The 57,671-nt window shown below is 48.3% G+C and carries 54 protein-coding genes (2 of these 54 cut by a window edge); 24 read left to right on the forward strand and 30 right to left on the reverse strand.

The genetic code is table 11. The features are described 5' to 3' along the window. A protein-coding gene (locus GQE98_RS12825) for a TRAP transporter substrate-binding protein (protein WP_161316015.1) crosses the window boundary here: on the reverse strand, nt 1-223 show its beginning. 902 nt of this gene lie to the left of the window's left edge; the window shows 223 of its 1,125 coding nt (coding positions 1-223); its start codon is at nt 221-223; its stop codon lies beyond the left edge, outside the window. Nucleotides 224-538: 315 nt separating this feature from the next. Between GQE98_RS12825 and GQE98_RS12830 the strand changes: the two genes are divergently transcribed. Beyond that, nucleotides 539-1,222, forward strand: a complete 684-nt coding sequence (locus GQE98_RS12830) for a GntR family transcriptional regulator (RefSeq protein ID WP_161316016.1) — start codon at nt 539-541, stop codon at nt 1,220-1,222. A 35-nt stretch (nt 1,223-1,257) separates the two neighbouring features. On the opposite strand, the gene GQE98_RS12835 is transcribed toward GQE98_RS12830, so the two are convergent. The 6 genes from GQE98_RS12835 to GQE98_RS12860 form a co-directional block, all read right to left on the reverse strand. Next, nucleotides 1,258-2,733 (reverse strand): aldehyde dehydrogenase family protein, encoded by a 1,476-nt coding sequence (locus GQE98_RS12835; RefSeq protein WP_161316017.1) that lies wholly within the window; start codon nt 2,731-2,733, stop codon nt 1,258-1,260. A 130-nt stretch (nt 2,734-2,863) separates the two neighbouring features. After that, complete coding sequence (locus GQE98_RS12840; RefSeq protein ID WP_161316018.1) at nt 2,864-3,589, reverse strand: orotidine 5'-phosphate decarboxylase / HUMPS family protein; 726 nt, start codon at nt 3,587-3,589, stop codon at nt 2,864-2,866. Nucleotides 3,590-3,642: 53 nt separating this feature from the next. Beyond that, a complete protein-coding gene (locus GQE98_RS12845) occupies nt 3,643-4,572 on the reverse strand; it encodes a ribose-phosphate pyrophosphokinase (protein ID WP_161316019.1) in 930 nt (309 codons plus the stop codon). A gap of 77 nt (nt 4,573-4,649) precedes the next feature. Then, on the reverse strand, nt 4,650-5,150 hold the full coding sequence (locus GQE98_RS12850; RefSeq protein ID WP_161316020.1) for a CinA family protein: 501 nt from the start codon (nt 5,148-5,150) through the stop codon (nt 4,650-4,652). Between the two features lie 173 nt (nt 5,151-5,323). After that, complete coding sequence (gene nadC, locus GQE98_RS12855; RefSeq protein WP_161316021.1) at nt 5,324-6,217, reverse strand: carboxylating nicotinate-nucleotide diphosphorylase; 894 nt, start codon at nt 6,215-6,217, stop codon at nt 5,324-5,326. A gap of 36 nt (nt 6,218-6,253) precedes the next feature. Next, complete coding sequence (locus GQE98_RS12860) at nt 6,254-7,510, reverse strand: amidohydrolase family protein (protein ID WP_161316022.1); 1,257 nt, start codon at nt 7,508-7,510, stop codon at nt 6,254-6,256. 284 nt (nt 7,511-7,794) lie between these two features. On the opposite strand from GQE98_RS12860, the gene GQE98_RS12865 reads away from it, so the two are divergent. From GQE98_RS12865 to GQE98_RS12880, 4 genes are all read left to right on the forward strand, one after another. Continuing rightward, nucleotides 7,795-8,709 carry a pseudouridine-5'-phosphate glycosidase gene (locus GQE98_RS12865; protein WP_161316023.1) on the forward strand — a complete coding sequence of 305 codons (915 nt, stop codon included), beginning with the start codon at nt 7,795-7,797 and terminating at the stop codon, nt 8,707-8,709. Between the two features lie 336 nt (nt 8,710-9,045). Beyond that, the gene (locus tag GQE98_RS12870) at nt 9,046-9,984 is read left to right on the forward strand and encodes a Bug family tripartite tricarboxylate transporter substrate binding protein (protein WP_161316024.1); all 939 of its coding nucleotides are present in this window, start codon (nt 9,046-9,048) and stop codon (nt 9,982-9,984) included. A gap of 17 nt (nt 9,985-10,001) precedes the next feature. Further along, complete coding sequence (locus tag GQE98_RS12875; RefSeq protein WP_161316025.1) at nt 10,002-10,442, forward strand: tripartite tricarboxylate transporter TctB family protein; 441 nt, start codon at nt 10,002-10,004, stop codon at nt 10,440-10,442. A 3-nt stretch (nt 10,443-10,445) separates the two neighbouring features. Continuing rightward, the gene (locus GQE98_RS12880; RefSeq protein WP_161316026.1) at nt 10,446-11,948 is read left to right on the forward strand and encodes a tripartite tricarboxylate transporter permease; all 1,503 of its coding nucleotides are present in this window, start codon (nt 10,446-10,448) and stop codon (nt 11,946-11,948) included. Nucleotides 11,949-11,955: 7 nt separating this feature from the next. Here the strand turns inward: GQE98_RS12880 and GQE98_RS12885 are convergent, their stop codons facing one another. Beyond that, nucleotides 11,956-12,852 (reverse strand): LysR family transcriptional regulator, encoded by an 897-nt coding sequence (locus tag GQE98_RS12885; RefSeq protein WP_343044203.1) that lies wholly within the window; start codon nt 12,850-12,852, stop codon nt 11,956-11,958. Between the two features lie 113 nt (nt 12,853-12,965). Here GQE98_RS12885 and GQE98_RS12890 point away from each other — a divergent pair, with 113 nt between their 5' ends. Continuing rightward, entirely contained in the window at nt 12,966-13,736 is a 771-nt protein-coding gene (locus GQE98_RS12890) for a 5-oxoprolinase subunit PxpA (protein ID WP_202526267.1), read from the forward strand. Between the two features lie 345 nt (nt 13,737-14,081). Further along, the gene (locus GQE98_RS12895) at nt 14,082-14,999 is read left to right on the forward strand and encodes an extracellular catalytic domain type 1 short-chain-length polyhydroxyalkanoate depolymerase (RefSeq protein WP_161316028.1); all 918 of its coding nucleotides are present in this window, start codon (nt 14,082-14,084) and stop codon (nt 14,997-14,999) included. Nucleotides 15,000-15,133: 134 nt separating this feature from the next. Here the strand turns inward: GQE98_RS12895 and GQE98_RS12900 are convergent, their stop codons facing one another. Next, nucleotides 15,134-17,092, reverse strand: a complete 1,959-nt coding sequence (locus GQE98_RS12900) for a sigma-54-dependent Fis family transcriptional regulator (RefSeq protein ID WP_161316029.1) — start codon at nt 17,090-17,092, stop codon at nt 15,134-15,136. Between the two features lie 237 nt (nt 17,093-17,329). On the opposite strand from GQE98_RS12900, the gene GQE98_RS12905 reads away from it, so the two are divergent. Genes GQE98_RS12905 through cynS form a run of 4 tightly spaced genes read left to right on the forward strand, consistent with a single transcriptional unit; the run spans nt 17,330 to nt 20,968 of the window. Further along, the gene (locus tag GQE98_RS12905) at nt 17,330-18,724 is read left to right on the forward strand and encodes a CmpA/NrtA family ABC transporter substrate-binding protein (protein ID WP_161316030.1); all 1,395 of its coding nucleotides are present in this window, start codon (nt 17,330-17,332) and stop codon (nt 18,722-18,724) included. Between the two features lie 3 nt (nt 18,725-18,727). Further along, nucleotides 18,728-19,558, forward strand: coding sequence for a nitrate ABC transporter permease (ntrB, locus tag GQE98_RS12910; protein WP_161316031.1), 831 nt, complete (start codon nt 18,728-18,730; stop codon nt 19,556-19,558). An 8-nt stretch (nt 19,559-19,566) separates the two neighbouring features. Beyond that, on the forward strand, nt 19,567-20,499 hold the full coding sequence (locus GQE98_RS12915; protein ID WP_161316032.1) for an ABC transporter ATP-binding protein: 933 nt from the start codon (nt 19,567-19,569) through the stop codon (nt 20,497-20,499). Between the two features lie 28 nt (nt 20,500-20,527). Beyond that, a complete protein-coding gene (gene cynS, locus GQE98_RS12920; RefSeq protein WP_161316033.1) occupies nt 20,528-20,968 on the forward strand; it encodes a cyanase in 441 nt (146 codons plus the stop codon). 525 nt (nt 20,969-21,493) lie between these two features. On the opposite strand, the gene GQE98_RS12925 is transcribed toward cynS, so the two are convergent. Then, on the reverse strand, nt 21,494-22,408 hold the full coding sequence (locus tag GQE98_RS12925) for a LysR substrate-binding domain-containing protein (RefSeq protein WP_161316034.1): 915 nt from the start codon (nt 22,406-22,408) through the stop codon (nt 21,494-21,496). 123 nt (nt 22,409-22,531) lie between these two features. Here GQE98_RS12925 and GQE98_RS12930 point away from each other — a divergent pair, with 123 nt between their 5' ends. The 4 genes from GQE98_RS12930 to GQE98_RS12945 are packed head-to-tail and all read left to right on the forward strand — an operon-like array spanning nt 22,532 to nt 26,050. Next, nucleotides 22,532-23,497: an ABC transporter substrate-binding protein gene (locus GQE98_RS12930; protein ID WP_161316035.1), complete on the forward strand. Its 966-nt coding sequence runs from the start codon at nt 22,532-22,534 to the stop codon at nt 23,495-23,497. Nucleotides 23,498-23,505: 8 nt separating this feature from the next. Continuing rightward, nucleotides 23,506-24,378 (forward strand): ABC transporter permease, encoded by an 873-nt coding sequence (locus GQE98_RS12935; RefSeq protein WP_202526268.1) that lies wholly within the window; start codon nt 23,506-23,508, stop codon nt 24,376-24,378. Continuing rightward, nucleotides 24,371-25,192, forward strand: a complete 822-nt coding sequence (locus GQE98_RS12940; RefSeq protein ID WP_161316036.1) for an ABC transporter ATP-binding protein — start codon at nt 24,371-24,373, stop codon at nt 25,190-25,192. The genes GQE98_RS12935 and GQE98_RS12940 overlap by 8 nt, the downstream gene beginning before the upstream one ends. 15 nt (nt 25,193-25,207) lie before the next feature. Then, entirely contained in the window at nt 25,208-26,050 is an 843-nt protein-coding gene (locus GQE98_RS12945; RefSeq protein WP_161316037.1) for an alpha/beta hydrolase, read from the forward strand. A 139-nt stretch (nt 26,051-26,189) separates the two neighbouring features. Here the strand turns inward: GQE98_RS12945 and GQE98_RS12950 are convergent, their stop codons facing one another. The 7 genes from GQE98_RS12950 to GQE98_RS12980 all read right to left on the reverse strand — a co-directional run bounded on the left by GQE98_RS12950 (nt 26,190) and on the right by GQE98_RS12980 (nt 34,595). Further along, on the reverse strand, nt 26,190-27,317 hold the full coding sequence (locus GQE98_RS12950) for an NADPH:quinone oxidoreductase family protein (RefSeq protein ID WP_161316038.1): 1,128 nt from the start codon (nt 27,315-27,317) through the stop codon (nt 26,190-26,192). Nucleotides 27,318-28,133: 816 nt separating this feature from the next. Then, nucleotides 28,134-29,735, reverse strand: a complete 1,602-nt coding sequence (locus tag GQE98_RS12955; RefSeq protein WP_202526269.1) for a class I adenylate-forming enzyme family protein — start codon at nt 29,733-29,735, stop codon at nt 28,134-28,136. A gap of 83 nt (nt 29,736-29,818) precedes the next feature. Continuing rightward, entirely contained in the window at nt 29,819-30,622 is an 804-nt protein-coding gene (locus tag GQE98_RS12960; protein ID WP_161316040.1) for an enoyl-CoA hydratase/isomerase family protein, read from the reverse strand. 39 nt (nt 30,623-30,661) lie between these two features. Beyond that, a complete protein-coding gene (locus GQE98_RS12965) occupies nt 30,662-31,465 on the reverse strand; it encodes an ABC transporter permease (RefSeq protein WP_161316041.1) in 804 nt (267 codons plus the stop codon). Beyond that, a complete protein-coding gene (locus GQE98_RS18185; protein WP_202526270.1) occupies nt 31,462-32,340 on the reverse strand; it encodes an ABC transporter permease subunit in 879 nt (292 codons plus the stop codon). Before GQE98_RS18185 ends, GQE98_RS12965 begins: the two co-directional genes overlap by 4 nt. A gap of 35 nt (nt 32,341-32,375) precedes the next feature. Then, nucleotides 32,376-33,446, reverse strand: a complete 1,071-nt coding sequence (locus GQE98_RS12975; RefSeq protein ID WP_161316042.1) for an ABC transporter substrate-binding protein — start codon at nt 33,444-33,446, stop codon at nt 32,376-32,378. Nucleotides 33,447-33,482: 36 nt separating this feature from the next. After that, nucleotides 33,483-34,595, reverse strand: coding sequence for an ABC transporter ATP-binding protein (locus tag GQE98_RS12980; RefSeq protein ID WP_202526271.1), 1,113 nt, complete (start codon nt 34,593-34,595; stop codon nt 33,483-33,485). Between the two features lie 187 nt (nt 34,596-34,782). Between GQE98_RS12980 and GQE98_RS12985 the strand changes: the two genes are divergently transcribed. Both GQE98_RS12985 and GQE98_RS12990 read left to right on the forward strand, forming a co-directional pair. Further along, on the forward strand, nt 34,783-35,520 hold the full coding sequence (locus tag GQE98_RS12985) for a TetR/AcrR family transcriptional regulator (protein ID WP_246157329.1): 738 nt from the start codon (nt 34,783-34,785) through the stop codon (nt 35,518-35,520). 81 nt (nt 35,521-35,601) lie between these two features. Further along, entirely contained in the window at nt 35,602-36,627 is a 1,026-nt protein-coding gene (locus GQE98_RS12990; RefSeq protein WP_161316044.1) for an amidohydrolase family protein, read from the forward strand. 329 nt (nt 36,628-36,956) lie between these two features. Here GQE98_RS12990 and phnE (GQE98_RS12995) read toward each other — a convergent pair whose 3' ends face one another. The 5 genes from phnE (GQE98_RS12995) to GQE98_RS13015 form a co-directional block, all read right to left on the reverse strand. Next, nucleotides 36,957-37,775, reverse strand: a complete 819-nt coding sequence (gene phnE, locus GQE98_RS12995) for a phosphonate ABC transporter, permease protein PhnE (protein ID WP_202526272.1) — start codon at nt 37,773-37,775, stop codon at nt 36,957-36,959. Continuing rightward, nucleotides 37,772-38,560: a phosphonate ABC transporter, permease protein PhnE gene (gene phnE, locus GQE98_RS13000; RefSeq protein WP_161316307.1), complete on the reverse strand. Its 789-nt coding sequence runs from the start codon at nt 38,558-38,560 to the stop codon at nt 37,772-37,774. The genes phnE (GQE98_RS12995) and phnE (GQE98_RS13000) overlap by 4 nt, the downstream gene beginning before the upstream one ends. A gap of 2 nt (nt 38,561-38,562) precedes the next feature. After that, complete coding sequence (phnC, locus tag GQE98_RS13005) at nt 38,563-39,396, reverse strand: phosphonate ABC transporter ATP-binding protein (protein ID WP_161316045.1); 834 nt, start codon at nt 39,394-39,396, stop codon at nt 38,563-38,565. After that, entirely contained in the window at nt 39,396-40,385 is a 990-nt protein-coding gene (gene phnD / locus GQE98_RS13010; RefSeq protein WP_343044218.1) for a phosphate/phosphite/phosphonate ABC transporter substrate-binding protein, read from the reverse strand. The genes phnC and phnD overlap by 1 nt, the downstream gene beginning before the upstream one ends. Before the next feature lie 503 nt (nt 40,386-40,888). Further along, a complete protein-coding gene (locus GQE98_RS13015; RefSeq protein WP_161316047.1) occupies nt 40,889-41,893 on the reverse strand; it encodes a zinc ABC transporter substrate-binding protein in 1,005 nt (334 codons plus the stop codon). Nucleotides 41,894-42,082: 189 nt separating this feature from the next. Here GQE98_RS13015 and GQE98_RS13020 point away from each other — a divergent pair, with 189 nt between their 5' ends. From GQE98_RS13020 to GQE98_RS13035, 4 genes are all read left to right on the forward strand, one after another. After that, entirely contained in the window at nt 42,083-43,204 is a 1,122-nt protein-coding gene (locus GQE98_RS13020) for a hypothetical protein (RefSeq protein WP_161316048.1), read from the forward strand. A gap of 147 nt (nt 43,205-43,351) precedes the next feature. Beyond that, nucleotides 43,352-43,996 carry a DUF1007 family protein gene (locus GQE98_RS13025; protein WP_161316049.1) on the forward strand — a complete coding sequence of 215 codons (645 nt, stop codon included), beginning with the start codon at nt 43,352-43,354 and terminating at the stop codon, nt 43,994-43,996. 26 nt (nt 43,997-44,022) lie between these two features. Beyond that, the gene (locus GQE98_RS13030) at nt 44,023-44,961 is read left to right on the forward strand and encodes a nickel/cobalt transporter (protein WP_161316050.1); all 939 of its coding nucleotides are present in this window, start codon (nt 44,023-44,025) and stop codon (nt 44,959-44,961) included. A 501-nt stretch (nt 44,962-45,462) separates the two neighbouring features. Beyond that, entirely contained in the window at nt 45,463-45,837 is a 375-nt protein-coding gene (locus tag GQE98_RS13035; RefSeq protein WP_161316051.1) for a VOC family protein, read from the forward strand. A gap of 174 nt (nt 45,838-46,011) precedes the next feature. Here GQE98_RS13035 and GQE98_RS13040 read toward each other — a convergent pair whose 3' ends face one another. From GQE98_RS13040 to dctP, 4 genes are all read right to left on the reverse strand, one after another. Further along, nucleotides 46,012-46,476: an acyl-CoA thioesterase gene (locus GQE98_RS13040; RefSeq protein WP_161316052.1), complete on the reverse strand. Its 465-nt coding sequence runs from the start codon at nt 46,474-46,476 to the stop codon at nt 46,012-46,014. A 386-nt stretch (nt 46,477-46,862) separates the two neighbouring features. Next, entirely contained in the window at nt 46,863-47,624 is a 762-nt protein-coding gene (locus tag GQE98_RS13045) for an SDR family NAD(P)-dependent oxidoreductase (RefSeq protein ID WP_161316053.1), read from the reverse strand. Nucleotides 47,625-47,735: 111 nt separating this feature from the next. Next, nucleotides 47,736-48,545 (reverse strand): SDR family oxidoreductase, encoded by an 810-nt coding sequence (locus GQE98_RS13050; protein ID WP_202526274.1) that lies wholly within the window; start codon nt 48,543-48,545, stop codon nt 47,736-47,738. 324 nt (nt 48,546-48,869) lie between these two features. Then, nucleotides 48,870-49,877 carry a TRAP transporter substrate-binding protein DctP gene (gene dctP / locus GQE98_RS13055; RefSeq protein WP_161316054.1) on the reverse strand — a complete coding sequence of 336 codons (1,008 nt, stop codon included), beginning with the start codon at nt 49,875-49,877 and terminating at the stop codon, nt 48,870-48,872. Between the two features lie 496 nt (nt 49,878-50,373). On the opposite strand from dctP, the gene GQE98_RS13060 reads away from it, so the two are divergent. From GQE98_RS13060 to GQE98_RS13070, 3 genes are all read left to right on the forward strand, one after another. Next, nucleotides 50,374-50,925: a TRAP transporter small permease gene (locus tag GQE98_RS13060; protein WP_161316055.1), complete on the forward strand. Its 552-nt coding sequence runs from the start codon at nt 50,374-50,376 to the stop codon at nt 50,923-50,925. Continuing rightward, complete coding sequence (locus tag GQE98_RS13065; RefSeq protein WP_202526275.1) at nt 50,922-52,196, forward strand: TRAP transporter large permease; 1,275 nt, start codon at nt 50,922-50,924, stop codon at nt 52,194-52,196. The genes GQE98_RS13060 and GQE98_RS13065 overlap by 4 nt, the downstream gene beginning before the upstream one ends. A 671-nt stretch (nt 52,197-52,867) precedes the next feature. Then, nucleotides 52,868-53,794 (forward strand): LysR family transcriptional regulator, encoded by a 927-nt coding sequence (locus tag GQE98_RS13070; RefSeq protein WP_161316056.1) that lies wholly within the window; start codon nt 52,868-52,870, stop codon nt 53,792-53,794. 432 nt (nt 53,795-54,226) lie between these two features. On the opposite strand, the gene GQE98_RS13075 is transcribed toward GQE98_RS13070, so the two are convergent. The 4 genes from GQE98_RS13075 to GQE98_RS13090 form a co-directional block, all read right to left on the reverse strand. Then, the gene (locus GQE98_RS13075) at nt 54,227-55,051 is read right to left on the reverse strand and encodes an acetoacetate decarboxylase family protein (protein ID WP_161316057.1); all 825 of its coding nucleotides are present in this window, start codon (nt 55,049-55,051) and stop codon (nt 54,227-54,229) included. Between the two features lie 149 nt (nt 55,052-55,200). Next, nucleotides 55,201-55,959, reverse strand: coding sequence for an SDR family NAD(P)-dependent oxidoreductase (locus tag GQE98_RS13080; RefSeq protein WP_161316058.1), 759 nt, complete (start codon nt 55,957-55,959; stop codon nt 55,201-55,203). 39 nt (nt 55,960-55,998) lie between these two features. Then, nucleotides 55,999-56,805, reverse strand: a complete 807-nt coding sequence (locus tag GQE98_RS13085) for a carboxymuconolactone decarboxylase family protein (RefSeq protein WP_161316059.1) — start codon at nt 56,803-56,805, stop codon at nt 55,999-56,001. A 493-nt stretch (nt 56,806-57,298) separates the two neighbouring features. After that, nucleotides 57,299-57,671, reverse strand: partial view of an MmgE/PrpD family protein gene (locus GQE98_RS13090; protein WP_161316060.1) — the final stretch only. It continues 992 nt past the right edge of the window; only the last 373 of its 1,365 coding nucleotides appear in the window; its start codon lies off the right edge, out of view; the stop codon is at nt 57,299-57,301.

The raw sequence follows: 57,671 nt of genomic DNA on the forward strand, positions 1-57,671 counted from the left end.
TGCCCCCGGATAGTTCCTCAATGTTCTTTGCAACATTGGCACCGCTTTGCTGAAGACCCGGCGATCCCTTTGGAAAGGTGGATACCATCACCCATTCCCGAACGCCGCTTGCAATTGCGGGTGCCGGAAAACTGGATGCAACCGCTGTCGCCGCAAACGCACCTGCAACAGCCTTAATACTGCCTCGACGGTTAAACTTGTCTTCCATATCGCTCTTCTCCATTCCTGAAATTTCCTGATTTATGGCATTGTGAGGAACGTAATTCCTCTGCCCGTCTTATCTCTGCCGCCCTAACATATTCAAAAACGTTATTATGATATATCACATGTTGTCAATTGGAAATTTGGTGATTTAAATTTAAAATATATTAAAAATCCCATTGTTGCCTTATCACTAATAGATTATGTATGAACCGGGAATAGAGTGCCTGCAGCCGATCGATCTGGTGTCAGACAAGAAAAATAAATACTACGTATAGTTTACACGCCTGACATGCATTCGAAGTGGCGGCGCGACAAGAATAAAGGGAATATCAAGATGGCAGTTGATCGCTTAATGTTTTCAAACTCATCAAATTTGGGCCTTGTTCAGAAAGCCTACGAGGAACTTGAAGAACTAATAGTAACTCTGGACATTGCCCCAGGCTCAATTCTTTCAGAACAGGCGTTGTCGAAAGAACTTGAAATTGGACGTACACCAATCCGCGAAGCATTAATAAAGCTATCTCACGAAGGCCTTGTCTCAATTATCCCGCGCAAGGGTGTGATCATCACTGACATTGACGTAAATCAGCATTTTAGAATGCTCGAATTTCGCCGGGAAGTTGAGAGACTCGTTGTTCGCCTTGCGTGTGAAAGAGCAACGCCAGAAGAGAGGGAGGAGCTTTTGTCACTTGCAAACGCACTTGACGAGGCAGGGGAATCGGCGGACCCGAATTCCTTTATCAAGCTGGATCAGCAAATGGATAAACTGATCTATAGTGCCGCACGCAACGAATTTGCGAAAAAAAGCCTTCAGTCGATGAGTGGCTTGACCCGGCGTTTCTGGTTTCGATACCACAAGAGTTTTGTTGACGTTCAAGCCACCGCCAAAATGCATTCTAATATCGCCAAGGCAGTTGCAAATTCAGATGCCGAGTCAGCGACTAAAGCACTGGATGATCTTTTGGATTATATTGGTGAAATGACCCACGAGAGCGTCGCATCGGGCGGCCGGTATTAAGATGCCGGCCCCCTCGGCGCATTTGGTGTAACGAGCTAGCTCTCTAAACTTAAGTATATGGATTTCGTGTGCGTGAATGCCTCTATGCCATGCATAGCCAGTTCACGCCCTATTCCGGATTGTTTGTAACCTCCAAACGGCATATATACACCGTTCTCGCTCATGCTAGGCTGCCCATTGACACTCACCGACCCGCATTCCAGAGATTTAGCGACCCGTATCGCCCGCGAAGCATTCGTCGTCCAAACGGACGAATTCAATCCATAACTGCTGTCATTCGCAATTTCTATAGCCTGAGCCTCATCCGAAAAGGGAACTAAGACCGCAATCGGCCCGAAAACCTCTTCACGAAAAAGCTCATCCCCACGACCAACGGAGGTAAATATTGCAGGAACCATATAGTTACCCTGCGCTAAACCCTCAGGCTTCTCTCCCCCGAACACATGCCGCGCACCACTTGCTTTAGCACGGTCAAAGAACCCCTGTACGCGCACCATATGCTCAGGACTAATTAGCGGACCTATTTCAGTTCCGGCAACCCGGGGGCTTCCGATTTTTATACTCTTTGTAGCGTTCACAAAAGCGTCTTCGAACTCATCAAAGATACTTTCTTGCACTAGAATTCGTGTGCGCGCTGAACAAGACTGCCCTGTATTTCCAAATGAAGCTCTTGCCGTTACATGCGCAACAGCACCAATCTCTGTATCAGCAAAGATTATGGACGGGCTCTTCCCACCTAGCTCAAGTGTCAGATGCGGCAATCGATCAGCGGTGTTTCGCGTAATGGCAGATCCAACTGCAGTGGATCCAGTAAACGAAATCTTTGAAACTTTCTTGTTAGACGTTAATGCCTCTCCGACAGCTTGCCCACCCAAGACCACGTTAATGACACCATCGGGAACATCAATATCCTTAATAATATCTACCAAATATAACGCCGAACAAACTGTAAGAGGGGAAGGTTTCAGAACGGTAGTGCAACCTGCAGCGATAGCCGGTGCAAGCTTCCATGCAATGGCCAGGAATGGAAAGTTCCATGGTACGATTAGAGCCGCCACCCCAACAGGGTCATGCAGCGTCATTGACAAGAGATTACCCGATAGAGGTAAGGTTTCTCCATAAAACTTGTCAATCGCTCCGGCATAATAACGATAGACATTTGCCGCCCCGATAACTTCTTTGCGGGCAGCAAGCAACGGTTTCCCCGTATCAATTGACTCTATTAATGCGATACGATCTGCATCGGATTCAATGCGGTTTGCAATTGCATTAAGAACTCTGCTGCGTTTAGAGATATGCGCTGATCGCCATTCCTCCGCCTTGAAAGCTCTTGTCGCGGCATCCACCGCAGCATCGACAATCTCCGCAGATGCCTCATAATACTCACCTACAACATTGTTCGTCGAAGGGTCAAAGACCCTGACAGAGTCAAGACTGCCCGATGCAACACTTTCCCCATCTACAAAGGACTTGTTCCCGATTTCTGTGCCGTCTTCGAATTTAATCATCATAAGCTCTCTTGAGTTTATACGTAGCCAGTTTATAGCCACAGCATCTGCTTTGATTAGACTTGGAGTAGACTAGATAGAATGCGTCACGGCGGGCCGATGACCCGCCAGGGTGACGGAAATTTGTTTCTGCTCACAATGCTGAGTGAGCTTCATCAACCAGTTTTTTTGCGGCCTCTGCCGGATCATTGGCAGCCGTAATAGATCTGCCAATAATTGCATAGCGACGTTTAACTGCCTCAACCAGCTTGAAAGACTCGGTGATACCGCCCCCAAGTGGGCCGATCCCGGTTACAAACATACGTCCATCTTCAACGTTACCTGCAACCCATTCGGCCCTTTTTCGATTGGCCTCCTTTTCATTTGCCGGAAGAATAAAGCTCGTTGCCCCGGCTGCTGCCGCGTCACTCATAATCCGATCGAGGGCATCGTCAGCGACATAACCACCGCCAGACACAAGGTAATCTGAATGTGGGATTTGCCCCCCAACCAAAGGCAACAGATTATTGTCTATCGCGCCTTTAACAAACATTGATGTTGCGGTTGGCCCCGCCATTGGGAATAGGATCAAACCATCGATATCGGACTTTGCGCACATAGCGCCAAATTTTGGCCCCATATCCGCCATATCCGGGCCCGCCTTTTGATGATCGTAAACCAGGAATTGATCGGTCTCCGCTCGAATTCGGCGAACAGCTTCCACTATGCCGAGATGGAGAACGGAGGTTAGCCCGACTTTGTATCCGATCACCCCTTCAACTTTATCAACTTTTCGAACAAGGTCTAATGTCTCCTCGAAATCCTCAATGTCCAGTGCGACAATTATTCCCCAATCATGCTCTGAAAGACGCTTATCCATTTTCATTGACCTTTAATAAGTTTCACCAAATTTCCAAAAAATCACTCTGCCCGTCAGTCAAAAAGACTGGATACTGAACGGGAATCCCCAATTCTTACAATCGCCTCACCAAGCAAATTGGCCATTGTGATCACTTTGATCTTTTCGCAATCACTGTGGGCACTGGCATTAATACTGTCCGTAGCAAATAGGCTTGATAACTTCGATGCCTCAATTCTTTCCAACGCCGGACCAGAAAAGACACCATGCGTTACGTAACCAATCACACTTTTCGCACCCTTCTCCAGCAACGCATCTGCTGCCTTGCACAGCGTTCCTGCTGTGTCGGCCATATCATCGATTAGAATGCAATGGCGATCGCCGCAGTCACCAATGATATTCATAACCTCTGAAACATTCGCTCGCTCACGGCGTTTATCAATGATTGCAATATCAGCGCCCAGCTTCTTGGCAAAAGCCCGAGCCCTGACCACACCGCCAACATCTGGAGAAACCACTAATGGTATTTCAGTTTTTAGTCTTGCTTTGGCGTGGCGAACGAATTCCGGCATTGCATAGAGATTATCAACCGGAACATCGAAGAAGCCCTGTATTTGGTTTGCATGCAGATCCAACGTCAATAACCGATTGATTCCCGCCTCTGCCAGTATTTTCGCCACCAGTCTTGCCGTAATTGGAGAACGCGGGCTTGTTTTTCGATCTTGCCTCGCATAGCCAAAGTAGGGAACAACCGCTGTTATTGATTTAGCCGATCCGCGCCTGAGCGCATCAACCGTTATCAATAACTCCATGAGGTTTTCATTCGCAGGTGCGGAGGTAGACTGTATTACAAATACTTCCTGACCCCTGACATTTTCGCCTATCTCGACGAAAATTTCTTGATCCGAAAAGCGGGAAACCTGTGTTTGTCCCAAATTCGTTCCAATATAAGAGCAGATACTCTTTGCCAGATCAGTACTGGCGGTGCCCGAGAAAATTTTCATAATCGTCTTTCACTTTTCGATTTTTCAGGGTGCAAGTTGGCAATGGTTTAAGAACCTCAACTTGCCCTAAAGGATATTCAATCCGACACGTCGGCTAAGCTCTGGCCCAAAAGATCAAGCGCATCGGCAACAGCGGACAACCGGACATCATTTCGATCACCGGAAAACTGAGATCGTATAACCTTCGTTTCCCCACCTTCCTTGGCGACCGCGATATAACATGTGCCGACCGGATCTTTCGCATTCCCGCCCCCCGGCCCTGCGTACCCTGTTACAGATACGCATATACCCGCACCGGAATTTGCTAATCCGCCTTCGGCCAAAGCCTTTGTGACTTCGGCGCTAACCGCACCAAATTTTGCCGGTATTTGCTCATCAACCCCCAAACCGGTTGCCTTGGCAGAGTCGTGATACAGAATGAATCCCCGTTCGAAAGTTTTCGATGCACCGGAAACGGATGTAATGCATGCCGCAACCAACCCCGACGTAACTGTCTCAACGGTTGTAATGCGAACTCCCTTGGCAACAGCCCCATCAAGTGCTTTTGCCGCAAGAGTTTTATGTTTCTCAGAGAACATGGTGCCTCCATTCAATTGGATTTGTGAGAGCCTTCCAATTGCTCTGCTTCTTTGGTTAGGATAGGCGAAACAGGCAAATCGGAATTATGCAGTCGTCTTTTCAAGGGGTTGGTGATTTCCTAATGCGGTATCCGCGTTGCACCACCTTGAAAAGACAATTTGCATCAAAGTGATTAAACCGCAGCGCCCCCCAGACGTTGAATAGTACGGATTGCGCTGGGCTTCATGTCCTGGATGTCCAGGCTTGCATCCAACGCAGAGACGCTATGTGTAATATCTCCCACCGAGATGATGTCCACGCCGGTTTCAGCAATGGGGACAATCGTTGATTCATTAATACCGCCCGATGCTTCCGTAATGGCACGGCCATTTACAATCTTCAGGGCCTCTTTCATTTCACCCAGATCCATATTGTCAAACATGATAACCTCGACGCCGCATTTAAGCGCCTCCTCAACCATTTCCATGGTCTCGCATTCAATCTCAAACTTGAAGGTATGCTGTGCACGGCTTCGAATTGCGCTGATTGCTTCTGCAACGCCTCCGGCACTCTTAATGTGGTTATCTTTAATGAGGACACAGTTACTCAGATTAAAGATGTGATTATACGCGCCACCAGTCCTCACCGCATACTTCTGGATCATCCGCAGACCCGGCCACCCCTTCCGTGTATCAGTGACGCGAACATTGGTATGGCTGACCAGATCTACATATCGGCGCGTTTTCGTTGCGATACCTGAAAGCTGCTGGACCCAATCAAGAGCGGCCCGCTCAATAGCAAAGAAAGTTGAGGTTTTCGCTGTGATCTTGAGCAACACATCTCCCGGCGACACAACATCTCCGTCCTTCGCCATATACTCGATTTCAGCGTCAGGCTCGATCAAGCGGATTGTTTCCTCCGCCAACAGAAGACCGCATACGATACCGTTTCCTTTTACATAGATTTGCCCACTTTGAATCGGATCATCGTTGGTAACAAGAAACCCACCAGTTGTATCGCCAGCAGACAACTCTTCCCTCAACCCGGCTTCAACAAGCGGCCGTACCATGAAGCTATTAATTTGCATGTTAATTTCCCCTATCAAAAAAGTAATAAATTGAGATCAGTTGCCGAGAGTGTTTGTGTAGGCCACACCATCTTTCATCACGAGCTTTAGGCGTGCCCGATCCTGTAAAACCTTAATGTCGCTAAGTGGGTCACCATCTACCACCAGCACATCCGCCAAGCGACCCGGCTCAAGCGCACCCACATCATCTCTTTCAATGCATTCCGCAGCCTTGGTGGTCGATGCCACCAATACTTCCATGGGAGACATACCAAGCATATCGACCATGGCTTCAAGCTCGACGAGATTTTCCCCGACTAATAGTCGATGCGATTGGTCCGTACCCATTGCAATTTTTACACCGCGCCGAACGGCTTCTTTCCAAATCGGAACCTGCTCCGTCTGCAGGCGCTCATTGATTTGCGCTTCTTTTTTCTCTTCCTCACCCATCTGCTGAGCGGCCCACTGCGTATCGACCTCTCTTTTTTTCAAGGCTGACGGGACCAGTGCGAGCGTAGGTACCCACCAGGTTCCTTTTTTGATCATCGTGTCAATTGACTCTTCGTCAATGAACCAGCCATGTTCGAGTGAGTGAGCATTAGCCGCTAATGCTGAGCGAATTCCATCAAGGCCCTCAGCATGGACCGCAACGCGCTTACGCTTTGCCGCCGCTTCCGCCACGGCAACCGACAGCTCTTCAACAGTGTATTGTGGCTCATCCCAACTGTCGGAAACGGAAGTAATTCCACCGGTTGCACAAATTTTTATGAAATCGGCTCCGGCCGCCAAGATTTGGCGCACAAGCTTACGAACGCCATCTGTTCCATCCGCTATTGGGCTTGGTAGCCACCGCCGTTTCGGAACTTGCATACCAGCCGGGACCCAATAATCGCCGTGCCCACCTGTTTGCGACATCATGACTATAGAAATGAGCAAACGCGGGCCGATAACGAACCCGTCATTAATGGCTTCCCGAAAACCCGCATCGGCCCCGCCCATATCCCGGGCAGTGGTGACGCCACAGGCCAACGTCTCTTCGAGAATATGGGTTGAGCGCAAAACATTGTAAGTCGGAGTATTCAGGAGATGCTGCCGCATATCCCGCGACCTGTATGTCCCATGAACATGACAATCGACTATCCCCGGCAGGACAGTATGCCCGCCCGCATCAATCACCTCCGCTCCTGTTGGGACCGTAATAGATTTTTCGGAACCCACATTTACGATCCGGTTGCCCTCGAGCAACACAACCCCGTTCTTAACTGGATCGCCCCCAAAGCCATCAATGACCGTACCACCCACTATCGCTTTCAATTTGTCCTCCACCTGACAATGATATACACCATCCTGAATAATGATATATATTGCTGTATGTTTGTGATATATTACATACGAAAATGAATTATGCAACTGTTTCAGCGGAAATATCTATATTGGGAATTCTGCAAAGAAATTTTTCAGCAACAGACAATGGGTCGGACGTCTTGCTCGCCCTGTCACACAGCGTCGAAAAGGAAAATGGTGCATGAGTGCCTCGAAGCAGGCCGATGCTCCTAAAACAAGGTTTGTTTTTAATTATTTAACGGAGAAGATGACTAATGAGAGTAAGTGATGAAGTTCAGAATGCGCTAGAAAGAAACACCCCAGTCGTCGCGATAGAATCTGCGATAATTCGATCCACCGGCGACAAAGATATCCGACTAGCGAAGTATAATACCGCCATGGATATACTTGGGAAACTGGGCGTAACCCCGGCAGTTTGTGCCATCATAAAAGGTGAACTCGTAATCGGAGCCGGAATTGAAGAATGCGAACAATTGGCATTCGAGTTAGATCCGTTGAAGACAGGCCGTCGTGATATTCCCTATATGTGCTCCGAGCAAAAATCCGGTTTAACCACCGTATCCGCAACTATGTTTATGGCCAGAAGAGCAGGTATCCGCACTGTAGTTACCGGCGCAATTGGTGGCGTGCATCGTGAAGTGCATTCATCACTTGATATTTCTTCTGATCTTGAGGCATTGACCGAGGACGATGTTGTTGTTGCTTGCTCTGGCGCAAAAGCAATATTGGATTTACCCAAGACATTGGAGTACCTGGAAACGAAGAATGTCCCTGTCATTGGCTGCGGTACCAATGAGTTCACAGGTTACTACACCCGCTCGAACCTGCCACTCGAATGTCGTATGGATGAGCCGATGCAGATCGCAAAAATGCTGAATAAAAAGTGGGACCTTGAATTGAGTGGCGGGGCTGTCGTTGTCGCTGATTTGTCGGCCGAAGCAAAAGCAGTAGATCATGGCGCTATAAATGAGTTGGTCAATAGCGCAATTGATGCCGCAGAAAAACAAGGTGTTGTGGGTAAGGCCGTGACTCCATTTCTGCAGAAATACCTAGCGGAAAGAAGCGACGGGGAGTTAGAACGCTTAGCTGAATTCGCTTTTGCGGAATCGCTGAAACTATCAGGAAGGTTGGCTGTTGCACTGGCATCTTCAGCTGTGGATGACGTCTGATATATAGGGAAAATCTGATAAGAAATACTCACAGTTTATCATCTTCCGCTTGATCTGCTGCATTCCTATCAGCGCCAAGCCTATCTGCAGTAATAGACGGCGCGAACGGTTCTACTCAAGCAGACACCTTCGGCTATATCATTAATATTACTGACGTTATAGGAAGAATCTGAAGGCAATAGACAATACAAGCAATAAACAATTATGCATAATCTGCATAGAAACGTGACTTATAAATGCATTGGACAGCATAGCAAGCGTTTGCTTTTATTGTCGATACGGCAATTTCGCCGTTGCTTCGACTGTTATAGGAAGCAGGTAAGAAAGGAATTTTATATGAGCACCTTAAAAAAGTCACTTGTGGCAGTCGGAATTGCCTTCACAGTACTTGCCGTCTCCGCTCCTGCAAGAGCTGAATATCCCGAGAAGCCAGTAACCATAACAGTTGGCTTCGGTGCCGGCGGTGGCGTAGACTCAATTACCCGCGCTGCATCTGAGGCGCTTGCGGCCAGTCTTGGGCAACCGATCGTAGTCAAGAACAAGCCAGGAGCCGGCGGAGCTCTCGCCGCTACCGCCTTGAAGGCAATGCCCAATGATGGCTATTCGTTAGCGGCAACTATTTCTACAACCATTTCATTTGATCCGCATTCCAGCAAACTATCCTATGATATTGATGACTTTGAATATGTAGCTGCATTCGGCGTATTCCCCGAAGCTTTAGTGGCTCTTCCCAGCAAAAACTGGAAAACTTTCGCAGATGTTGTGAAATATGCGAAGGAAAGTCCTGATGGCGTAACCTACGCTTCGACAACCTCTCTGGACAAAGTCGTGTTGGCAAATATTGCCAAAAGCGAGGGTATAGTTATTAAACCCGTGCCAACAAAAGGCGGTGCGGAAGCAGTCGCGCAGACTCTCGGGGGGCATGTTGATTTTGCCTATAGTTCAGGCGCATATTATTCTCAGGCTAAAGCCGGCAACCTCCATGTGCTCGCAGGTCTCGGAAAACAGCCTATTCCCGGATTCGAAGATACTCCAACCCTAGAACAACTTGGCTATGATATATCCAGCGTAAATATGGTCTTGTATCTTGCCCCGGCTAACCTTCCCAAGGAAGTAAAAGCAAAGCTGGTTGATGCATTCAAGGCAGCTTCTAAAGCTCCGGAAGTTCTTAAATTATTGGCGACGCGGAATATGGGTAGCTTCGTTTTGACAGGCGATGACATCGATAAACAAATCAGAGAGCAAAGCGCTCAATATGCAGACGCCCTCAAGTAAGTTAAGTGAGAGATAAGTTGAAACCCGAAGAAAGCCTGCAGCCTACGTTGCAGGCTTTTTTTGAACTCTTGATTGTTGGCGGCTTAAGCTTAGTCACACTATTTTGGATTATTCCTTCGCAAACCGAACCGAGTGATAACTTTGGATTATCTCCGTCAATGGTCCCTACAGTGTGTGTGGTTAGTATCGCGATGCTGGCCATATTGCAGTTTTTTTCATCATTTCTCCGAACAGAAAAAACTGACAAACGACAACAAGGCCTTGGAATTCCGTCTGCAATAGTGGCGTCTACTATCGTCGGCACAATATTGATCGACACAGTTGGGCTTGTCACTGGTGGCGCGGTAGTTGCAGTACTCATTTCTATCGTTATCGGAGAACGACGAATACCTAATCTCGTAACGATAATGGTCTCTGCCGTCTTTCTGCTTTTATTCGTTGAATGGTCAGGTCTCTAAAACATGGAATTATTTTTACAGGGGGCATCAGACGCCTTTACCTTCGGCGCAATGATCGCTGTATTAGGCGGCATCTTGCTGGGTTATGCTGTCGGCGTTCTCCCCGGATTAAGTCGGCCAGCGGCCCTCGCAATTGCAGTGCCAATTACCTATTCCATGTCTCCCATAGCTGCGATTGCTTTTTTAGTTGGCGTTACAAAAGCCAGCGCAGCGGGCGGGGCAACTGGCGCGATACTTCTCAATACACCCGGAGAGCCCAGCTCTGCTGCGACTTGCTTTGATGGATACCCGTTGTCGCAAAAAGGTGAAGCAACGCGAGCACTTAAAGTGGCGCTCTATACGTCAGTTTTCGGGGATATTGTTGCCACCATCATTTTGATTGTACTCGCTGCCCCTCTCGCGAGCTTTGCGCTCAAGATGGGCCCCGTCGAGATGACATGCGTAATGATATTCGCACTTACATTTATTTCTGCACTTTCTGGCGCATCAATATCACGAGGCTTAATTTCCGGTATTTTCGGTATTTTCCTAGCGACAATTGGACTAGATCCGGAAAGCGCTACCCCTAGGCTCACATTTGGCATGGTAGAACTGTTTGACGGAATTCCATTGATGGCCGCTACAGTGGGTATGCTTGCATTCACAGAGATGTTGAACCAGGCAGAGGCATTTGTTGCCAAGGACCGAAACAAGCACATAAAAAGCGAACCTACAACAAAAGAGAAAGAAAAACGCCTATTCTGGAAAGATATTCGTCGCATACTGCCAACGACAATAAAGTCTACTGGAATTGGCATATCAGCCGGAGTAATTCCTGGCCTGGGCCCGACAATTGGCGCATTTCTATCCTATGCAATTGCCAAGCAAACAGCGCGCGAAGGCGATCAATTTGGTAAGGGCGACATTAAAGGGGTAGCCGCGAGTGAGGCGGCGGACAATGCGGTACTACCTGCCAGCTTAATTCCGCTCTTTGCCATCGGTTTGCCCGGAAGTGTATCTGCGGCAATTCTGGTCGCGGCTTTCATGTTGCACGGCGTTGTGCCCGGCCCGCTCATCTTTGTAGAACATCCGCGGCTGATTTATGGCATATATGTATCAATGATAATCGCCAGCATCTTTATGCTGATTGTAGGCCGAATAGGTCTTAATTTCTTTGCCAAGATAGCGTCTGTTCCGGCAAGTATTATTATTCCGTTTATCGTACTTTTTTGTACCGTCGGCGCATATCTCGAAGCAGATACAGCCTTCTCAGTCTTTGCCATGATAGCGCTTGGAGTCGTTGGGTTTGTAATGCAGCGATTTGGATATTCAGTTATCACATTTCTTATTGGATTTGTTGTCGGACCATTATTCGAGCTATCCCTAAGGCAAGCTTTGATTGTAACAAACCATGATGTCACAAAAATAATTGACCATCCGATCGCAAGTTTTTTCCTCCTGGCAGCTCTTATTTCAGCCGTTGCCTTTCTCAAGCCAAAAAAACTGAAGTGGAAAAAAAGCGTTTAAGGTTAGCTTATCCCCCAAATGCCGCCCCACTATGCTTGGCCAGGATTTCAACAAAGGTTCCCAGGCTGGCAGGTCTATAGCGGTTCGGATTCCATATCGCGGCGACCTCTGCCTCAGTTCTGCACAGATCCGAAACAATCGGAATTGTGCGGGTTCTGCCGGCTGTGTCACCGGCTGAAGATGAAACGATAGCAATACCATGCCCATCTTTTGCCAACGATATAAGTGTATGGGTACTGTCACTCTCGAGCAGTATTTTCGGACGAATTCCATGAGCCGCGCAAGTTTGATCAAATATATGCCGGGTTAGGAAGCCACGACTCAAAATAAGAAGGATGTCCGACGCGATCTCGGAAATCGTAATTGTCTTTCTTTGCTCCAGAGGATGCCCCAACGGTAACACGGCATATAACTGGGCCGTAAAGAGCTTTTTGCCTACCAGAACGTTATTAATCCCTAAGCATGCTATCGAAATGTGGACCGCGCCATGCTCAATCATTTCGACCAACTCATCATTATGACCTTCAGAGACAATCAATTTAACATTCGGCCGTATTTCCCGAAACTCTGCCATCGCCGGTGAAATAAGCCATGCTATTGTTTGCGGTGACGCCCCCACCCGAAGAAGACCGCTATGGCCTTTTTCCATACCATGCGCTCGATTAATCAGCTCCTGGGCTTTGTCAAGCAGCTCCGCAGCATGCCCCAGAAACTCTTCACCCTCCGCTGTAAGCAGAATGCGCTTGCCAATTCGCTCGAATAGCGACACTCCCAATTTTTTTTCAAGGGACTGTATCTGCCTTGAAAGCGCTGGTTGACTTAAATTTACCTCTTTCGCCGCAACAGAAACGTTCATTCTTTCAGCCACGGCCACAAAATTCCGGATTTCTCTCAACTCAAACAATTCTCAGTCTCCAACGGGCATTTTTTATGCAAATTAAGCATTAAAACCTACCCTTTAAATGCATTGGACAGCAAGCCACTAAATGCTCATTTTGACACCAAAGGAGTATTGAATTGAAAAAAATATGTTTGAACGCAGATATGGGTGAAAGTTATGGACGCTTTAAAATCGGAAGTGATTCAAGCCTTATGCCCTTCATTACATCGGCAAATATCGCATGCGGCATGCATGCTGGCGACCCAACCGTCATGGCACAAACAGTAACGAACGCAATCTGCCATGAAACGAGCATTGGTGCCCATCCGGGCTTCAATGACATATGGGGGTTTGGCAGGCGGGCAATGAACATGGCCGTGCGCGATATAGAATATTTGGTAACATATCAAATCGGGGCCCTACAAGCGCTCGCACAGTCTCAAGGGGCAAGTGTACATCACGTAAAGCCTCATGGTGCTTTGAATAATGTTGCACATGATGACATTGAAGTCGCCCGAGCTATCGGCAGAGGCATTAAAGCAGCCGATAGAGACCTTATCTTTTTTGCTAATTGTAAATCGGCTATGGCGAAGGCAGGCGAGGAACTTGGGTTGAGAGTTGCCAAGGAAGCATATGCAGATCGCAGATATGACGATAATGGGAAAATGCTCTCAAGAGACTCGGCTGACGCTGTCATTACTGACCCCAAATTCGCTGCGGCTCATGTCCTCAGAATTCTTGAGGAAGGCGCAATATTCAGTGTGAATGGCAAACGAATTCCAACGGACGTCGATACCTTTTGTTTACACGGCGATGAACCGACTGCCGTTGAACTTGCTAAAGAAATTCATTCTGTTCTCAATATCAATAATTTTGATATTTTACCGATTACCGACATTATCCAGTAATGTCGGTTTCCTACTGACGGCATGTCAAAGCATCAGGGGAAAAGCAAAAATATGAACAGTGGCATGCTGAAAACTCGACACTAATCCCTAACAGTCGATCACACCACGTCATTGGTTTGTTCCCCCTTCTAGGCACTATTTCGTTTTAGGACCATTCAGTATTGTGAGATTGATGTGCGGGTGATTGGCGCACATATATGCAATCTTTCGATTTTTCTGACACATCGAATGCCGCCCAGAGATCGCTATTCCATTGCTCGCAGGGCAAAATTACGATTAACTCCGGGATAGAAACTAAAAGGAAAATGTAGAAAAGCTTTTTTTTCGGGCGAAGGTCTCTAGGACATGATCCGCATAACAAAGTTGATAGCTGCCGGGCTTTGCATGCTGTTTCCTTTATTGTCGTTTGCAGAGGAAACCCTATCCAGCCACATACTGAAGCACGATGGTAATGAGCGTACTTATCTGCGTTTCGTACCGGCAACTGAGCAACATCCCGGCAAGCCCCTCCCGCTAGTTATACTTCTCCACGGTGGCGGCGGCTCGGGCAGATCAATGATGCGCTACACCCGTTTCAATCGGCTTGCAAGGGAAGCCGGATTTATTGTGATTTACCCCTCAGGTCTGAACCGGCGCTGGAACGACGGGCGTGAAAGCCATCAGGCCTTTGACGATGTCGGCTTTATTCTCAAGGCCATTCGACAGACCATCGCTGAAGCCAACCGGGTGAACGAGAAGCGCATTTTTGTCGCCGGAATGTCGAATGGTGGGCTCATGAGCCAACGTTTGGCCTGCGAGCAGGCTGAACTATTCTCTGGCATCGCCATCGTTACAGCACAGCTCACTCCAGAATTAATCACCAGTTGCCATCCTTCCAAACCACTCGCTGTGCTCTACATTAATGGCACTGAAGATCGGCTCGTACCCTATGATGGCGGGGCTTTGGCTCCGCAATGGGGTCCGTTCGGGACGGTAACACCAACCGCAGAGACACTCGCTTTCTGGCGTCGCGTCAACCGGTGCGAAAAAACACCAGCAGTTACCCTGTTGCCTGACCTGGATGCCAACGATGGGACCAGAGTGGAACAGTATGATTGGTTCGGCTGCGCGACAAACGCCCCGCTCCGGCTATACCGGATCGTCGGCGGCGGTCATACTTGGCCTGGCAAAAGACAGTACCTGCCGCAGACCGTCATCGGCCTTACTTCCCGCGATGTCGACGCCAACAAGCTAATCGGCGAATTCTTCCTTTCTATCCACTAAGGCGGGCGAATTCTGGTTCTTTGACCGTATTGTCACATTGCAAATATCCTTGATACTTGAACCTGCAACTTTCCTGTCAGCAGTTCGATTCCGCCCTTAAAGCACAATGTCTTTAAATGGTCAGTTAGGTTACTTTATCCATTTAGATCACCGATCTTTTTTAACCGGGAGTAAAGAGTTGTCGCCTTCATCTGCAACATCTCGGCTGCGCCATCCTTTCCTGATACTCGACCACCCGCCGCTTCCAATGCGCGCTTTATATTCTTCTTCTCCAGAGCCGCCAATTCCGCAGCTGTCAATATGGCATTCTGTTTACCCACATCCTTCAGGCAAATCTCGTCGGGCGCGTCAAATGACAATTCTTCTGGCACCGGCAAATTGAAGCTTAGCTTTTCTTCTCGCAACAAAATTGCCGATCGCTCAATAACATTCTGCAACTCCCGGGCATTTCCGGGCCAATCATAGGCCGACAGAACCTTAATGTTTGCCTTGGTCAGCGTGGGCTTTTTGATATTCAGACGACTACATACGGTTTCGAGAAAGTGATCGGCAAGGATTGGAATGTCGGAAGGCCGATCCCGCAAGGCAAGACATTCAATCGGAAAAACATTCAGGCGGAAAAAAAGATCTTCACGAAACCGCTTTGCGCTCGCCTCTTTTTTTAGGTCCCGGTTTGTCGCCGCAATGATGCGTACATCGACTTCTCGGGTTTTTTCCTCTCCAACCCGCTCGAAATGCTGATCCTGCAATACCCGGAGTAGCTTGGATTGCAGATCCAGAGGAATTTCACCGACTTCATCAAGAAAGATTGTACCGCCGTTGGCGAGCTCGAACCGTCCTATACGATCACGCAAGGCCCCCGTAAACGCACCTTTGACATGACCGAAAAACTCACTCTCAAACAGTTCTCTCGGGACTGCTGCGCAATTGACACGAATTAGAGGCCGGTCCCGCCTTTCAGAAGCTTGATGTATAGCCCGAGCAACAAGTTCCTTTCCCGTCCCACTCTCCCCGGTGATGAGAACATTGGCATCAGTCGGAGCAACCAGTTCAATCTGCTTCAGAACATTCTCTATAGCCTGTGAGTTCCCCAGTATATTGTAATGATTGATATGACTTCGAATTTCCTCTTGTAGATAAGCATTCTCCATCTCCAATCGCTCGCGAAGCCGAGCATTTTCTTCAAGAGCTGCTTTGAGTTGTTCCTCGTCCCGTTTTCGCTGCGTAATTTCGCGAAAAACAATCACCGCGCCGACAACTGACCCTTCATCCACAATAGGCGTTGACGTATATTCAACTCTAATACTGGTATTGTTCTTGCGCCAGAAGACCTCATCATCAACCGTATGCAGCGTCCCTTTACGGAAGGCATTGTAAATAGGGCATTCCGTCTCATCGTAAAGCGAACCATCGGCTTTGTGATGATGAATAATGGAGTGCATATCCCTTCCCACAAGTTCAGCCGCACTGTAGCCAAGCATCATTTCTGCTGCCGGATTTAGGAAGGTAGTTACGCCATCAGCGTTAACTCCGTAAATACCTTCACCAGCCGCTGCCAAAATCAATCGATTTTCTCTCTCAATCTCTCGAAAATATTTTTCTGCCTTACGCCACTCTTCAAGCCCGTTGCGGTGATAGGTATTTGCCTCGTCGTCAACAGAGCGCCTCTCAAACTTGTGCAAATCAGTAATCGTGACAACCATGCGGGCTTTCCCCTGCCATGTTACCGCGACAGCTGCATGTTCCAGATGCATCGGCTTTCCATCGGGACGCTGGAGAGTAATATCTCTCGTCCAGGCATAACCACGATATAGCGCTTCTTCAGTGAAAACATGCAAATGCCCCTTTTCATCAGAATAGATCTGCCCAATGGTTCGCCCCACAATGTCGTTTTCAGCAATCTTGAAAAAGTCCAGAGCAGCTTTGTTGGCACGAAATATGACTCCAGAATGCGGGTCAAATATTATCCCCGGCTCCGGCTGCTTATCAAAGGCCTGCCGTAGTATTGCACTGGCCAGGAACCATTCATCCTCCAATAGCTGAGAGCCATTTAGCTCATCTGCAGTCCCCACCTGCCCCGTGTCAGATTCCATCAGACCTATCGCTCTCGCAAATTCGTTTAATTCAAACCTTACGATAATTCGTAATTAAAATTATGTAAAATCGTATTTTATGATTCTCCGTAAGTCAATTTTATTTCTGAAAATTCATAACTAATTGAAAATATTAGATAATTTTTATTACTGAATTTGGCACGGCTTTTGCGATTGTATCGTCAAGTAATAACAGGCGATGACCGGCTTCAGTATATAAATCAAGGAGACATTTAGATGGCATCAAAAAGTCTAGGCAATCCATATGACGGGGACGCAGATCTACGGCACGGCGCGAATTGTGGGTGCAGCGAATGCTGGGGTAAACCCGAAAACAATCTTAAACACAACGCATCCACAGACATTTTCCAGTCCAGCGATGAATTGATGGAAAGGGTTGTTGAGAGCGCCGTTGTTAGATCCGTCTTTGGAAACAACGAGCTTTCACGTCGGTCTTTCGCGAAAATGTTGGGAGGGACGACATTGGCGGCGGCGGTCGGCTCTGTTTTCCCCATGGATAAAGCAAAGGCGGCAATTCTGGACAATCTTGGGAAACCTGAAAAGTCGAAACTGAACGTGGGCTTTGTTCCAATTACCTGCGCAACCCCCATCATCATGGCAAAGCCTCTCGGGTTTTATGAAAAATATGGACTTGACGTCGATGTCATCAAAACCGCCGGCTGGGCTGTCGCCCGCGACAAATCCCTGAACAAGGAATATGATGCCGCTCACATGCTTACCCCCATGCCGCTTGCGATTACAATGGGCGCCGGGTCCACAGCAACGCCTTTCCTGATGCCTGCAGTCGAGAATATTAATGGCCAGGCCATCGTGCTGCATAATGATCATCTGGACAAGAACGATCCGAAAATGTGGAAAGGGTTCAAATTTGGCGTTCCCTTTGAATACTCCATGCATAATTTCCTGCTTAGATATTATGTCGCAGAAGCTGGTCTTGATCCTGATCAGGACATCCAGATCCGTGTCGTTCCGCCGCCAGAAATGGTTGCCAATCTGCGCGCTGGCAATCTGGACGGCTACCTTTCTCCGGATCCCTTTAACCAACGTGCTGTCTGGGAAAAAATCGGCTTTATCCACAAGCTGACCAAGGAAATTTGGGACGGTCATCCTTGCTGTGCTTTTGCCTGTAGCCAAGAGTTTGCAACGACAATGCCCAATACCTACGGAGCATTATTGAAAGCACTGGTTGATGCGACCCAATACGCTCACAAGAGTGATAACAGGAAAGAAATTTCAGCGGCAATTGCTCCAACAAATTATCTTAATCAACCAGTTCCCGTCATAGAGCAGGTCCTGACCGGCCGCTATGCAGATGGTCTGGGAAATATCAAGGATGTCCCTGATCGGATTGATTTTGATCCATTCCCCTGGCACTCAATGGGCGTTTGGATTTTAACCCAGATGAAGCGGTGGGGTTATATCGAAGGGGACGTTGATTACAAGGGTGTGGCAGAACAAGTTTATCTGGCCGGCGATTGCGCCAAAATCATGAAAGATCTGGGTCTAACGCCCCCGACTGAAACCTACAAAAGCTATACCATTATGGGCAAGACGTTCGATCCCGACGAGCCCGAGGCCTATGTCAGCAGTTTCGCAATTAAAAAGGCATGATACATGTTCACGTCTCTAAATCTTAGAGCCCTGCTTCTGTCATTTGTTATTTTGACATTAGTATTGGGTGCGTGGGAACTGGCAACACCGGCGGTGAAAGCCGCTGGTGAACTCACAGAATATGAAAAACTCATCGGTGCTGCGGATCAGGAGGCGCGCGTCCCGCCCCCTTCCGCCGTACTTGTCAGAGCCTGGGAAGAACTTTCCGATCCTTTCTATGACAATGGCCCCAATGACAAGGGAATTGGTATTCAGATTGGGTATTCCATATTCCGCGTTCTGACTGGATACCTTATGGCAGCGCTGCTCGCCATCCCCGTTGGCTTTCTGATAGGAATGTCACCACTGGCCTACAAGGCCTTTGACCCCTTCATTCAGGTGCTCAGGCCAATTTCCCCCCTTGCCTGGATGCCGCTTGCCCTGTTTATTATCAAGGACAGTCAGGCATCTGCCATATTCGTGATCTTTATTTGCTCAATTTGGCCAATGCTGATTAATACAGCCTTCGGAGTTGCCGGCGTCAGGAAAGACTGGGTAAATGTGGCACGCACGCACGAGCTCGGCTCATTGCGCACAGCTCTTATCGTCATTTTGCCGGCTGCCGCCCCAACCATACTGACGGGCATGCGCATTTCAATCGGTATTGCCTGGTTGGTAATCGTCGCAGCTGAAATGCTCGTCGGTGGGACAGGTGTCGGTTATTACGTATGGAACGAATGGAACAATCTCGACCTGACAAGTGTAATTTTTTCGATCCTTGTAATTGGCGTTGTCGGCATGCTTCTGGATGCTGTGTTCGCCTTTGCGCAACGTTCCATCCAGTATCAAGAATAGGAGTACCCATGACAAATATACCTTTTCTTGAAGTTGATTTACTGACCAAACGATATCCTTCGCCGGATGGGGGCGATCCCCTGACCGTTTTCGAAAATATCAACTTTGACATCTATAAGGGCGAGTTTGTTTGCATTATCGGGCATTCTGGATGCGGAAAATCAACGATCATGAATGTCCTTGCCGGCTTGGATACCCCGACCAGTGGCGGTGTTACGATGGATGGAAAGGAGTTGTCTGGCCCAAGTCTCGACAGAGGCGTTGTGTTTCAGAACTACTCCCTGCTCCCATGGCTCTCAGCACTAAAGAATGTCATATTTGGTGTCAAGGCTCGACATCCCGATTGGTCGAAGGAAAAAGTAAGGGAGCACTCCTATCACTACCTCGAACTTGTCGGCCTCGTAAATGGCGCGGAAAACCGCAAACCCTCGCAGCTATCCGGCGGCATGCGCCAGCGCGTTTCCATCGCACGGGCTTTTGCTATCCAGCCAAAATTGTTGTTGCTTGATGAACCATTTGGCGCATTGGATGCTCTTACCCGCGGTACTATTCAGGATGAACTGATCCGCATTTGGTCAGGATCTGATCAAACGGTTTTTATGATTACCCATGATGTTGATGAAGCCATTTTGCTGGCAGATCGTGTTCTGCTTATGACAAACGGCCCCTATGCAACAGTTGCCGAAAGCGTTGCAATTGACATTCCTCGTCCGAGGAGCCGCGCAGATATCATTCATCATGACGGCTATTACAAGATACGAAATCATCTGGTGGAGTTTCTGGCAAAACGCTCAAAAGACTTGGCAGGCATTTCAAAAATTTCGGGGGGACAGAATGATGATCCGCAACAGCCAAAAATCGTTCGGCCAGCCCTGGATGGAGTTTCTTCATCCGAGATAGATTCAGCTACCTCTCCAAATCTTTTGAAGGTCAAAGGGTAGGCCATAATTTTACTGAAAGGACAAAAGAGTGAATAGAGCAGACGTTACCGAAATGATTATTGAGAAGAAGCGTAACAGTGGACTTACATGGGCCAGCATTGCCGAGGCAATTGGAATGTCGGAAGTATTCACGACATCAGCCTGCTTAGGAATGAACTCTTTTCCAAGAGACAAAGCAAATTCACTTGTTGAAGTATTGGGCCTTCCGCAAGACATCGCCGTGATACTGGCAGAATATCCGACGAAAACATTCCCCCAGACCATTCCGACGGACCCTTGCATTTATCGACTGTATGAAATTGTCGGCGTGTATGGCGATACTATTAAGGAACTAATTCAAGAAAAAGGTGGAGATGGCATTATGAGCGCCATCGACTTTGACATGACCGTCGAAAAAGTTCCTTATGAAAAAGGGGATAGAATTGAGATAAAAATGACAGGAAAGTTCTTATCCTACAATCAATGGTAACAACCAAGGACAACAAAAATTTTCGAAGCTCGCGTCAATTCAATCTGTCTTGCGACGTCCGCAGCTCTCGAAAAATGAAATAGCCAAGAATATTTAATCGAGATCCCAGCGGATAACTGCAAGATGATTGGTGGAGCAACCCGCCACCATTTCACCTCTCTACCCGAGGCCCCGGCCCAATCCACGCGGACTGAAAATCCGCGTGTTGGTGGCTCGTTGCCGCCCCTAGGTACTATTTCTTCAAGATCCTCATTACGCCAAACATAGACGAGGTCGTATTCGTCTGACAGCACCACTTCACCACTAATGGCAAGTAGCCCTAGTGGGTGGTTTAAAGCTCCTATGACTTCAACAATGAACGAAGAAGATTATCTCCGGTGATCTGTCTCAAGCTCCTTGAAAATACTATTGATCGTCACTTTGGACCATGGGCGCGCCCTCTAGGTGACTTATCTCCCACCTGATGAGTTCGTCAGCAATGGGTTGCAGAGATATTTTCCCAGTGGTCTTTAGATCAAAGATCACTTATGGAATTGCTCCGCTACCGGCCTGAGTCTTGAAGGTTTTAAGGCCCGTGGAAATATTGGTTCGTGCGAGCTCTTCCGCAATCATATCGCCCATAGCATCAACCGCGGCGTTCTTGCTTTTACCGGCACGATACAGCACCAGATCCACGCTCGGTAATTTAGGAAAACTTTCCCCCTCCCCCAGTATCCGCATACCGTCGATGATGGAACTTTTGGCGATTGCACTCACGGCGAAACCGCTTAGAACGGCTGCCTGCAAACCTGCAATACTAGTGCTGACGAGTGAGACCTTCCATTTGCGACCTGTCGTTTCCAGCCCCGCAAGGGCAATATCACGAAATACGTTTCCTGTGGGCAACAACGCCAATGGAACGGGATTTTTATCATGCATCGACCGATTTGCACCCGTGACCCATACCAACGGTTCCTGCGCCACCACTTGACCATCGCGAAACGCCCGCATGCCAGTAACCAGCGCAAGATCGATCTCCCCTTTCTCAAGTGATGCAATCAACGGGCTGGAAAGCTGCGTACGGATCTCTATTTCAACGTCCGGAAACGCCATGAAGAAACGCGAAAGTATCTCCGGCATGATATAGGCCGCATAAAGATCGGGCACACCGAGGACGACTCGGCCGCTTAGCTTGGGTGCCGCAATCCGAACCATGACTTCATTTTGCAGACTCATGATCGTGCGCGCGTAGCCGAGCAAGAGCTCACCATTGTTCGTGAGAACTAGCTTGCGGCCGACATTATTGAAGAGCGTTACATTCACAGCTTCCTCCAGACGCTTGATCTGGAGAGTCACTGCCGGCTGTGTGCGGCCGATCCGCCTCGCTGTTTCGGAGACACTGCCCGTTTCGACAAGGATGATAAAGGCCTGCAACAGGCGAAGGTCAATAGGTGGTTTCATGGATATATATTAATATTATTTATGAAAATAATTAAAACAATAAATTATCTAAATTGTGCGGCGCAGCATAAACTCACCTGATTAAAGCGGTATTACATAGCAACCACGATCCAGGAGATAAATATGCAAGGAAAAACCCGCCGTCATTTCATGCGTTTCGCATTGACAGCCGCCATCACTGCCTTTGCGGCACATGCTGCCGTTCCGGCAATGGCTGAAGACAAGGTTATTAAAGTCGGGACATTGAAACTCATCCACGGGATAACCCCCTATTTTTATCAAAAGTTCGCTCCTGAGGGCTACAAGATTGAAGTTGTTCCCTTTGAAAGCCCGACGGACGGCAAAAACGCCGTTGTCACAGGCACGGTCGATTTTGGTATTTATGGCTTAGCCGCCGCCACGTTGGGCGCTGCCGGCGGAGAGCCCGTAGTCGTTGTCGGCGCCGCCTGCAACCGCGGCATGGCGGTTGTATCGGGTATCGATTCAGATATCAACACCATCAAGGATCTTGCTGGAAAGAAGGTTGCCATCTGGCCGGGGTCTACACAGGAAGTTGTTATTCTTGACCGATTGGCTGCAGAAGGCATGAGTATCAAGGATATCAAGCCGATCCGCGTTTCCTTCAGCGACATGGCGCCCGCGCTTGAGCGCGGTGATATCGACGCTTATGTAGGTGCGGAGCCCGGACCGGGCATTAGCCTTGCAAAAGGCGTTGGCAAGATTGTCGAGTATCCCTATTCGACGCCAACCGGGTCATTGAATATGGTATTAACGACCAGCCAGGAAAAAATAAACTCAGACCCTGATCTGGTGAATACTCTGCTCACCATCCATAGCAAGGCGACAGAGTACGCGATGAGCGATCGCGCCGCGTTTGTGGAAGTAGCCATGCAGAAACTTGGACAGCCTGAAGCCTCTATCGCCAAGGCGGCTCCGAATGTCGAGTTGACCTGGAAAATAGACGATCTGTTTTTGGAGCAGGCCCAATATTACGGAACACAGATGCTGGACAAAAAGCAGATCCGTGAGCTTCCTGACTACAACACATTTATCGTACCGGACTTCGTCAAGAAGATCCAGGCGATGTGAGCCATCTGATGTCAAACGAAACACAGATTATGAGTAAAACAAATAGTGCCGTGTCCGGGGTTTCCACCCCGGCGCGGACCGCGCTTCTGACCTCCGTTATCAACCGCGCCAAAAAAATATTGATCGCAATTATTGTTCCTGTCGCACTGATCGGTTTCTGGTCGTTGATGGTAAGTTGGACTGGCACACGCCTGATCCCCCCGCCAAGTGAGGTCGTTCTCATGATGTGGGATTTTACCTTCGGCGGCATTTATGACGATGCCTTCAGCGCCAGCTTACCAATTCATCTATGGGTCTCCCTACAACGCGTTTATGGCGGTTTCCTGCTAGCCGCGGTCATTGCCGTCCCGCTGGGCATCATGCTAGGTCGATTTGCCTGGCTTCGGGCCATGTTGGATCCGACACTTGCTTTGCTCCGGCCCGTACCGGTCACAGCTTGGCTTCCTCTTTCGATGATCTTTTTTGGCCTAGGGCCAAGATCCGCCATTTTCCTGGTATTTCTAGGTGCATTTTTTCCGATCCTACTGAACACGGTTTTCGGTGTGAAATCCGTTGATGAGAAATTGTTTGAAGCGGCCTCCATGCTTGGCTGTAAAGGCTCTCAATTATTCCGGTCTGTCGTCCTTCCTGCGGCCACGCCCAGCATCTTCAACGGTCTACGCCTTGGACATGGTTTCGCCTGGATCCTGATCGTCGTCGGAGAAATGACAGGCGTTCCCGAAGGACTCGGCGCCGTAATTATGGATGGCCGGACGCTATCGCGAACCGAGCTCGTTATCACCGGAATGATCGTCATCGGCCTTGTTGGATTTCTCTCCGACCGGCTCATTATTATGCTTAACAACCGTCTTCTAAGATGGAGCCCACAACACCATGCCTAAAGTAAGTATCTCACGACTGAAAAACGCACCGCCGATCCTGCGAGTTGCCGAGTTGAATAAAGTATTCAAGTCCACGGGTGGCGACACACAAGCGCTTGATAACATCAATCTGGATATTGAAAAAGGCGAGTTCATATGTCTTTTAGGTGCCTCCGGTTGCGGTAAATCGACCTTACTTCGGATTATTGCAGGGTTTGAAACCGCCACATCTGGAGAAGCCGCACTATATGGACGGACCATTGATGAACCGGGGCCCGATCGTGGCATCGTGTTTCAGGATTATGCGCTTTTTCCGTGGCTTACCGTATATGAGAATATCTCTTTTGGACCCCGGCATCGTGGCCTGTCCAGCGAAGAGGTTCGTCACACTACTGAAAAATTCCTCAAAATGGTCGGGCTTACAGCCTTTTCCAAGCATTACCCAAGCCAGCTTTCCGGCGGCATGAAACAACGCGTCGCAATAGCAAGGGTACTTGCCAATGACACCGACGTTTTGTTGATGGACGAGCCATTCGGCGCCCTTGACGCGCTAACCCGCGCAAAGCTTCAGGAAGAACTTCTGGAGATTTGGGAACAAACGAACCTGACAGTTATTTTTGTTACACATTCTGTGGAAGAGGCTGTTGTCCTGGCAGACCGAATTGTCGTCATGAGCGCAAGCCCCGGTCGTATCGACAGCGATATTACGGTCGAACTACCGCGCCCACGCGATGTATCTTCTGAACAATTTAATGCCCTTCGCCGAACAATAACGCAGAAGCTCAGCAGTAATTTGGGGGCTGTACGGCAAGCGAAATCAATAATTAGCGACTGAAAATTGGATATAAAAATGGTTTCACTTGAAGTCTATCGGGGAATGAACAAGGCGACTCTCGACGCAGCATATAACAACTCCGCTGCCGTTACAGAAAGCGCGAGTATGATCGCTGACTGGGAGAGGCGAGGCAAAATAGTACGGTCACAGCCGAACGCTCGTCTTGATATTGAGTACGGCCCCCGTCCCCGTAACAGAATTGATTATTTTGCCACGCAAAGAAAACATTCCCCGCTATTTGTCTTCATTCATGGGGGATACTGGCAACGCAACAGCAAGGAAACTTTCTCTTTCATTTCCGAAGGGCCTGTTGCCCATGGCATGAATGTCGCCGTTATTGGTTATACCCTGGCGCCAGACGCCAGCTTAACTGAAATCGTTGCAGAAACTCACGCAGCCCTTGATTTGCTATATGCACGTGCGACTGAATTGGAGTTCGATCCGACTAGCATACATGTCGGTGGCTGGTCAGCTGGCGGGCATCTCGCAGCAATCGCGGCACACCATCCTCACGTAAAGGGCGTTCTGTCCATCAGTGGCATCTTTGATCTGGAGCCTATAGAGAAAACATACATCAACGAGAAAGTTCAACTTTCTCAAAACGAGATCAAAACCCTTAGCCCAATCAAGAATATTTCCCCGAATGAAATTCCTTATTTGTTGTTTGTTGGAGGTAGCGAATTATCGGAATTACGACGGCAATCAGAGATATTCTCAAGCGCCTTAAAGCAGGCGGGAATCCGCGCTAGTCTCATCATTCCCGACGACCTCAATCATTTCACGATCTTGGAGGAGATCGCACGCCCGAACGGGACCCTATCGGTCGAATTAGAACGCATGGCTCTATCCCAAAAATAATAGAGAAAGTTCCCTGCTACCGTTGGGTGAACGCCGCCTCATTGCGCTTCGTCTTTGAATTTAACCGGCGAAGACGAAGCACATCCACATGCAGTATTCTTTTTCAGATTCACCGCTCCCTATCAATAAGCCCCAAGCCTTAAAGTGATACCAGCTTCGGATTCAACACGCAGCCCCCATTCACTTCCCCGGAAATTTTCGCATACATCGCGCGCTTGTAATCTTCCATGGTAAAGCTATGCGAAACAAAGGGCGTCAGGAGACCATCCGTTGCCCATTTAAAGATGCTTTCAAGACGAGGGACGCGTATGGAGGGATCTCGTCCAGAATGAATTACCATGGGCGATCCCATGACAAAAAGACCCTTCATCTGCATAATGTTTGTCGGCAACCGATCCGTATTGTCAGAGCCGCGCTTTCCGCCCCCTTTTGCTACTTTCGTATTTTGGGCCCATCCGATGATTACCAATCTGCCACCAAAATCGAGCGATCGCATGGCCTCTTCTGAAACATCACCGCCGACGGTATCGAACACCACCTCAACCCCACGCCCTCCGGTCAATGCCTTCACTTCTTCACGGAATTTCGGGATGCCCGCTTCACCGGGCCGGGGGGAAGTATTAATAACGTGATCGGCCCCGAATTTTTTAACCTGCGCCAGCTTTTCATCGGATCGGCCGGTCGCAATTACTTTGGCGCCAAGAAGTTTTGCAACTTGTATTGCCGCCATCCCCGCGGCCCCTGAAGCTCCCGTGATAAGTACTGTTTCACCCGCTTGAAGCTTTGCACGGTTGATAAATGCGTAATAGGGTGTTTCATAATTCAGCAATAAGTTACATCCTTCATCAAATGAAAGATTCTCCGGCAACTTATGGACGCCGTATTCTGGCGCAATTGCAAAGGATTGCCATCCACCTTCTGCCTGATAAGCACTCTTGCTTCGAGGGCCTGTCACTAGAAAATCGCTCACAACCCTATCGCCTACAGCCAGTTTATTCACATCGACATCGCGACCAGTCGCAAGTATCACTCCGGAATATTCCATCCCCGGCACACAAGGTAATGGCACCATTGTTTGGTACTGTCCGCTCAACATCAGTAAATCGATGAATGAAACCGATGCGCTACGAATGCCAACAATTACTTCGTGAGGCTGAAGTTTTCCGACTTCAGGATTTGGGGCCGTTTCGAGCTTCAGATTGTTTTCTATCGCGTCTTCTCTATTCTCACCATATTGGCTGAGAACTAATTTTTGTCCTTGGTGCATCTCAGGCATTTCCTTTTTATTATTATTGAGCCCGCTGTTTCGCTATACGCATTTGTTTATGAATAGCGCAGGAAAATGATTTTGTTTACTGTTAAAATGATGAGTCGTCATATAAATCGGCCGCACATATTCCGATTGCTAGCGGTTAGTTTGGGCGTCTGGACACCAAGGGCATTGTCAAAAGAAGTCGAAGATACTCGCGATTGGTGAGACCGGTTTGGTCAATTGTTTACGCGCGACATCCGAAAGAAACGGACCTATCCTTCTCGCAATTATTCAAATTGGAAATGGCGCCATGATGAGGCCTTTGCGGTGATTAATGGCGAAACACATTATCTATGGTGTGCCGTCATCCATGGCTGCGCGGCCCAGCAAGCATTTGTTTTACTTTTGAAAACATATGACATACCCCATGTGTTCGTAACGGACGGATTACACTTATAACCCGCCGCAATGACGATATTTGGAAATGAGGCAATACCAGAAAAGGGCCGTTGATTGAGCTATCGCTGCGAAAACTCACATCTGCTGTTGTTCCAACGAAGAAATCAGCCGATGCTTCACTACAGCCGCTTGAGAAACTTACAGAAACTCGTCTCAATTCAAGCAACAGCCCATAGTCACTTCAACCATGAACGCCGCTTAACCAACCGAGAAGAATTCAGGCTTCAAAAAAATACCGCACTAGCCGAGTGACAGCAGCTTAGTGCGGCATAATAGTGGCACCGTTATATCAATTTATACCAAACAGAGACTAAGTCGTATTCATCTGACTACGCCTTGCTTGGATGTCGAACCTACAACAAGGCAATATCGCTACCGCCAAAGGTTATCGGCACGGTCGAAGCTGTTCTCGCGCAGATCTCCATCACGCATTTTATTCTTCGCGATCTTGCCAGTTGGTGTGCGTGGGAATTCATCCACATATGCATAATACCTAGGGATCTTGAAATCAGCCAAATGTTGTCCGCAATGCGCAATAATTTTCTCAGGCGGGCAATCTTCCGCCGTCACGCCTTCCCGAAGCATGAGAAAAACCTTTACCTCTTCACGACGCATTGGATCAGGCACAGCAAGAGCTGCCGCCTCTTCGATTTCATCCATGCCACGCAATACGGCTTCGACTTCCCGAGCGGAAATATTCTCTCCTGCCCGCTTGATCATGTCCTTTATCCGTCCAACGATATAGTAGTACCCATTCTCGTCCTGTTGAAAAATATCCCCCGTACGGAACCATTTCCCGCGAAAACTTTCTGCATTCGCTTCAGGGCGTTTATAGTACCCCCACAGTATAGCCGGACCTGAAACCCATAACTCTCCCGGCTCTCCTTGTGGCACATCATTGCCTTCTTCATCAACAATACGCACTTCACGAAAAGGAGACGGCAACCCACACGCCTCTGATCCCGCCATATGGGTTGCTTCGGCTGGCAAAGAAATGCCACTGCCGATTTCTGTCATGCCAAAAGTATTTCGCGCAACTAGATTAAAACGCTTTTCGATTTCAATATTCGCATCACCGCGCCAACCGAACGCATTGACATATTTCAGCTTTATGAGTTTGTCTTTCTCGGACGGCGGAAATCTGGCAAGGGCGGGTTCTGGAAATGCACAATACTCAATCTCGAAATCAATGAGCCAGTCGAAGAAATTCGTCAAACTCATACGTGATGCGATGTGAGCTGTACCGCCCAAGCACATTGTCATCAGAAACTGCCATTGCCCATCCATATAAAAGAATGGAGCCCAAATCAGGGTTTGCTTAATTTGGAACGGCCGCCCTCTTTGTAGAGCCGCACAATGGGCAAGCAAAACCCAATATTCATGTGTTAGCATACAGCCTTTTGGAAAACCAGTTGTGCCGGACGTATACTGCAAATTTACAAGATCTGTTGACGTGACACGTGACGGCGCCTTGAAGTCCTCAGGACCATTGTCATGAAGTTCATGCCAGTCTAGATGACCTGCCGGCGCCTCACCACGAACAATTATTCTTTCGCGGGCAAGCAATGTTGGCCATTCCGGCATATTATCCAGACGTTCCAAAAAGCTTGAATCAATAATCATGAACTGTGCGTCGCTGTCAGCAAGGACAAAGTGCAGCTCCGCGCCAGTGTAAGCGATATTTGTAGGCACCATAACTGCTCCGAGGCGCCCAAGAGCAATCCAGCTTATTACAAACTCTTTAACGTTCGGAAGCATCACGGAAACATGCGTTCCTTTTCTGACGCCAAGCCCAAGCAAACTTCCTGCTAGACGGTCCGCAGATTGATCGAGTCCACGATAGGTGAGCTTTTCGCCATCGTCAAAATAATCGCCAATCACCTGATCTCCCAGTGTATTGGCGCGTTCGCGAACAAACGCACCAAGTGTTTCAGGGAAATCGATTTCTGCCGCTAGGCGATGGACTTCTGCCATCCCTTTATGTCCGTTGTCATAAGTCATCTTGAACCTTTGAATACATTCAATCTAATTTGCTGAATTTGCGGGATTATCTATTTCTACTTCTGTTCTGGCGCATTCGGATCCAGGGGCGTTCCACTAACATTGTCGCCTGTCAGATATGCAGCGCGTTGAAGTCGATAGAGATGGCTCATGTAGCCATGAGTATCACGCTTGGACATATCCATGCTACGATAGAAACCTTCCATTTCCACGCGAACGGCAATCGGCGGATAAGAGGCAATTTTCTCTGCAATTTCCATGGCGCGTGGCAACAATTTGTCCTGATCAACAATCTCATTGATCAACCCAAACTTAAGCGCATCCTCAACGGACAATGGTTCACCTTCCAGAACCATGGACATTGCGATCGCAGGAGGCAGATGCCGCCACAACTGCGTTGCAGCGCCGGCACCGCCCATTCCGTATTTGATTTCTGGCAACCCAAACCAAGCATTTGGCGACGCAAGACGGATATCCATTAACAGAATTGAATATATAAATGCCATACCCAAAGCAGGCCCGTTTAATGCACCAACAATCGGTTTATATCTGTCAATTGTACGCATATCGCGTTCCCACCCAGGGCGGGTTTGCGCACTTGCATCCGTGGAGCGCTGAAAATGAGCGGTCAAAGTGTCATGAAGGGTATCTTGGCTCCAGTCGTTCTTGATATCATCTCCTCCGCTGAAAGCTTGTGTGCCTGCACCGGTGAGAACTCCCGCATGGATACTGGAATCCTTAAGGAAATCCTCCATGTAATCATAGAGTTCCTTATGCATTGGCGGCGTAATCTGGTTGACCTTGCCGTTTTCAAACGTAAAGACGGCCACATTTCCCACTTTTTCATATTTTACAGGCATTTAGATACTCACTTTTCTGGTTGGTTTAATTTTTTTTAGTTAGCTATTTGAGATATTAACACTACGTCGACGCAGGATTTCTGCCGCACCCATTCCAATGATTGACGCAACGATAAGGATGCTGGAAACCGCTGCAATTGTCGGGCGCATTTCCAGTTTTAGGTCTGCCCAGATCCTCATTGGCAGTGTCTGTTGTCCACTCATCATAAATTCTGCAATGATCAATTCGTCGAAGGAAACAAAGAACGAGAAGACCGCTGCGGCGACAATTCCCGGCAACAGGCTTGGAAATGCTGCAGAGAAAAAAGCACGAACCGGACCGGCTCCGAGAACACGGGCGGCTCTTTCATAAGTCGGGTCCAATTGGCGGTGGCTCGCACCAACGATTAAAAATACGAACGGAAAAGCGATTGTCGCATGAGCGAACGCAAGCGTAATTGCGTTGTCGTCAATTCCGAGACGGATCGCAAATATGAACATCCCCAAAGAGATAAATATATGCGGCACGATGATGGGCGATGTAATGAAATAGGTCAGCAGAGTTTTGGATCGCAGCCACTGGCGCTCCAAGACGAGCACCGCCAAAGTACCGACAACAGTCGACACGACACAGGCAATCAACCCAACCTTCAGGGATAACAATGTTGCCTCTACCCATCCGGAATCTCCGAAATAGGTTTCGTACCAAAGCACCCCAAGATTACTCGGCGGAAAGCGCAAGAATGGATTATTACTAAAAGATATAGGAATGACGATAAAAATCGGGAATGTCAGATATAGAATGATGACAATGAAATAGCCGATCAACAGGAACTTGGATAAATTAAATGGCTTCTTATTCATGCGTTTCCTCCACCGACGAGACGTCCTGTCAATATTTTTGAAAGCCGCTTAATGATAATTACGCATAACACCGTACCGATGAGCAGAACGATGGAGATGGCGGCAGCAAAGCCCCAATTTAACTGGTTGACTTGAAATTCGATAAGGTTTGCCATCATGATGTCTTTTCGGCCCCCAACGAGTGCGGGCGTAATGAAGAAACCCATTGATAGCATGAAGACAATAATGGCCCCGGTAACAGTCCCATCCAGACTTAAAGGCAGAAATACTCGGCGTATAGCTTGCCAGGGTTTTGCCCCTAGAATCCGGGCTGCGCGCATAAGATCGAGATCAATCTCAGTCATCGCGCTGTAGCAGGTAACAATCTGGATTGGCAATAAAATCTGTACCATGGCGACATAAACGGCGCCCGTCGTGAAAAGCATTTTTACTGGAGCGTCTGTGAATCCAAGTCCGATCAAGATAGCATTGATAAGCCCTTCACGTCCCAGTACGACCATCCAGGCATAGGAGCGAATAAGAACGCTCATCCATAGCGGGATAAATACCAGAAAGAGGAAAAATATTTGCTGCTTTCGTGGCCGTTGAACAATGAAGTAGGAGATCGGGTAGGCAATAACTGCACAAATCAAGGCTACAATACAAGACAGCCTTATTGTTCGCCAAAGAACGTCTAGATAGACATTGCTACTAAATAGTTTCGTAAAATGCTTTGTTGTAAATTCCGGGTCATAAACGCTCGCCCGAAGAATATCTAATGTTGGGATGAGAAAGAACGCCACCAGCATGAATAATGCCGGCCAAAGTAACCATGTACTCCTGATTTTCTTTTTAGTGCTCACTTCTCTACCTCCTAAAATCGTGTCTGGCGTCACCGTATTTTCCGCCAGACACGATCAATGTTATTGACCTACTGTAGGAGCCATTCGGTCCAGCGTTCCTGAATCGCATCAAGATTTTCAGCCCAGAATTCTGCACTAGCTGAAAACTGAACAGCCTGGTTTTGAGGATACGTAGGCATGCCGGCCGCCATCTTAGGATCCATGCCGTCGAACAGACCTGGTGCCCAACCTGGATAAGGCAGATGAGTGACATACTCACGCATACGATCGGCACTCGTCGTTCTATATTTGACGTATTCAGTCGCCTCTTTCAGCTTCTTCGTTCCTTTTGGAATTGCGAGGTAGGACTTGTGCATAGCTCCGCCGTTCCAGACGATTTCTGCCGGGATACCTGACGAAACAAGTGTGGTAATACGACCGTTGTAAGACGGACAGAAATAAACTTCACCGTCTGACAGCAACTGAACTGATTGTGCCCCACTGGTCCACCAAGTGGTGATATGCGGCTTGATTTCATCCAATTTTGCAAAGGCGCGGTCAAGCCCATCTTCGGTGCTTAGAACCTTGTAAATTTCGTCTGCAGGCACGCCATCAGCGAGCAGCGCAAATTCCAGATTGTCTTCCGCACGTCCACGCAAAGCGCGCGGTCCAGGGAAATTCTCTACATCCCAAAAATCAGCCCAGCTTTCCATTTTTTTACCGTCAGGAAGCTTGTCTGTCCGAACGATAAGCACTTGGGAGTAAGCCGCATATGCAACACCGAATTCTTCACGCGTGTCTGCCGGTAGTTTGTTGTCCGGATCGACCATACTGTAGTCAACAGCCTCATACAGACCCTTCTTAACACCAAGCGGATAATCAGAAGCGGAGACCTCCATAGCGTCCCAAAGAACGTTTCCGGATTTCACCATCGCTTCGAGCTGAGGCATACGCTTTGCTTCAGCGGCGACATGATTAATCTTGATGCCGGTCGCTTTTTCAAACGGTCCAAACCAGACTTCCTTTGACACTTTGCCAACGACACCGCCAGAACCACTAAAAGTGATTTCCTTGTCATCCGCGAGCGCCAAATTGGCGCTCCCGACGACGACAAGCGTTGCCACCGCAACTTTTGCCACCTGTCTCAATATTTTAGTCATACAAACACTCCCCAAAATGTGATGGTTTAAAATCATTTATGCGCGCCCTATACCGTGGGTGGTTTCTTCCAATGGGCGTGCGTCCGTGATTGAAAAAGCGAGTTTTAGCGCCTCACCCCGATTAAGGATGGGAACGCTAGGACCACGGTGTTCTTGAAACAAAAGCGTCTTTCCAGATTTGGTTCGAACGCTGTATTGAATGATATTCCCGAGGAACAGATACTCCTCAATCGTTACATCAAAAGTTATCATCTGATCGTTTGAGGAAATGTCACGATGAAGCTTTTCGGGTCGAAGACTAATCGAGTTTCGTCCCTGCCCCCAGTTCTCTTTATTCTCCGTAAGCTGAAAATCAACGCCGATATCAGAAAATCTAACTAGCGATGGCGACAGTCGTTCAAAATCGAGAAGGTTTGTTGTTCCAATAAAGTCGGCAACATATTTAGAGTTTGGCTCATCGTAAATTCGGTCTGGGGTATCGATTTGAACGATCTGCCCCTCCCCCATCACGGCAATTCGATCAGAAAGCGCAAGAGCTTCACCCTGGTCATGAGTAACGAAAAGTATCGTGCAACCTAATTGCTTATGATAGCGTTTGATTTCTAGCTGCATTGCCTCACGTAGCTTCAAATCCAACGCACCCAGAGGCTCGTCCATCAACAAGACCGATGGCTCAAAAACGATCGCTCTTGCAAAGGCTACACGCTGTCGCTGTCCTCCTGAAAGTTCATTAGGCATACGATCACCAAATTCAGCGAGTTGCACCATCGCCAGACTTTCGCCAACCTTCTTTTTAATTTCAGCTTGCGCCATCTTTCGCAGTCTAAGTGGGAAGGCCACATTCTCGAACACATTCATATGTGGAAAAAGTGAGTAATTCTGAAAGACCATCCCAATGTTTCGTCGTTCCGGCGGGAGACCCAGAATTGATTTCTTATTTACACGAACATCACCTTTAGTCTCCTCAACAAAACCGGCAAGAACATTCAGAGCTGTCGTTTTGCCGGAACCACTTGGGCCCAACAAGGTAACAAATTCGCCGGGCTGAATTGACAAATTGAAGTCAGATAGGGCCTTTACTGCGCCATACGTTTTCGAAACACCATCAAAGGTTACCGATGCACCAAATTCCACGTCGCGCTCAATCATATTTGCCCCAAGGTTAAATTTTATGACACATTAATCATTTATGACGCTATAACTATTTATGACATTGACATCATTTATTGTGCACGTCAATATTACAAATAAGAAATTTTAGCTCGGGCTGATAAACTTCCATCTGCACAAAGTTTTCTTATCGAATATTGCACGGGATGAGGGTAAGAAGGTGAATATGGAAAAATACTCGAACATAAAGACTTTCAGTCTCACTGATTTTCTCGTAGAGCATTCACAAAATGTTAAAGGCAAACGAAAAAGGTATCGTACGCGCGCAAAAATACTAATGGCGACAGCGCTTGAAATGGAGCGGGTTGGGTTTGAAAACATGACTGTCGACGGAATCGTAGAGACTGTCGACATGGCCCGGGGGACTTTCTACTTATACTTCGAAAATCGTGCCGAAGCCGCGAAAGCGGTCATACGAAGATATGAAGCTCTTCGCCGCAGAATTCGCCCGCGAAATAGCACCGCACCATCAATTTACGAAAAAATTCTCGAGTATAACCTATACTATATCGGGGTTTATGCCAGAAACGCCGGATTACTTGCCGGTCGTGAAATGCTGATGAGGGAAGCCCCGGAACAGAACTTGCGGCGTGATCAAATGGACGATAGATGGGCACGAGTCGTTATGCGCGATCTTTATACACGAAACTGTATTACTAAAGAAGACTTAGAAAACCCTGCGACCAAACTGATGGTGCGCACAGCTATATCCATGGCAGATGACTTACTTCGCGAAACATTTGTTTACAAATCTCCAAGTATGGCTGAATTCGCCAAGGATGAGAAATTAGTTGCCGAAGTCGTTTCGCTGGCATGGTATCGCATATTATATGGGAAAACGCCTGATCTAAAATTACTTGATAAAACAAGGTCTTTTGCAGAGAACACATCAAAAGCCGGATAGCATCCTTCGAAAGGAATATACGTCAACACTTTCTGTCAGCGAACATATTGTGAATTACTTTTTGTGCTAGGAAATAACAAAATGATAACACCACCAACAAACCATGACTGGCTTAACCTCACAGTAGAAGAAACACTGGAACCCGACCTGCCAATTTGCGATCCGCATCATCATTTATGGGAGTTCCGTCCGCTTAGGGCATCGCACAAGTATCTCCTTGATGAAATACTTTCAGACATCTATAGCGGCCATAATATCGTCTCTACTGTATTCATCGAATGCGGCGCCATGTATCGATCAACCGGCCCGGAAGAAATGAAACCGGTTGGCGAAACGGAATTTGTCAACGGTATCGCTGCGATGAGCGCTTCTGGTCTTTATGGAGACGCGCGTGTTGCTGCCGGTATTGTGGGCTCAGCCGACTTAATGCTCGGTGATGCCGTCGCCCCTGTCCTCGATGCACATATTGCCGCTGGCGGTGGTCGTTTTCGCGGCATCCGTCACCGTGCCCCGTGGGATGCAAGCGATGAGGTCCCTAATTCCCAGCCAACGACGATAGAGAACTTGTATCTGAATGATCGCTTTCGCCAAGGGTTTGCCACTCTCGCGCCACGCAACCTGAGCTTTGAAGGATGGTGCTACCATCCGCAAATCCCCCAATTGACGGATCTTGCCCGTGCGTTTCCGGATACGACGATAATCCTCAATCATTTTGGCGGGCCCCTGGGTATCGGGCCCTACAAAGGGAAACAGGATGAATATTTCCCCGCATGGAAGAAGGCAATAACTGACTTGGCAAGTTGTCCGAATGTTGTCGCGAAACTTGGTGGCCTGGCAATGGAAATTAATGGCTATGACTGGCATTTGAATGATCGTCCGCCATCAAGTCTTGACCTGATGGAAGCAACCCGACGGTTTTATGAACATACGATCGAACAGTTTGGTTCTGATCGCTGCATGTTCGAATCTAATTTCCCGGTCGACAAGGTAAGCTGCAGCTATAATATCCTTTGGAATTCATTTAAGCGCCTTACAGCAAATTATAGTGACTCAGAAAAAGCAGATCTATTCCATGATACCGCGAGCAGGGTATACAGAGTAGATTAATCAGGGAGCTTCAAATTAGCCTACAAGCTTGAAAAATAGGACTCGTTTCGCTACTTCAAGACATTGCCCGAAATCATCCGTCTGGCGATGATGATGTGTCCGATTTCCGCGATCCTTTCGCAACGTTGACGATCTTCGTCGTGAACGCGGCGTTGTTCACGAATGAAATCCCTAAGAAGCGAGTTCATCCTTTCTGGAGTTATTCCCTGCCGACTCCGCAACCCGGGCTATGTCGGGTGCACTGAAATCGAATTGACGTGTCGGAGTATTGTCTAATGCCATTGATTCAACCGTCATAAACGTCAAGACGGCCGTCGGCTGATTACAGACTAAATTATACGTTTACGAATTTGCGTTACCACCAGCTCGGCTACAATCACAACAGCGAAAATGCTCAGCAGAACCGTCGCGACCTTATCCCAGTAGAAGGTGTTAAGGGCATTGTTTAAGGCCACGCCAATACCACCAGCACCAACCAATCCGAGAACGGCTGATTCACGTACATTTATGTCCCAACGAAACAAAACGATTGACCACAAGGCCGGCATGACTTGTGGCCAGTAGCCTTTAAGCAGTACACTTGTCGCCGGTGCGCCCGTTGCTTTAAGCGCCTCAACGGATCCCATATGGACTTCTTCTAGCGCTTCGCCCAACAGCTTTCCGACAAAGCCAACGGACCTGAACGCAATTGCCAATACCCCGGCCAAGGTTCCCGGACCAAAAATGGCGACGAATAGCAATGCCCAGACAAGCGAGTTTACTGAACGAGATGAGACAAGAACGAGTTTAGCGAACGCATGCAACAGCGGATTAGTCGTGATATTTGTGGCCGAGCATAATGCCACAGGTAACGCGAGGATCAGCGCCAGAATCGTCCCGAGACTGGCAATGTGCAGAGTTTCAACAAGCGCTTCATGCACACCTTGTTGATAATATGATAGGTCTGGCGGCCAAAGCCTGTTCAACAGGTCAAGTATCTGCGTTGGTGCGTCGTAAAGAAACTCAGGGATGATTTCCACGTGTCGAGTCGAGACTACAATGGCCGCCACAACAACCAGCAGGACAAGCCAGCGCGAAAATCGTTCCAGAGGGCTAAACCGTTGGAGGCGGCGGTGCGTCATTTGCACTGGGTCGTTGCCAGTCATCATTTAAAGACGCCCTTTACCCATGTACTAAAATATTCACCTGCCATGATCACGGCAATTAGCGAAATCAAAATGGCTGCAACGAAATCGTAATCGAAACGCTGAAACGCGGAAAACAATGTGCCACCAATACCGCCAGCGCCGACAATCCCGACCATCGTTGAATTGCGCAAATTTGAATCAACTTGATATGTCGAGAAGCCCACGAAGCGGGATAACACCTGCGGAACAACACTAAAAATAATGACGTTACCAAATGGCGCGCCGGTCGCCCGCACTGCCTCAACCTGTTTCAGGGAAATCTCCTCAATTGCTTCGGCGAACAACTTCGCTATAAAACCCACCGAGGCGACAATCAACGCCAATATACCGGCAAGCGCGCCGAACCCCACCGCCTTGACGAATATAATTGCGACGATAACCGGATGGAACGACCGACAAATTGCAATAAGCGTCCGCGCAGGCCAGGAAACCCAAGGAGGCATCATGTTGCGGGCTGCTAAAAAACCGATCGGCAAGGATAAAGTGATCCCCACCGCCGAAGCGAGGATTGCAATCTCAAGGCTTTCCAAAAGCCCTTCCAAGAGTAGGCTCCAGCGCGAGAAATCAGGCGGGACCATGCGGCCCAACATGTTGGCCCCATGACCAAGGCCCGCCATCACGCGCTCACCGCTTATATCGATTAGGCTGAGCGCATAGACCAGATAGGCCAGCAGAGCCGCCCAGATGATCCGGGACGGCCAATTTGTCGGAAACGGGTTGCGCTTTGCGCGGGGACTGGACGGCATGGTCATTGCAGCCAATCCTCACCACCATAAATTTCTTTGAGGTGCGTGTCTGTAAGGCCAGACGGTAAGCCGTCATATACAATATTGCCCTCTGACATGCCAATTATGCGTTGTGCAAAACGAGAGCCGAGCGCAACATCGTGAATATTAACTATGACAGGTATATCGAGGTCCCCGGCAAGACGTGCCATCAGTTCCATGATTTCGACGGACGTCTTCGGGTCGAGCGACGACGTTGGTTCATCGGCCAAAAGGATATGCGGTGCCTGCATCAACGCCCGCGCGATGCCGACACGTTGACGCTGCCCGCCGGAGAGGTTATCGGCCCGTTGATACGCCAAATCTCCTAGGCCAACTTTGTCCAACAACTCAAACGCATGATCGATATCCTGGGATGGAAATTTTCTAAACCACGCTTTTAACGGCGAGATATAACCGAGCCGACCGCATAGCAAATTCTCGATAACGCTAAGTCGCTCAACCAGATTATACTCCTGAAAGACCATGCCGATCTTCCTACGCGCACGTCTCAGGCCAGCACGACTCAACTTTGTAATATCCTCGCCCTCGAATATAATTTCACCGCTGGTCGGCTCGACCAGACGGTTAATGCACCGAAGAAGTGTACTTTTGCCGGTTCCAGATGGACCGATGATCGCCGTCACACCCCGACAATCGACATCAAGATCAAGTCCTTTAAGCACAGCAACACCGGGCCGGTATTCCTTAAATAAACCACGAATTTTCAGGGCCGTTTCTTCGCCTACAAAATTATCTGCGGGGCGTTTGCCCCGCAGATTTTCCGGCTCTGTTGGACCACTTCCGGTCTCAGACATCAGTCAGCCTTCTTCTTAGCTGCTTTTTCTGCTTCCTTTTTGGCCATCTGATCAAGACCCTTGCGATCATATTCCTCGCCGATTGATTTGGCGATCTGACGAATAACGCCCCAGTCCTCTTTATATGTTATCTCGAAGAATCGATCGGCACCGCCAAAAGTCTTCTGCATTTCCGGCGGGAACCTGAACTCCCGGAATGCTTCACGGATCTGTTCGATAAGTTCCGGCTTTAAATCATAGGCATAAGCAAATGAGGAGGTTGGGAACTTCGGACTCCGATAAATAATACGGAAGTCATCAGCGTTTACGACACCCCGTTCTGCCATTCGCGTGAACACGTCCGACGCAACCGGTGCAGCATCGTAGTCTCCGCTATTTACGCCCAAGACAGATTGGTCATGCTTGCCGGAGTAGAGCACTTCATAGTCCTCATCAGGAATTAGACCCTGGTCCGGGAAAAGAGCCCGCGGTGCCAGATTACCGGAGTTTGAAGATTGCGATGTGTGGGCAACTTTCTTGCCCTTCAAATCTGACAGTTCCTGGTATGGGCTGTCTTTCTTGACGATAACAATGAGGTTATAGCCCTGGAATTCTTTTTCCGTACCTTTCACCGCAAGCGGAACTGCGCCGGCAAGGTTGACGGCAAAGCCCGTCGGGCCTGTTGAAAATCCGGCAATATGCAGTCGACCAGACCGCATGGCCTCGATTTCAGCCGAGTTTGACTGAACGGTATAATAGATCACCTTCTTGCCGGTTTTCTCCTCCAGAAAATCCTGGAATGGCTTAAAAGCATCGCGGTATACGGCCGGGTCTTCAACCGGTGTGTAGGTAAACACGAGCGTCGATGGATCACGGAACTTTGACGGATCTTTAGGGGCGTCAGCAACCAAGTCTCCGTCTTCATCGCAGAATATCACATCCAAAGAGCCCCTGTTTTTGCATTCGTCCGCCAAACTTGGCGAGACCCATGCAAAGAAAACAGCCATCATCAAACCGAGCCCAATGGGCAATCTTGTAAATTTGAATTTCATGGTTTACCTCCCCCACGAATATTATTGAGCCAATTTATTGTCTTTTTGAAACGTCGGCTACTTTAACGTTTCAGCTTTCCAATGTGGAAATTGTTGTTCACTTTTACTATCGGTGATCTTGCTCACTCTTTATCTTTCTACTTAACGGAGTGAATCTCAGGAAGTCAATATACTTCAAGAATTCCAGTATATTATAAAACCATAATTCTTATAATAAAAGTGAACCGCTTTGATTGCACCCATTGGGACATTGTCACCCTGGTAAGCCCCGCCTTTCGCGTCTTCTTCTTGCCGGAAACCTGCAAACTTTCTCTTCTACCTCTTAAACTGGAAGGTAATCTGAAGAATGCAAGCAACCAAACAACATTTTCCAAATCCTGTTTTCAGGACGGTCAAAATGGCGGGTTCAAGACAGGGTTGACCGTGCCCCATACCCTGGGGGACACGGCCATAAACCCAAGCTAATCGTTCAGGCAGGTGACCAGTTCCAACGCGACCTGTTTCAGGAGCTGCGGATACATGTCCGGCCCCGGCGCTAGTTCTGCGCCAATCGGATCGACTGTACCCAGTTTTGCGGTCGTTTCTTCCGTCACCAGCCTGGAAAGCTTGTCCGAAAATTGAGGCTCGCGAAAGACACAAATCGCTCCAGTTTCCGCTATTTTCTTGCGCAATGTGGCAATCCGCTTGGCGGACGCTGCATCGCCAGGCTCAACGACGATTGATCCGACCGCAGAGAGGCCGTAGTAGTTTTCAAAATACTGATAGGCGTCATGAAAAACAACATAGGGCTTGTCTTTCACTGGCTCCAAAACAGCGTTCGCCTCTTTATCGCTCGCTTCGATCTTTGAAATCATCTCAAGAGCGTTTTCCTTATATTGGGCGCGGTTTTCCGGGTAGGCTTTTGAGAGTTCTTTGGTGATCGCCTTGACCATGACAATGGCGTTGGCGGGATCCAGCCAGATATGACTATCTCCCATTTCTTCATGTTCATGGCCGTGATGATCGTGTTCATCATGATCATGATGGGCTTCTTCATCGTGGTCATCTGCGGAATGATCGCGATGTTCTTCCTCACCATGATTATGGGCAGAGTGATCATGATGCTCCCACTCACCACCTTCACGGATTTCCAGAATGGTCATTTCCGGCTGATCCATCATGGAGACCTGGGTCACGGAATCGGGCAGGGTTTCAAGGGCTCGCACCAGGAAGACTTCCATACCTTTGCCAATATAGAACACAATCTTTGCTTTCTGGAGTTTGGCAACTTGGGAAGGTTTTAGCTGAAAAGTATGAGGGGATACATTCCCCTTGAGCAGCAGGTCCGCTTCACCGGTATCTCCGATAACTCCCTGCACGAGAGAATACAGTGGCGCGATCGTCACGACGACATTCTCGGTAGGGGCGGCATAGCCCCGCGCGGGCAACATCAAGATCAATCCGATCATCAACAAATACTTCTTCATCAGGTCTCTTTCCTTCATTAGTGTGTGGTGCTAAGCCGGTTCCGGGCTTGTATTTTCTATCAAACTTATCAGTAATTTGGCAGTCCCCGGGAGGGGGCTTGACAGCGTCGAATTTTTAATATTGTTATGTTATAACATTTCATATTTAGAAAGCAATGACGAATGAGACTGACCAGCCTACTCCCTTGTATGCCCCTACTTTTAATCCCAGCCACCGCCCTCGCTGCAGATGATCATGACCATAATCACAACCATGCACAGGGAACTGCCGGTTTCTACGGACATCTGGATATCAAGGTATATTATGATCACGTCTATAAGGCGGAAGAAGCAGACGAGGAAATAGACGAGGCCTATACCCATTCGCATCTGGAGATGGGATACGGCTTTGGCAACGGTTTTTCGGTCAATACGAATATCGAGCTGGAAGGCGAGCCAGCCGGTCATGATCATGGCGGCGGTGGAGCGACGCTAGACGGCAGCAACCGTTATTTCGAGGATACGCCCCTGTTCGTGCGGGCCCTGACCGTCAATTATGATAACGAAAATTTCGGCGCTTATGCCGGTAAGTTCGATCCGGTTATCAGCTTTGACCAGCATGTGATGCCGGGCATCTATGGCTATCAGATTGTTGACGAATATACGGTACGCGAGAAAATTGGCGTTGGTGGTTACGGTCGGATAAATGCCGGTGATTTCGGAACTCACCGGATTGATGTCAGCACCTTTTTTGCGGATACCACTTTCCTCAGCAACTCCGTCCTGTATGAACGCGGGGTCACTCACAAGAGTGATGGCGGCGTTTCGAATACCGACAATTTCTCATCAGTTGCTGTATCCATCGGCGGATCAGACTTCTACTCCCTCAATAGTGACATCCCGGAGGGTCTGTCCTATCGTATCGGTTACGCGCATCAGGCCGCCGGGGAAGGGGATGAAACAAGCGAGGATCGCTATACATTCTCTGGTCAGTATGAGCATGTTTTCACTGCTGATCTGAAGGGCCGCGCTCTGGGAGAAATTGTTTATATCAATCACCTGAACGGAGAGGCGCCGCACGACCGAACCTATAATACGGTAGGGGCAGAGCTTGACTACCGGCAATGGTCCCTTGGCTCGACCTACACCTATGTTCAGAATGAAAATCCGGAGGACGCGGATGAAGCGCAGGACGGAGAGGTTTTTCAGGCATCACTAAGCTACAACTTTGCAAATGGTATCACGCTCGGAGCCGGATATAAATATCAGGAAGAAGAGGGCGAGAAAAACCACCGCATCGGTGCCCTCATTGGCTACTCTCTTGCCTTTTAAACCTTCATAATCGACCTATATCTCGCATGAACGACACACTCCCTCTTTTAGTGCGGTTGCCAACCGTTGTCGAAAGAAGACAACTGCACTATTTAGGGGGAGATGTGTTATTAAACACATCAGTTGCCCTTATGTTGGGAATGATCCATGCGTTTGTTTGTTATTGCTTTCAGTCTTTTTCTTCTGACACCACTAAACCTCGCCTCAGCCCACCCGCATGTCTGGACTGATATGACCATCAAAATCCTGTTCGATAAAACGGGTAAGGTCAAAGGGCTGCATCAAACATGGTTGTTTGACGATTACTACACGGCGTATGCGATCGAGGGAGTGGGTGTAGGTGGCGATGGCAAACCTGATCCGAAGAAGCTAAACGAAATTATGCAGGTGAATATGGAGCATCTCAAGGAATATGGGTATTTCACCGAAGCGCGAAATAAAGACAAAATACTCAAGCTCAAACCCATAACTGATAAGTCTACCAGGATGAAGGGAGCGCGACTGGAGATGTCCTTTACAACTCCCTTCGAGACGCCGGTCTCTCCCAGCAATGACAGTTTTTCTTACGCCATTTTTGATCCAACCTATTATGTCGAAATGCTCCATGCAGAGGTGGAAAGCCCTGTAATCCTGTCCGATGCACCGACGGGTTGTCAATATAAGGTCATCCCCCCCAATCCGGACCCGAGCGCAGTTGCGCAGGCCGCGATGCTGGACGCCTCGATGCGCGGAGAAACTGGGCTGGGTTCCTTTTTTGCCGAACGGGTCTCTCTGACATGTCCAGAAGAGTAAAAGGTCTTATAGGAAAAAGCCTTTATTTGACTATATTTGCATACCTGATTTCCTCGCAAGAAACATTTGCTGCGGCAAGTAGCGCCATGGAAGCAGGTTTGTGGGCTAACAGCATAAGCTGGATCATGACGCAACAACGGGCCTTTCATGAGGAGCTTGTCATAGCTCTCAAGGCACTGACCGCCGGGGGCGGCATGACCGCAACCTGGAGCCTTATTTTTGGAAGTTTCCTCTATGGAGTATTTCACGCTGCAGGTCCCGGGCATGGCAAGGCCGTCCTGACAACTTATCTGCTCACCTACCCGCAAAATATGAGACGAAGCGTGAGTATTGCTGTTATCGCGGCTTTTTGTCAGGGGGTGGTGGCCATAGTCCTTGTTTACGGACTGATCTACATCGCCGGATGGGTTCCGCGTGAAACAAGTTCCGCAGTCGCTTGGAGTGAACGACTAAGTTACATCCTCGTAGCGGCCCTTGGCGCCCTTTTGATTTTGCGGACAGCACGTCAAATAATTAATCGTTTCTTCCTGAAAAAACCGAGACTAAATGATGATTCTGCACATCATATACATGACGAAAATTGCGGCCATAATCATATGCCAAGTGGAGAACAACTAGAGAATATCCGCGATCTTCGCTCTGCAATCGGCGTGGTTCTCGCCATCGGACTCAGGCCTTGTACCGGTGCCATTCTGGTTCTGGTTCTGGCGAAAGCAATGGCCCTTCCGCTTGCAGGTGTTGGCGCTGTTGCCGCAATGTCAGTGGGAACTGGCATGGCTGTTGCCATGCTCGCTTTTCTTGCAGTATCTGCGCGGCAAAAGGCAATAACGCTAACCGCACACAAAAGCTCTTTCTGGCTGTTAGCCGGAGACGCCATAGCTCTGGCGGGAGGCAGCCTACTGCTTGCCATCGGCACCTCCCTCCTCTTTGCGTCCTTTTACAGCCGCCACCCGCTTGGGTTTTAAGGCCGCTGATACTATTGAGGTAATAGTTTATTGGGTATGCTTGGATATCAAAAAATATCCAGATGTTACCGGTTCATTCACCAGTCAACATGGCCTTTGATGTCTAACGACATCTATTTCACTATTCGCAGAAAGACATTGTGTAGATCGCCAAGGTGGAGAGCAATTTTCTGGCGACTTTACTTCACGGAGTTAGCTAAAATCCACGCGGACTGAAAATCCACCTGTCGGTAGTTCAAATCCGCCCATGGGCGTCATTTATCCAAAAGCATCTAGATTAAACGAAGCCATAAACGTTAACCCGCTTATGCTTGTGCCCCTAAACCGACATCAAGATGCTTCAGCTTAGGTGCGCCAGAAGCCCGCAAGGGATTAATTATTCTTTGATTTGGCTTTTTGATTTTCGCTTATTCTTCGGTGTGTTGTTGTTTGTATTCCGTGAGTGCTCGGGATAACATGCCCAATAATCAACCAATAGCATATTTATCAACGGGAGCTAAAATGTTTAGTCATGTAATGATTGGGGCGGATGATATTGAGAAGGCAAAAGTTTTTTACGATGCAATCCTTGGAGCGCTTGGCCATGAACCAGGTGTAATTGACAGTAAAGGCCGCTGCTTCTACCGCACAAAAACGGGCGTGTTCGCAATCAGCAAACCTATTGACGGAGAGCCTGCCTGTCACGGCAATGGCAGTACGATTGGATTTGCAGCAGCAGATACGGAGATGGCAGACAATTGGCATGCCGCTGGTCTGGCAAACGGCGGCGTTACATGTGAGGACCCCCCTGGCGTTCGGGAAGGCAGCAATCTTTACCTTGCCTATCTGCGCGATCCGTCAGGCAATAAAATTTGCGCTCTGCATCGCATGGGTTAAGTCAATAAAGTACCTCTAACCGCTATTGGTACATTAAAGATCCTGCGTGACTACCACCACATTTACGACATCCAGATAACATGTTGACATGCCATCTGGATGTCGGTGGTTTGCGAACGTCACAAGGAACGGGCCGACGTGTTACGTAGACTTAAGTATTCCAAAGTCAGAGCATTAGTGGTTTCGACTATATCTACTTTTGGTGTGTTCTTGCATAGGGTCTGCTTCTAAATTCGTCCGAACAGCATCTGGAATGCCAACAGATTTACGTTCTGCTGTTGAGAAGAACACATTTACGCTTTCAGATGTAGCAGCGCACGCGTCACCAACGAAACATCCATATCCAGTTGTTATCGATTTAGTGCCTAGTTTTATAACCCTTGCACCAACATCAACTGTATTGGGATAGTGAGTTTCTTTCAGGTAATCAATAACAAGGCGGGCAAGAATAAAATCAATTCCCACTCTCTCGTCAGCGTCTAATAATCCACCTAAAAACATGGTTCGCGCAGCCTCAAAGTAGCTAGCGTACGCTACATTATTTACGTGCTGCAAAGGGTCTTGATCTGAGAAACGAATAGTGACGGGGGTCCAGTGTCTAAAGCTATCTTTGTTTGTTAAATCAACAACATCGTTCATTATATAACCTATTGAAATTAAAATGGTCTAATAGCGGGTCATTTTAAAGAGTTCCTGAGAGAAACAGAAATTCACTACCAACATTATAGTTGGCATCTCCTATTTTAAACAGGCTCAAAATGCTAATCACCCTTATTAACCGTGGTTATTAGGTCTGGCTTTTTTTGACGCCTGATTACCACTGAAATTCCAGATATCGCTATTGACTGGATTATTCCCTTAGCGCTTGAGAAACCGGCTAAATGCCGAACCAAATAAAGCTTCGTCATATTGGTATTTATTGTTGATTGGAATAAACAGCATTAGAATTACAGGCACGGAGAAAATTGATTTTAGCGAAGAGCCGAAAAAGCTATCTAGATCACCAGGAAATACTGCTGCCTTTTTTATCCCCGGGAATAGGCTGCACGGGTTCCGCCATCGACTGGCAATACCGTACCGTTGACATATTTTGCACTGCCGCCCAAGAAAAATTCGATCGCATCCACGATATCGTCAGCATCCGCTATTCGCCCAAGAGGCGAGTTACCGGAGAGCTGAAAACCAGACGAACCTGCATTTTCTGCCGCTTGCTGCGCCATTGGCGTGTCGGTCGTTCCGGGCGCGACCGCATTTACCGTGATACCATCCTTTGCGAGTTCAACAGCGAGCACGCCGGTCAAGGTATGTAGGGCCGCTTTAGTCGCTGAATACATACCGCTTCCTACCTTTGGCCTGATGCCACTTACTGAACCGACGATGACAATCCGGGCTGGGTCGGCCATGTTGGAATTATACTTTAGAAGCGGATAGGCGCCACGAATAGTAAGCCAAGGGCCTTTAAGATTGACGTCAATTAGCTTATCGGTCGCTTCCTCCGGGAAGTCCATTAGAGACCCCACGAGAGTAACACCTGCCGAGCAGATCAGGGCGTCGATTGATTGGTTTTCTCGACTGACGGCCTCAAAGACTTCCTTAATCTCGGAAGCGGAGCTGACATCACAAGCTCGGTAGTAATACCGCCCGGTGCAGTCTGGCGTTTCAAATGCTGCCAGTTTCTCATGAGACAGGTCTAATGCCCAGACAGTCCAGCCTGCGTTAAGAAGGCGTTCGACACTTCGGCGACCAATCCCAGAGGCGGCCCCTGTTACGACGGCTGTTTTCTTCATCTCTAATTTCCCTTTCAATGCACAAGATCTCGGAGAAAGTACTCCACTGAAAAATCCGTCGACAGTTCAAGTCAATGAACCTTTTCTATCTTCGATGTTTGATAGATATTTTTATAATAGAAGGCGGCCGCCATCGACCGCCAGGGTCTGTCCTGTGACAAAGCTTGCCTCATCTGAGGCCAAATATACCGCCGCTTGCGCTATATCATCAACATGTCCGATACGACCGAGTGGGATTTCTGAATCCATCTTCGCGCGTTTTTCCACGGTTTCTCCATCAACCATGTACCAAACCATAGGCGTATCAGTTCTGACAGGAGCAATTGAGTTCACGCGGATACGCTGTGGTGCGAGCTCAAGTGCAAGTGCAGCACTGTAGGCATTAACCGCCGCTTTACTCGCCCCGTACCACGCCATGCCTGCGCGTGGTCGAATACCTCCAACAGATCCTATATTGACGATCGCACATCTTTCATACTTCGCCAAAATTGGTACTCCATGAAGGGTCGTGAAGTATAAGCTCTTAACATTCACATTAAACATTCGATCGAATGTTTCTTCACTAACTTCTGTACATGCAGTTAGTTTCTGATTAATGCCCGCACAATTTACAATGATTTCCAGCCCAGAAAAGGCCATTTCTGCCCCTGCGAAGGCATTCGCGACATCGTCAGAATTGGAAACGTCTGCATAAAATGGGACCGCCTCTCCCCCGTCCACACAAATCTTATTCGCTACCACCTCCGCCTTTTCCAAATTAATATCCACTACGGCAACTTTCGCGCCTTGTTTCGCAAAGTGACAGGAAATTGCTGCGCCAATTCCGGAACCTGCTCCGGTAACTATTGCCCGTTTGTTTAGTAGACGCATAAAACTAAACCTTTCTTTTATTATATCTATTGCTTTACCAAAATAGCGCATTACCGCCCAGTGAAACAGCCACTGCCCTTCAAACAGTGATCACAGTTTTATAAGTTTTCAGCCCCGCAGAAAAACCGCGCAAACAAACGATTTCTAGGTGCCGACACTTATCTGCATCACAGGCAAAATTTCTAACAATGCCCTTAAGCCCGTCAGAGCTTTTTTGAATGCGTGACCGTATCGTCCAAGGATATAGCGTAAATGCGGCCGGGATAATTAGTTAGAGAACACGAAACCTGGTCTGAGATATCGCCACCCAACCAGAACGTAAATACGGGCCGGAAAAGGTGACCGGCCCGCATAATAATCGGATTTACTGAACTTTTACTTTCCCAAAGCGGCTTTGTATTCGCTCAGCGCTTCTTCTGCTGGCAGACCGCGATCATTCAGGCGTTTGAGAAAACTAGTCTCGACCGAGACCATCTGCTCCGCAAACATATCAAGTTGTTCAGGGGTCAGCTCAAAAACTTGCTGTCCTTGTGCAGCCAAATCCTCTGCGATCTTTTTCTCATTAGAGTCGATAAGAGCGGCCATCGACAATTCAATCGAGCGCCCGCATTCCTTAATTACCCTCTGCTGATCCGCGGGAAGGTTGTTAAAGAATTTCAAATCCATCCCCCACATAGATGCCGAGGTGCCAAAGCTGGCATTCGTAGAATAAGACGAAAGCACTTCCTGAAGGGAATAGCCTACAAGGCTTGTAAAGGAAAGGATCGTCGCGTCCACGGTGCCGCGCTGGAGCGCAACATAAATTTCAGTCGCGGGCATCTGCACAGCGACTCCCCCAATAGAGTTAACCAAGACAGATAGCGAAGAACCGGTGGCTCGGATCTTCAACCCGTCCCATTTCGAGGGATCGTCGAGCTTCTCATTTGCCATAATCTGATATGGCGCGAGTGGCGAGAGCAAAAGAGGCATTACGTTTTGACGGGTGAGTTCTTCTGCCATTGCGCCGTTCTGGTCAAGAGCCTTGCGCCAACCAACCGTCGCCTCCACAGCAGAACCAGTCAGCCCGGGAAGCGTCAGAAGACCCTGCAATGGAATGTACGCAACTTCGTCCGGTACACTTGAAACTGCGATCTGGGCAAGCCCTTGGTTGATACCCGTCACCATGCTGTCACGTTTTACAAGCTCGCCTGATGGGAAATAATTGAAGGTAACTTCACCATTCGTCCCCTTTGTAACGCACTCCATCAAGGCCTCAGAACCCTGAACCGATTGAAAGTGCTTCGGCGGCAGACCTGACGCTAGAACGATGGTCTCTGCTGAAGCCGCCGAAGCGAAGAGGCACGATCCTAAGACCATTGTATTTACAAGAAACTTCATTGACATATTTTTCTCTCCCTAAGATTTGTAAATCTAGCGAACCCATAAACTGCCTAGTTGTAAGCAACAAAGACACGATCGAGTTTTTTTAAGTTTTTGACCATTCCGATGCTAACCGCAGAATAGTTCCTGACAATACCCGTGAGCGTGTAGGAGTTTTGCGTTGAGCGCATGATCGGCCTTTCTTGACGTTTTGGACCAAAGTCTCGAGGCAAGGAATTGTTCTCTTCTGGGATATTCAAAACGAAGCTACATGCCTCTAAGTCAATGGTAATTATGAAGAATTTTTATTTGTGTGTTTCTTTTTCTTTCTCCAAGACTTGCCAAACTTGCGAACCCAGAACCCGATTAGGGACAAGCAGCAATGACAGGATCGAGGCTTCTTAAGCTATAGACAATTCTGATGCTATAGGATTAGTTACATTTCAACAAAAAAAGAATTCGAATGATGTGCAGCCAAATTACAGCACATGATGCGAAGTTGAAGGGGGGGTAACAAAAGTTGGAACGAAAAGCTCCACGAAGAAATGCGACATTCAAGCTGCTGGACCAGATATTGCGTCCACTTGAGAATGGCGCAGCGATCATTGGTGCAGCGATGATGTTGGCGGCCATGACCATCACAACGTTCGATGCGCTGCTGCGATACACGATCAACAAACCGCTCAGTTTCAATTATTTCCTGACTGAGCAATATTTGCTGGTTGGTCTGGTCAGCTTGCCCCTTGCGTGGGGCTTCCGCACAGGCGGCTTTATCCGGATCACGTTTCTCCTGCACGTTATTCCGCAAAATGTCGGCAACCTGCTGCTACGCGTCGGGCTGTTAGTCAGCAGCATATTCTGCGCCGACCTTGCCTGGATGTCCGGTAAAAACTGGTACGAAATCTTCTCCAACGGGCTCGTTGAGATGGACGTTATCGACTGGCCGGTTCACTTATCATGGATCTGGGTGCCAATTGGTTGCGGCCTACTGAGCCTTCGACTGCTAACAAGCGTGTTCGGTGCATCCGAGGACCTTATCGTCGAGCATACAGCTGAGGAGTATCCCGAATGACTTTTGCTATTGGCGTATCGTTGCTACTCATAATGATGGTGCTCGCCGTTCCTATTGGCTTTGCATTGGGCATAGCCGGCTTCGTAAGCCTCAACATGTTGGTTCCCATGAGTGTGCTTCAGGCGATTATGGGAAAGGTCATGCACGAGACTCTTGCCAACTCGGTTCTGCTGACGATTCCCATGTTTATTCTGATGGCAGAGTTTCTCTCCTGCGGCGGCGTCGCCACCGACTTGCTAATGGCATGCAACCGGATGCTCCGTCGGGTACGCGGCGGTCTGGCTATGGCCTGCATCGTGGCTGGCGCCATCCATGCCGCCGCCACCGGCAGCAGCACCGCTTCAGCAGCGAGCCTTGCCCGCGCGTCATTTCCTGCGATGATGAAAGCTGGGTATGCGCCGTCTTTTGCGGTGGGCACAATTTCTATTGCTGGAACGCTGGCAATCATGATCCCCCCTTCAGTTTCCTTTGTAATCTACGGCATCATAACTGAGACCTCGATCGGAAAATTGTTCATCGCAGGCATCATACCCGGACTGCTGACAGCATTGGGCTATATCGTGACAATTTCCATCACGCTTAAGCTAAAACCAAAGCTTGGCCCGGATGCGATCGACGAACAGCGCGTTGCAACGGAGCAACGTGGCGGCACAGTCTGGCCAATGATTTTGCTTATCTTCATCGTGTTGGGCGGGTTGTACAGTGGTGTGGCAACGCCGACGGAGATCTCCGCAATCGGTGCTGCCGGAGCCTTGGTTCTGTCAATCATGTCTCGCCGTATGGACCGCAATGACTTTATGGGAGCAGTCAGCGGCACATTACGGATTACCTCAATGATTATGCTGATCATTGTCAGCTCTCATGTCGTGGGATACTTCATCTCCATTACACATATTACGAATACACTACTGGGCTGGATTGCCGAAAGCGGCATGACACCAACGGTAGTCATGCTGATCGTCGTCCTTATCTATTTGATCCTAGGCATGTTCATGGATCAGGCAGCAGTTCTAATTCTAACGGCGCCGATTTCGACTCCGTTGATGGTCGGTCTCGGCTTTGACCCCATCTGGTGGGGCGTGATCATGATCAAGACGACAGAAATCGGCCTCGTCTCACCACCATTAGGGCTTGTGGTTTTTGTCACCTCATCGGTCACCCGTACGAACCTCTATTCGAGTTTTAAGGGGATAATTCCCTTCCTGATTGCTGAGTTCGTTACCCTCGGATTGCTCCTCGCCTTCCCAATTCTGACGCTTTGGTTGACGTGATGTAGATCTTGCCAAAACCAAAGTGTCGACTGACGGTGGTTTCGGAAATGGTCATTCTAGCCGAGATGCCGGTCATTCCGGTTGGAAAGTACTGCTCGCTTAAACGCCACAGTTGCTGGCTAGATCGAGCGGTTCAACTGAGATAATTGCTTTTTTCTAGGCTTTATTAGGCTTGCGGATCACGCTTTTTGCTACACTCGGCATCTTGATGCAGGCCTTAGTAGCGCGTTCATCGATCGGCCACCACAAAAGTGCTCTCGAGTTGAGTAACGCAAGCCATCATCTCAATCAAAACAATGAGCAACATTCAACCCTAAATAAAAATGAAGGGCCCCACCAGCTAACGGGAGTAATCACGAGGTGACCCCGTTCAACCACTATGGGAAACAGAACTTTTCATTCAGCCAGATCATACGATATTTCAAAATCTTCAGTTAAGATTTTCCGTCAATCAAAGTAACCTCATGAATACTCTGAATTAAAAGACTTTGCCAAAGACGAATTCTGATGGAACGTATGTTGACAATACGTTACCTTTAGGTCCGCTCAGAGACGATGGGTTGTTCTATTTATTAAAATTCATCCATACTGTGAGCTGAACAGAAAGATCAGTTAAGGCGACATTTAAAACTTTAAAAAGTACAGAGGTTCAGGCAACAAGGAAGACAACATTGGATGAATTAACCAGTATTCGTACGTTTCTTAGGGTGGTGGAGTCCGGCAGCTTCTCATCTGTTGCCAGACAGCAGAACACGACTGCGAGTTCGATTGCAAGACACATAGATGCCCTGGAGAAAAATCTCGGGGTGCGGTTGCTAAATAGAACCACACGCGCTCAAAGCATGACTGAAGTTGGACAAATGTACCATAATCGTATGGTCGAAATAGTGCGCAAACTAGACAATATAAATAGTTACGCATCAGCATATCAAAGTGAAATTAAAGGGGTTTTGAAAGTCCAGCTTCGCACTTCGATAGCTACAGAAGTGATTATTCCACAGATTTCCAAGTTTTTGGATAGCAACCCCGATCTAAGGATCGATATTGAACTAAATGACGAACAGATTGACCTTGTTAAGAACCAAATAGATGTCGCTGTTTGGTTAGGTAAACTGGAAGACTCAAACATTATTGCGCGCCAACTGAGCTCTAGCAATCGAGTCGTTTGTAGCAGCCCGGACTATTTTCAGAAACACGGCGAGCCAGCACATCCTACTGACCTCAAATCGCACAACTGTCTGGTCTACTCGGCAACCAATTATGAAAGTACATGGCGATTTAGTAAAGGTTCTGAGGTTATCAAAGTCGACGTTTCCGGTAATCTGAAGACCGATCACAGCACCGCACTGATGAAAGCTGCGCTACACGGCGTTGGGATAGCAGTGGTGCCAGAGTGGGTGGTTAAACGAGCGATCGAGCAAGGAGATCTGCGTGTTGTACTGCAGGATTTCGAGGTTAAACCTACCGAGCAAGATACTGCTCTGTATGCTGTCTTTCCCCACGGACAGCTTGTACCCCCGAAAACTCGAGCTTTTGTTGATTTTCTAGTATCCTTGTTCAGCCATAACAAGCTTAAAGTAATAGATCGTAGTTCCTAATTGACGAACCGCTGTGAAAACAGACAAAAAGCTAAAACAGCAAAGTTTCGGCACGTTATTGGTTTTCCATCCCCTATGATGCAGCTATGTTCGCCTATCTAAGCGTTTCGAGATTTAGGGGCGTTTAGCTCAACCAGCGACACAAGCTCAGGACCATGGACCCTGTCCTCTTGATTATACAGAAACAGCCAGCGTCTTGCCTGTATACCCACGGCTGTTTAATCAAGGTTGCCAATATACCCATTTCCTCTGATCGGAAGGCTGCGATGTAGCAGGTGATGTTTCCAATACGTCACTGACCGTTTACCCTACGCTGGCAAGGCATACAAAGCCATCGTTCTCACTGCGACCCGAAAACTTGCGACGATTGTAAACCCGCTTTGCAAATCAAGACGAATGTGAGCATCACCTGCCTGCCGATGAAGACCGTTGCTAGTCAACTATTTCTTGTTCAGAGAGATCTGTAGTGCCGGCAGTTTCTGTAATCGTTGATGAAACAACCCCAAAATTCTTTAAGTCAGCAAGCTTGTTAACGATATGATGTAGTGTCGGAAGCTGTTCCCAACTGGCTTTACTAAATGATGCGGATCCATCACAGCGCCATTTCTTCTCTACCTTTACGTGGCCCGTCGTGACCGGCGTAATTGCGGCATATGCAATCTCTTCTGTCCCCCATTCACCGGTGCGAGGCATATACTTGTAATGCAAAACACCATCCGTTTTCGGAGCGCTGAGCGTAGAGATGTCCAGCTCTTCAATTGGCTTGACGTTCATGTGGAAAAACTCGTGACCCTGCCAAGACGCAACGTAATGTTCTTGCCCTTTAAACCTTCGTACGGGTGGTAGTTCACAGTAAAGCTTGCTAAAGCCCAGTTCTTCTCTTCCAGAGAGGATCGCGTCTGGAGAGTTCTCCCAAAGAACGGCCAAAAAGGGGCCGCGTACATTCTTCGTCTTACCTTGAAACACCGTTGGGATCTTGACTGACAAGATATTATACCCCCTCCCCGCTAGCCAAGCGAGATTAGTTAGGTATTGGTATTCCAGTGTTACCAATGGCTCTCCGTCTAGAATGAACCCAGGCGGTAACAATGTTTCTAACTGCTTCGCATCTGAACGAAACGTTACCTCAATTGTGCGCCTCCTTGACTCCGAAAGATTAGCAAAGGGCTTCCCATCCGGTCCTTGTCTTGGTCCGGGTGTTGGACCAAAGGAAACGGGCATTCGGTACATGGGGTTTTTTAAGACGTTATCTGGCATTTTTTAATACTCCTGTTTGAATATGGTATTCGTGCTCACGATTAGCGGAAAGGCCATCTGCAATGGTTCTAAGGAAGGGATGATTAAAGAGTAGCTGGCATCTTGTTAGATCAGAAATTCTTCGGCCAACAACTTTCGCCGAGTAGTTGCTATTTCGGAATCCCGCCATACATTCCCCAAGGGTTTGACACAAAGAACCCTGCATCAACCACAAGATCGATCCCGGTAATAGCCGACGCACGATCAGACGCCAGAAACTCGATACTTTCGGCAATTTCCTCTGGTTCAATCCGTCGCCCAAGTGCCATGAAATCATCTGGATTGGTCGCATAGCGTCCGGGAGGGCGGGCTTTTACTCGGTCCACCAACACCATGCCAGGAGAAATCGAATTGACCCTCACCCCAGACCGACCCCATTGTGCTGCAAAAGATTTCGATAGGTTAACAAGCGCGGCCTTGCTTGGCCCGTATGCGAATAAAGGTGACGAAGCATGAGCTGTGATCGACGCGATGTTAACGATGCTGCCCTTACCTTGCTGTGCCATGGCACCACCGAATATGCGGCAGGTGTTAAACGTACCCTGAATGTTAACCTGTAGTATCTTCTGGTAGAGTTCTTGTGGAAAGTCGTCGAGCGTTTTCTGTTCCTGCAAGATGGCTGCACAATTGACAAGCACAGATGCTGGTCCTTGTGCAAGTGTAATTGCCTCTGCTGTAGCCTCTATAGCCTGAAGATCACCGATATCACAAATGTACCCCTTACCTCCGATTTCCTCCGCTACGACCTTGGTGCGATCCTCCACAATATCAACTATAGCGACATCCCACCCACGGCTTGCCATCAATCGGCCGGCCGCGGCTCCTATGCCATTTGCACCCCCAAAAACAACTGCTAGTCCGTTTCCCATTTCGCCCCTCTCTTTGTCCTAAAATCAAATAGAAGACACTCAGTCGTCGCCCTTACCGAGCAACTCAGTGACTCCAATTAAATAACCCTCGAGCCCCATTAGAGCGACGAGATGCATGACTTCGATGATCTCGTCGCGATGCGCTCCTGCTTTGAGCGCGTTTCGAATATGAAGCCTTAATCCAGCTTCGTAGTTGTGCGAGGCTGAAGAATCTATGGCGATAAAGATCAGCTCCCGTTCACGCGGCGTTAAGCTTCGCGATTGCCATGGAGCAACCGAAAGCGTTGACTGCGCTATAAAATAGTCCGGCATTAAACGGGCAAGGGTTTCTCTATCCGAATGCCAGAATCCACGCTTTTCTAAAAATTCCTTTTTGATTACCGCCATATCCTCCCGCATATCGGGAAGAACGTCATCGGACGCAGAATGTGATTGAAGTTCATCAACCAAAATAGACCCCGAAAAATAGAGCGCATGATTGGCCTGCCCAACGATGGAGATCAACACATCGATCACATCTTCTTCGCTTGCACCAGCTGAACAGGCGCGGCGAATATGGCGCTTCATGGCTGTTTCGTTGACTGACGATGCAGAGGCATGAACACCAAGCAGCACAAGTTCCTTCAACCGGGGCGAAAGTAACGGTGCGTCCATTGCGCTTTGCCAAAAAGCTTCTGCGGCTCCATGATTGGAGGGAGCTTTTTCCCTTAGTTTTTCGACTATAACGGGATCTCCAATGGCATTGTTAAGATCTAACGTCTCACCTTTAGGCATCGCGTTCTCGCTTTTCTCTAGTTTGGGTACAAAGGAAATTAGTTGTTTAGTTTTTTTTGAAACATGACCCATTACGCTCTCCGTCACAGTAGCACGGGCAGCTCGCAACTGCAGGTATGTCAAATGGCAAGAACTTTTGCGTGCGGCGCATAAGTACATTTTCGGTCGTCAATTACTATGTAGCTTCACGACGGTCCGCATGCTGTTTTCCACTTAGAAGTGCGGTAAGTTTAAACAACTGATTTCTGTTTTTTTGTACACAGCCGCTTGAGAAAGTGTGAATATCAACAGTATTGAAGCCTTCTGCATCAGCGTACCCATAGCTACACGCTCTTATGAAGAATAGTGGGAATGAATGACCCTTTACTAAATGGTTTGGGGTAAGCAGCCCTGGCTTGAAGCCGCAAAGTCAGAGGAGTTCAAATACAAGCAAATGTCATCGCGTCTAATTGCAACGACATGATACGCAAGACCAAATATGAATTTTATCCGTCAGTTAGCGAGCACTAGTTGATTTCTCAACATCGGCATTGCTTCAAAGCTCGGTATTGAAAGGGATTACGTCTTAGGAAACCCCGGCGTTTACAAGGGCACCCACATCCTCCAGTTTTTCCATCGACAGCACTGCATCGACTAAGCGCATGGCCTGGCTTTCACCCAAATGTTCAGTGCAACCGAGGAATTTCTCTATAATCTCATCTTCTGAAAATGGCTGGTCGCGGTCACCGCGAACTTTTGGGATCTCATGTGCCAAAACACGACCATCCGACATGGTGATTTTCACAGAACCCGGCATGTCTTTCACCGAATAATCTGGATTCACCTCATATGAAACTTTAGACATGAGATCACGTATGGGTTCATGTGTCCACTCGTTGGCATCAAACTCCGCAGCGCCAGCCTTACCTTTGTAGAGCATAATGCAAACGGCATAGGGC

This window comes from Sneathiella litorea (genome assembly GCF_009882915.1).
GTDB lineage: Bacteria > Pseudomonadota > Alphaproteobacteria > Sneathiellales > Sneathiellaceae > Sneathiella > Sneathiella litorea.

Bases quoted from the DNA above. Each gene is read 5' to 3' on its own strand.
- GQE98_RS12830 (WP_161316016.1), top strand. From the start codon at position 539: ATGGCAGTTGATCGCTTAATGTTTTCAAACTCATCAAATTTGGGCCTT.
- GQE98_RS12835 (WP_161316017.1), bottom strand. From the start codon at position 2,733: ATGATGATTAAATTCGAAGACGGCACAGAAATCGGGAACAAGTCCTTT.
- GQE98_RS12840 (WP_161316018.1), bottom strand. From the start codon at position 3,589: ATGGATAAGCGTCTTTCAGAGCATGATTGGGGAATAATTGTCGCACTG.
- GQE98_RS12845 (WP_161316019.1), bottom strand. From the start codon at position 4,572: ATGAAAATTTTCTCGGGCACCGCCAGTACTGATCTGGCAAAGAGTATC.
- GQE98_RS12850 (WP_161316020.1), bottom strand. From the start codon at position 5,150: ATGTTCTCTGAGAAACATAAAACTCTTGCGGCAAAAGCACTTGATGGG.
- nadC (WP_161316021.1), bottom strand. From the start codon at position 6,217: ATGCAAATTAATAGCTTCATGGTACGGCCGCTTGTTGAAGCCGGGTTG.
- GQE98_RS12865 (WP_161316023.1), top strand. From the start codon at position 7,795: ATGAGAGTAAGTGATGAAGTTCAGAATGCGCTAGAAAGAAACACCCCA.
- GQE98_RS12870 (WP_161316024.1), top strand. From the start codon at position 9,046: ATGAGCACCTTAAAAAAGTCACTTGTGGCAGTCGGAATTGCCTTCACA.
- GQE98_RS12880 (WP_161316026.1), top strand. From the start codon at position 10,446: ATGGAATTATTTTTACAGGGGGCATCAGACGCCTTTACCTTCGGCGCA.
- GQE98_RS12895 (WP_161316028.1), top strand. From the start codon at position 14,082: ATGATCCGCATAACAAAGTTGATAGCTGCCGGGCTTTGCATGCTGTTT.
- GQE98_RS12900 (WP_161316029.1), bottom strand. From the start codon at position 17,092: ATGGAATCTGACACGGGGCAGGTGGGGACTGCAGATGAGCTAAATGGC.
- GQE98_RS12905 (WP_161316030.1), top strand. From the start codon at position 17,330: ATGGCATCAAAAAGTCTAGGCAATCCATATGACGGGGACGCAGATCTA.
- ntrB (WP_161316031.1), top strand. From the start codon at position 18,728: ATGTTCACGTCTCTAAATCTTAGAGCCCTGCTTCTGTCATTTGTTATT.
- GQE98_RS12915 (WP_161316032.1), top strand. From the start codon at position 19,567: ATGACAAATATACCTTTTCTTGAAGTTGATTTACTGACCAAACGATAT.
- GQE98_RS12925 (WP_161316034.1), bottom strand. From the start codon at position 22,408: ATGAAACCACCTATTGACCTTCGCCTGTTGCAGGCCTTTATCATCCTT.
- GQE98_RS12930 (WP_161316035.1), top strand. From the start codon at position 22,532: ATGCAAGGAAAAACCCGCCGTCATTTCATGCGTTTCGCATTGACAGCC.
- GQE98_RS12935 (WP_202526268.1), top strand. From the start codon at position 23,506: ATGTCAAACGAAACACAGATTATGAGTAAAACAAATAGTGCCGTGTCC.
- GQE98_RS12940 (WP_161316036.1), top strand. From the start codon at position 24,371: ATGCCTAAAGTAAGTATCTCACGACTGAAAAACGCACCGCCGATCCTG.
- GQE98_RS12945 (WP_161316037.1), top strand. From the start codon at position 25,208: ATGGTTTCACTTGAAGTCTATCGGGGAATGAACAAGGCGACTCTCGAC.
- GQE98_RS12950 (WP_161316038.1), bottom strand. From the start codon at position 27,317: ATGCACCAAGGACAAAAATTAGTTCTCAGCCAATATGGTGAGAATAGA.
- GQE98_RS12955 (WP_202526269.1), bottom strand. From the start codon at position 29,735: ATGGCAGAAGTCCATCGCCTAGCGGCAGAAATCGATTTCCCTGAAACA.
- GQE98_RS12960 (WP_161316040.1), bottom strand. From the start codon at position 30,622: ATGCCTGTAAAATATGAAAAAGTGGGAAATGTGGCCGTCTTTACGTTT.
- GQE98_RS12965 (WP_161316041.1), bottom strand. From the start codon at position 31,465: ATGAATAAGAAGCCATTTAATTTATCCAAGTTCCTGTTGATCGGCTAT.
- GQE98_RS12975 (WP_161316042.1), bottom strand. From the start codon at position 33,446: ATGACTAAAATATTGAGACAGGTGGCAAAAGTTGCGGTGGCAACGCTT.
- GQE98_RS12980 (WP_202526271.1), bottom strand. From the start codon at position 34,595: ATGATTGAGCGCGACGTGGAATTTGGTGCATCGGTAACCTTTGATGGT.
- GQE98_RS12985 (WP_246157329.1), top strand. From the start codon at position 34,783: ATGGAAAAATACTCGAACATAAAGACTTTCAGTCTCACTGATTTTCTC.
- GQE98_RS12990 (WP_161316044.1), top strand. From the start codon at position 35,602: ATGATAACACCACCAACAAACCATGACTGGCTTAACCTCACAGTAGAA.
- phnE (WP_202526272.1), bottom strand. From the start codon at position 37,775: ATGATGACTGGCAACGACCCAGTGCAAATGACGCACCGCCGCCTCCAA.
- phnE (WP_161316307.1), bottom strand. From the start codon at position 38,560: ATGCCGTCCAGTCCCCGCGCAAAGCGCAACCCGTTTCCGACAAATTGG.
- phnC (WP_161316045.1), bottom strand. From the start codon at position 39,396: ATGTCTGAGACCGGAAGTGGTCCAACAGAGCCGGAAAATCTGCGGGGC.
- phnD (WP_343044218.1), bottom strand. From the start codon at position 40,385: ATGATGGCTGTTTTCTTTGCATGGGTCTCGCCAAGTTTGGCGGACGAA.
- GQE98_RS13015 (WP_161316047.1), bottom strand. From the start codon at position 41,893: ATGAAGAAGTATTTGTTGATGATCGGATTGATCTTGATGTTGCCCGCG.
- GQE98_RS13020 (WP_161316048.1), top strand. From the start codon at position 42,083: ATGCCCCTACTTTTAATCCCAGCCACCGCCCTCGCTGCAGATGATCAT.
- GQE98_RS13025 (WP_161316049.1), top strand. From the start codon at position 43,352: ATGCGTTTGTTTGTTATTGCTTTCAGTCTTTTTCTTCTGACACCACTA.
- GQE98_RS13035 (WP_161316051.1), top strand. From the start codon at position 45,463: ATGTTTAGTCATGTAATGATTGGGGCGGATGATATTGAGAAGGCAAAA.
- GQE98_RS13040 (WP_161316052.1), bottom strand. From the start codon at position 46,476: ATGAACGATGTTGTTGATTTAACAAACAAAGATAGCTTTAGACACTGG.
- GQE98_RS13045 (WP_161316053.1), bottom strand. From the start codon at position 47,624: ATGAAGAAAACAGCCGTCGTAACAGGGGCCGCCTCTGGGATTGGTCGC.
- GQE98_RS13050 (WP_202526274.1), bottom strand. From the start codon at position 48,545: ATGCGCTATTTTGGTAAAGCAATAGATATAATAAAAGAAAGGTTTAGT.
- dctP (WP_161316054.1), bottom strand. From the start codon at position 49,877: ATGTCAATGAAGTTTCTTGTAAATACAATGGTCTTAGGATCGTGCCTC.
- GQE98_RS13065 (WP_202526275.1), top strand. From the start codon at position 50,922: ATGACTTTTGCTATTGGCGTATCGTTGCTACTCATAATGATGGTGCTC.
- GQE98_RS13075 (WP_161316057.1), bottom strand. From the start codon at position 55,051: ATGCCAGATAACGTCTTAAAAAACCCCATGTACCGAATGCCCGTTTCC.
- GQE98_RS13080 (WP_161316058.1), bottom strand. From the start codon at position 55,959: ATGGGAAACGGACTAGCAGTTGTTTTTGGGGGTGCAAATGGCATAGGA.
- GQE98_RS13085 (WP_161316059.1), bottom strand. From the start codon at position 56,805: ATGGGTCATGTTTCAAAAAAAACTAAACAACTAATTTCCTTTGTACCC.